The organism is uncultured Pontibacter sp., assembly GCF_947492645.1.
Classification (GTDB): Bacteria; Bacteroidota; Bacteroidia; order Cytophagales; family Hymenobacteraceae; genus Pontibacter.
Genome location: NZ_CANLMZ010000010.1, coordinates 1 through 57,671 on the forward strand (window position 1 = coordinate 1; position 57,671 = coordinate 57,671).

The window sequence follows — 57,671 nt, forward strand, 5'->3', positions numbered from 1 at the left end:
ACGCTTGCCTTTTTTCGCTGTCAGTTTTTCCATATAAGGTTGATGTTGGTGTCAACCTATTTCAGGACAGGACAATAAAACAAAAAAAGCCGCCAGTTTTATACCTGGTGGCTTTTTTATTAACTTATACAATATGTAGCGTTAATTTCTGTCTACGTCAACGTCTACATCTACATCATCAATTTTGCCTAAACGCGACTGCACCTTATTCTCAAAGTCGTTCCAGTCTGCTTTAGTCTCTTCCCATTCTCTGCGGGTTTCATCATCCCAGGTGCTGCTTTCTGCCTCTAGTTCTGCAGAGCGGCGGTTATACTCTGAACGCATTTCACGGTACTCGTCGGCTGTTACCGTTTCGGCACGCTCTGAGTTTGTGGTCACCCATGTATTAAACTCATCATATTCCCGGTTCATCTCAGCGTTGGCATCATTCATGTCGGCTTGGGCCTCATTTACTTCTGCGTTGGTTTCATTCTGGGTTTCCTGCGAGCAGGCGAATGTGAACATACCGATGGTTAACGCAAATCCTATTGTTTTAAACTTTGATGCAAATTTCATAGTTGTATTGATTGGTTATAAGCCCTAAATACGAAGAAAACAGAATATTGATATATACGCAGCTAAGAATAGCTTATTTTTGCGCCATAATCGTACTTATAAGTATAACAGTAGCTGTATAAATTAGTAGCCATGCCTATTGTTGCATCAAAGCATAAATCACCCTTTTACCTCTTTAACGGTCACCTGCAAACGATTATCCCAAGTTTGTTCAGGCATGTAGACGGCGTTTTATACGAACGCGAACGCGTACTTACCCCCGACGACGATTTTATTGACATTGACTGGTCCAGGGTTGGATCGAATGAGTTAGTCATACTTTCGCATGGGCTGGAGGGAGACACCGGCAGACCGTACATACAGGGCATGGTAAAGGCATTTAACAAGCGTGGCGTGGATGCGTTGGCCTGGAACTACCGCAGCTGCAGCGGAGAGCCTAATAAACTGCTACGCTCCTACCACCTGGGCGCCTCCGATGACCTGGAGTTTGTAGTACATCATGCTTTAGATACCGGCAGTTACGACAACATTTTCCTGGTAGGCTTTAGTGCTGGCGGCAACATCACTTTAAAGTATCTTGGCGAAGCACCGGAAAGACTGCCCTCAGAGGTAAAAAGATCTGCTGTGTTTTCTACGCCAGTAGACTTGAAATCATCGGCCCAGCAAATCTCCAGAATATACACGCAGCGGTTCTTGAAAACTTTAGGCGCCAAACTGGAGCAGAAAAGGCAAATGTACCCCAACGAGGTTGACCTGACAGATTATAGTATACTTTGGTCTTTTCCGGAGTTTGACAACCGCTATACAGCACCGCTACATGGCTTTAAAGATGCTGACGATTACTATGCGCGTGTTAGCTCCAAGCAATTTATTACAAACATAAAGGTGCCTACGCTATTGGTAAATGCTAAAAACGACCCTTTCCTGGGGCCGCCTTGCTACCCTATACTTGAAGCTGAGCAAAACCCATACTTTTACCTCGAAATGCCAAACGAGGGCGGCCACGTTGGCTTTACCGAAGATTTCAGGAAAGATGCTTATTACTCTGAGGCGAGGGCAGTTAAATTTATACTTGAGGAGCAGGCATAGTACAACAACTGCACCTGCTAACTTGTATGCGGTTGCAGAAGTGCCTCGTAAGGGTTGCCGGGCAAGTTCAGTAACTGAGCAAACGCAGGTTCGGTTTTAGCGCCTTGTTGCTTTAACTGCAAAACCTGCTGCCGGAAAGGTTCGCCATACTTTAGCAGTAGCTTATACTCAACCAGCATGTGGCGGTAAGCTTTCTGCTCACGCGAAGGTATATGCTGCCCGAACACCTCCACATCAAAGTCATCCAGTCTAAAGCATGCAATTATACTTTCGCAGTTATCAATGTTAGTCTCTTTGATACTAAAGTGACCATAACCAGAAAATTGATGCAGGAGCTGATCATAGAAGTTAGCTTTGTTCTTCCAGCAGCAAATAATATCCAGATCGCTTTGTGGTGTATCGATACCAATGGGTATAGTACCTGCCAATAGCGGATCAAAGGCGACAAGCCTCTCCATTACTTTATACTTTACCAACACCTTGTATGCCGCCTGCTGGCGCACATTCCCAAATTGCAGGTAATGTATGTCTTCGAAGTTTATCACGCGCTCGTATTTTATAGCTCTGGCAGGCGTTTTACAATATTAGCGCCTTGTTAGCGGCACATACACCACCTTCTTCGTCTCAAAAAACTCCTCCGTAAAATATTCCGATAGGTGATGTACATTCGTGATCAGGCCTGACTCCGCGATTTCTTCCTCCAGCTCACCGCCTTTCAGGTAGTACAAGCCCTCGGTTGGCAACCCGGTTTTCTTAAAGCTGCTCATAATCCAGGGCCAGAAGTTGGCTAAACGCGTTACGGCACGGCTCACAACAAAATCATACTTGTCGCGCACCTGCTCTGCGCGGGTATGGCTGGCTGTAACGTTTTGCAAATGCAATTCGCGGGCAATCTCCTGCACCACATGTATTTTTTTACCGATAGAATCTACCAAATGGAATTTTACCTCCGGGAACATAACTGCCAGCGGCAAGCCTGGTAACCCGCCGCCTGTGCCCACATCCATCACCGAAGTGTGCTCCGGAAACTGAACTACCTTAGCAATGCCCAGCGAGTGCAGAATATGGTGCACGCCCAACTGGTCCATGTCCTTCCGCGAGATCACGTTTATCTTCTGGTTCCACTCCTGGTACAGCTCCCCCATGTGCTCATACTTTTGCAGTTGGTCTTCGGTAAGCGCCGGAAAGTAACCAGACAAAAGCGTGCGGATGGCAGTAGAATGAGGCATATTTTTTTAGTATGAATTAGAAATTGTGAACGCTAAGCAGCAAACAAGTATAAAATAGCGGCAAGCACCACCACGGCAGCAACTACGGCTAAGGCCATAAACACATCAAACAGCAGCACAAGCCCGGCATTGCGGTACTGGCCTTCATACTTTATACTTAGCTCGCGCTCAATTTTCTCAGGGGTGCGTAGCCGCAGCTGCAAGTATAACTCCCCTATCCGTTCCAGCCACCTCTCCTTCGAAAAGAATCTCATCGCAAGTATAAAATATCCGTCTGCAAAAGTATAAAATAAGTATGGCATCCGCACTAAAAGTATAAAACCCCTGCTGCTTACGGGCAACAGGGGTTTCTAACGTAATCAAATTTTAACCTTAATTTAATGCTGTTTAGATGAGGTGCTTTTTGTTCTTTACCATGTCATAGAGTAATTCGCGGGCACGGTGCAGCTGGGCTTTTACGGTGCCTAGCGGGGCGTTAAGTTCCGTGGCAATCTCTTCGTAGCTAAGCTCGTTAAAGTAACGCAGCGTAACAAGGCGCTGGTACTTTTCTGGCAGCTTAGCCACCACATACTGCATAATCTCGATCTTCTGGTTCTTGATTGCCTCTTCCTGCGGGTTCAGGTTCTTATCTTTAAAGTCAATCGTTATCTCGTCGCCGTTGTCAATTTTAATGGCCGAGTCGATTGACATCGTTTTGATCCTGTTCTTGCGGATAAAGTCGATACAGTTGTTTGTGGCGATGCGGAAAAGCCAGGTACTGAAGGCGTACTCCGGGTTAAACTTATGCAGGTTTCTGAATGCCTTGGCAAAAGCCTCTATCGTTAAGTCCTCTGCGTCGTCAGCGTTGCGCACCATCTTAAGCACCACGTGGTAAACGGGCTTTTTATAGATGCTCATCAGTTCGGCGTACGCTTTTTCATCGTTATCTTCCACCGCTGCCTGAATAAGCTTAAAGTCGTGCTTTGCTTTTGCAGAGAATTGTTTGTTTACTTCCATCTGAGTCGTTTATACATTAATACAGATATCCCAAGGAAGACATAGGTAAAGAAATACACTACATCCAGCACAGGCAATAATGGCAGGGATACCGTTTCGTCGAGTCTGCGTGCGGCCAGCACATATACCGGAAAAACCGACAGATAGCGTACGCCAACAAGCGCACCCAATATAGCTAAATGGCTATTTAAAACAAGAAGAATAATTAAAAGGAAATAGAAAAATACATTTGATACTACAAAAGCTCCTATCCTTCTTCTGTCTGCCGCTTTATAACGCCCCCCAACGGACATATGCCTACGTTTTTGCACAACCCATTCCCAAAACGTCTTTTTAGGAATGCTTACTGTTTGCGCCTCCTTGTTGATAACAATGCTAACTTTACTATTGTTGGCGGCATCACGAACAAAAAGGTCATCGTCGCCGCCCATTGTTTTGATGTGAGATGCAAACCCTTTGTTCTTAAAGAAACATGATTTGGTATAGGATAAGTTTCTACCCACACCCATATAAGGTTTCCCTAGGTTTGCATGAGACAGATACTGAATTCCGGTAAGCAAGGTTTCATATCGGATCAAGCTATTTAAAAAACCTTTTAATTGTGCATATGGAGAGTAACCAAGTACAACTTCTGCCCCCGATTCGTAACCGCTCTGCATCTTCTCGATCCAGTTAAGGCTGCATGGCCGGCAATCGGCATCGATAAAAAGCATGTGCTCATACTTAGCTGCTCTGATGCCCAGGGCTACCGCATATTTTTTGGGGTTAAGGTAATCCGGCGTCTTTTTTACCGTTACTACCTTAAAGTGCGGAAATTGCTTTTCCAGCTCAAACAGGTAAAATTCTGTGTCGTCGTCTGAGCGATCGTTTACCACTATTATCTCAAATTGCGGGTACTCCTGGTCCAGCAGCATGGGTAGCAACTCGTACAGGTTGTCCTGTTCGTTGTGGGCCGCCACAATAACCGACACGGGCCGCCTTACCTCAGACTGCGGATCTGTGTACTTGGTGAGGGGCAGAAAATAAAAAAACGCAAAATAAAGCTGCACCAGCACACAAAGTCCGAGCAGCACCAGCAGTATACTTGTAATCAATACGGTAATTTGTTAAATGGTTGGCCTGTTAAATGGTTGTACTGTTTACATGCCGCATGTTTCTGCTGATCTACCGGCAAAAACAAAATCGACTACTCGCTATCAAACAATTTAACTATTCCCTCCTCAAAAATAGCCATTAAATACCCATTTCCGAAGTATAGCCGCATTAAAAAAATTGTATGGTTTGTGGCGCTACACTTTGTATCTTTGCCGGTTCTTTTAGAATTATAAATAAACGCTGTGCATTAGCTGTTTAGCAGCCACCGCAGCTGGCGCTGTTCTTGCAAAGGCAGGGCTGAAAACTTAACGTATGCAATTTTCATTAGTAGCCAAAGATCCTCAGTCTAAAGCGCGTGCCGGTGTAGTACAAACCGAACACGGTGCCATCGAAACGCCAATTTTTATGCCCGTTGGCACGGCCGGCACCGTTAAGGCGGTGCACCAGCGTGAGCTGAAAGACGATATTAAAGCCGAAATCATACTTGGCAACACCTACCACTTATACCTGCGCCCCGGCCTTGATGTGTTGGAGCAGGCAGGCGGTTTGCATAAATTTAACGGCTGGGACAGGCCCATACTTACAGACAGCGGCGGCTACCAGGTTTTCTCGCTGGCAGGCACACGCAAAATAAAAGAAGAGGGCGTTAAGTTCAAGTCGCACATAGACGGCTCTACGCTTAACTTTACTCCGGAGAATGTGATGGACACACAACGCACGATTGGTGCAGACATCATTATGGCTTTCGACGAGTGCACCCCCTACCCTTGCGACCATACGTACGCTAAGTACTCTATGGAGCGCACACACCGCTGGCTGCAGCGCTGCGTAGACAGGTTTGACAGCACCGAGCCAAAGTATGGCTACAGCCAAACGCTTTTCCCGATTGTGCAGGGCAGCACTTACAAAGACCTGCGCATACAGTCTGCCGAGACAATTGCCAGTTTCGGACGCGAAGGTAATGCCATTGGTGGCTTATCAGTAGGCGAGCCAGCCGAGATGATGTATGAGATGACCGAACTGGTTTGCGATATACTTCCGGAAGATAAGCCACGCTACTTAATGGGGGTAGGCACGCCAGCCAACATACTGGAGAACATTGCCTTAGGCGTGGATATGTTTGACTGTGTGCTCCCAACCCGCAATGCCCGTAATGGAATGCTTTTCACTACGCAGGGTGTTATTAATATCCGTAATAAAAAGTGGGCTGATGACTACAGCCCTATTGATGCAGAGCTGGGAGGCTATGTAAGCACATTTTACAGCAAAGCTTACCTGCGCCACCTGATACATAGCGGGGAGTACCTGGCCGGGCAAATTGCCAGCGTGCATAACCTTACGTTCTATCTGTGGCTGGTAAAGCAGGCGCGCCAACGCATTATAGACGGCACTTTCCGCGATTGGAAAGATGTAATGGTAAAGAAACTGATGACAAGGCTCTAACCAGCCAGTTAAAAGTTAAGCGTATAAAGTTAAAAGCAGGATTTCATAGTACCTGCTTCTGACTATCATTACACACAAACTCTTAACCCATAACTTTTAACACTAAACTAAAGCGAAGCATTGAAGCTACTCGATAAGTACATACTAAAGAAGTTCCTGACCACTTTCGTGTTTGTGGTGCTGATACTGGTATCGGTGATTCTGGTGATTGACTTCACAGAGAAGAACGATGACTTTATCAAGCATAATGTGGCCATTGGCGAGATCCTTTTCGATTATTACCTGAACCTGATTCCGTACTATGCCAATATGCTAAGCCCGATTACAGTATTTATTGCTACTGTTTTTGTTACGGCACAGCTGGCTTCGCATACCGAAATAATAGCTATACTTAGCAGCGGCGTAAGCTTCAGAAGATTACTGGTGCCTTACCTGATCGGCTCATCGCTTATTGCCATTGTTATTTTTGTGCTCATTGGCTGGGTTATACCCAATGCAAACAAAGAGAGTGTGGCTTTCCAGATAAAGTACACCAAAAGCACCTTTACCTACGACTCGCGCAACATACACGTTAAAATAGGCCCTGAAACCTATGTGTACATGGAAAGCTATAACAACACAGCCAACATTGGCTACAACTTTGCCCTCGAGACCATTGATAACACCAAGCTTAAAAGCAAGTTAACTTCCAGCAACGTGCGTTGGGACGAAGAAAAACAGAAATGGCACCTGGACAGCTATACCCTGCGCACTTTTGACGGCGAAAAGGAGACGCTGCTGAAAGGCGGTGTACTTGATACAGCGTTGGCCCTTACACCAAAAGACTTCGAAAGCACCTATAAACTGGAGCAGACCATGACTTTAACGGAGCTAAACCGCTACATCGACGAGAAAAAATCGCGGGGCGCAGATGACCTGGAAACATACCTGATCGAAAAGTATGAGCGCTTCAGTTATCCTTTTGCCATCATCATACTTACCGTGATCGGGGTTATTGTGAGTGCACGTAAGGCTCGTGGCGGCGTCGGCTTCCAGATTGCGCTCGGTTTCTTCTTTGCGTTCATATTTATCATCTTCGTTATCACTAGCCGCAGTCTGGCACAGGTTGGAGATATTGATCCTGCCATTGCCGCCTGGATACCCACGATAGTTTTCACGGGTATTGGTTTACTGTTGTACCGTTACGTTCCGCGCTAAGATGCCTCGCTTTAAAGATTTTCTGGAGCTTCACTTCATCGTTTTCCTATGGGGGTTTACGGCTATACTTGGTAAGCTTATAACGATACCTGCTGTAGAGTTGGTAGCCTTGCGCACCTCCATTACAGCGCTGGCTATCGGGGCAATCATTTACAAGCGCGGCACGCCTTTTTGGATGGGCCGGGTGCAGGCAGTAAAGCTCTTAGGAGTAGGCTTTATCATAGCAGCCCACTGGATCCTGTTTTTTGCGGCGGCACGCGTTTCTTCTGTATCTATTACGCTAGTTGGTATTGCCACCTGCAGCCTCTGGACCGCCTTGCTAGACCCTCTTTTCAGTAAAACCAGGATAAAGCCTCACGAAATCCTACTGGCCCTGCTGGTCATATTCGGGCTCTACATTATTTTTAAGAACGAGACTGAGTTCAACAGCATATTGGGCATAAGTATGGCTATCGCATCTGCGCTGATGGGTTCTATCTTTACCATTATCAATGCCAAACTTGTAAAGCGCATACCTTCTACTACTATTACAGCTTACGAGATGGCAGGCGCTTGCCTGGGCACAGTATTGTTCTTCCCGATTTATACTACCTATTTTGCGGAAGGCGGGGCGCTAAACTTTACCATGAACAGCATGGACTGGGTATACCTGCTGGTACTTGCCCTGGCTTGCACCGTTTATGCCTATACAGCCTCTGTCAGGATAATGCAACGCATTTCAGCTTATACCATGAACCTGACCGTAAACCTGGAGCCGATCTATGGAATTATACTTGCGTTGCTGATCTTTAAAGATGATGAGCAAATGTCGTCTGGCTTTTACCTCGGTGCTGCCATTATCCTGTTAAGCGTATTTATCTATCCTATCCTGGATGCTTATGACAAGCGCCGCAAAAAACTAAAGCAAACCTTTCCAGAGCATGTAGTGATCGGGGAAGATTAACTCTTCTGGCCCTTCCTTAAACAAACCGTAAACAGCAGAGCCTGAACCTGTCATAGAAGCGTATACTGCTCCTGCAGCATACAACTTTTCTTTTATCTTTGGCAACTCCGGATACTTCGGGAAAAGCGCTTCTTCAAAGTCGTTTTTCAGTACATCTTTCCACGCACTCACATCCTGCTTCAGGAGCTGTTCCATGGTATAAGCGGGTTCAGCCGGTTTAATACTCCCGTATGCCTCTGCTGTAGTAATATGTATGCCCGGGTACACCACCACACAAGTATAACCGCTTAAGTCCAGGTCAGTTGGCGCGAACACGTCGCCTTTTTCGGTGGCAATAACAGGCTTGTTCTGAATAAAGAAGGCGCAGTCGCTGCCCAATTGCCGGGCATAGTTTTCCAATGCCTCACCTGGCAGGCTTAAATTAAATAACCTGTTAAGTATTGTAAGAGTGAAGGCAGCATCTGCAGAGCCTCCTCCCAAACCAGCTCCCATTGGTATAACCTTGTGCAGGTGCATATGTACCGGCGGTAAATTAAAATCGCGCTGCAAGAGCTTATATGCTTTCAGGCACAGGTTTGTACTGGGGTCTCCGGGCACGGGCAGGCCTGTCATGTCGAAGCGCTCTTCCGCGGCCGGCAAAATCTCTAGCGCATCGCACCATTTTACGGGGTAAAAGCAAGACTGTAGGTCATGAAATCCGTCAGGCCTTTTGGAGGTAATGTATAAACCAAGGTTAATCTTGGCATTCGGAAAATCCAGCATCTTGTTTGTGGAAATTTTTTAAGCTGCAATCTATAAAAATGCCCGCAAACCCGCGCACCGCTGCAGCATATTCTCGTTTAGTACGTAAGTAGCCTTTCAGATGAAAGTCTTTTCACTATATTGATCTAGCATACGTATAGAGCAAAATATATATACAGTTATAGCTAAAATTGTCGTTCAAGTATAAACTTAAGTGTAGCGCAGTTATCCATTAAATCACCCTCCAAAAAAGTAAAGACATGATGTACAGGCCAGGGCGAATTTTCCTTTCTGTTCCGCACATGGGCGGGCACGAGAAAAATTATGTGCAGAAAGCAATAGAAGACAACTGGGTAACAACTGCCGGCCCTAACCTTGTCGGCTTCGAACATGATATTTGCCAGCACACAAACGCCCGGTATGCTGTAGCGCTTAACTCCGGCACAGCAGCAATACACATGGCCTTGCGCCTGCTCGGCGTTGGCCCCGGAGACGAAGTGCTTTGCTCTACCTTCACGTTTGCAGCCTCTGCCAATCCAATTTTATACTTAGGGGCTAAGCCCGTTTTTATTGATAGCGAAGCCGAAACCTGGAACATGTGCCCCGATACCCTTCGCGATGCTATAGAGGAACGCACCAATAAAGGCAAAAAACCAAAGGCTATACTTGTGGTGCACCTCTACGGCATGCCGGCAAAGTTAAAAGAGCTGATGGCTGTTGCCGATGAGTATGGCATACCTGTAGTAGAAGATGCTGCAGAAGCACTTGGCTCGCGTTATAGCGGCCACCAGGTAGGTACATTTGGACAGATTGGCGTTTTCTCTTTCAGCGATGATAAAATTATTACTACCTCTGCCGGAGGCGCTATCATTACAGCAGAACAAGAATTGGCAGATAAGGCGCTATTTCTGGCAAATCATGCAAACGATGCAGCGCCAAACGATGATCACGCTGAATTGGGCTATAATTATCGTTTGAGCAATATCAGCGCTGGTATAGGCCGGGGACAACTGGAGGTGCTGGAGCTGCGTGTAAAACAGCGCCGGGAGGTGTTTAACCTCTACCGCAGCCAATTAGAAAGTATAGAGGGGCTGGCATTTTTGCAGGAACCTAAAACAAGCTTTTCGAACCGCTGGCTAACAACCGTACTCTTACCAGAAGGCCAGCAACCGGAAAGCATCAGAAAAGCCCTGGAAGAAGAGAATATTGAATCTCGGCTGCTCTGTAAGCCATTGCATTTACAACCGCTTTTTGCCGATAGTTTATACTTTGGTGATGGCCTTAGTGAAAAGCTCTATAACCGTGGCCTCTGCCTGCCAAGCAGCAGCAGCTTACAGGAAGAAGAACTGGAAAAAGTGGTGAAGACCATGAAGAAACTGCTGGAGGTAGTGTAGAAACTTCATTAACCGGGTCTACTGCCCCTCCTTGTCTAAGGCGGGGAACTCTACTGTTACTCTTGCAAAACTATAAACTATGTAGATTCTGTTTCTTCACTTGCAACACTCAGAATTGAATTATTAAGACAAGAGGAAGAGCAACTGCTGTTATGAAGACAGCTGAAGAAGTAGTTAAAAATTCCCCGCCCTACTACGGTAGCTGAAAAGTATAAAACTACACCTGCTCTAACGCTTGCTCCAGTTCGGCAATCAACTCCTCCGGCTCCTCTATTCCCACAGATAAACGAATTACACCAGTAGTAATACCTAACTTTTGCTGCTGCTGAGTGCTTAACGAACGATGTGAAGTACCCATTGGGTAAGAAATTGACGTACTGACTCCAGCCAATGAAGGCGCAAATGGTATACTTGTAAGGCCTTGCATAAAGCGGTTTACAGCCTCTTTTTCGTCTTTAATTCTGAAGCTGAGCATGCCGCCAAACATGTCCTGGCCCTGCTGCTTTGCCAGCGCGTGCTGCGGGTGCGCCTCAAGACCAGGATACCATACCTGCTCTACTTTGGGATGCTGCTGTAGAAACTGCGCTATAGCCAAGGCATTGCTGCAATGCTGTTTCATGCGTAGGCGCAGCGTTTTCAGGCCGCGAGCTGCTAGCCAACCTTCAAAAGGGCTAAGGTTTAAACCATAGATTTTCATCACAGTCTGCACACGCTGCAGGTCCTCCTCCTGCTGGCAAACGACCACACCAGCCGTTACATCGCTGTGCCCCGAAAGGTATTTAGTAACGCTATGCATCACCATATCTGCTCCTAGTGCCAGGGGTTTAGTAAGTACAGGCGTAGCAAAAGTATTATCTATCACCAACTTTATACTTAGCTTCTTTGTTTCCTGGGCCAGTTTGGCAATGTCTAATACCTGCAGCAAAGGGTTACTCATCGTCTCGGCCAGCATCAGGCGTGTATTGGCCTTTGTATACTTTTTTAAAGTATACATATCCTCAGAGGGCACATAGGTCACCTCTATTCCTATCCGTGTTAGCTCCTGGCTTAATAGCGCTGCAGAGCCCCCGTAAATTTCTTCGGCGCACAGCACGTGGTCTCCGGCTTTACAGACTGCCAGTACCGCCGCCAGTATCGCCGACATGCCAGATGAAGTTACTACTCCTCCTATTCCACCCTCTAGCTTGTTTACCTCCTGCGCCAGTTCATCGGTATTTGGATTCCCGTAGCGGGTATACATGTAGTTCTGACCCGGTTGCTCAAAGTATAATTCCAACGCACTCAGATCGTCAAAAGTAAAAACCGAGGTTTGGTAAATAGGCGTAGTTTTCGGGTGGATGTTAGGCATATTTTTTATCTTAATCAGCCTAAAGATAAACAGGATTTAGGAATAGGGTATAGCTCTCATGTATTTTATCACGCCTCTAACTCCATACTTTCATGAAGCAACTCGGCCGCGTTACCCGTACACATTGTAAAAACATAAATTGCAGCACTTGGAACAATCAACACCCCAATACCATACATTAACCATTACCGGCATAAAAGAGGAAGTAGACGGTGTAAAGGTTTTCACTTTTGACGGCGCTACGGCAAATAATCTCCCTTACAAGGCTGGCCAGTACCTCACACTTGTGCACCAGCACCCGCAGGGCGAAATTAGGAGGTCCTACTCTATCACCTCTGCTCCTGCACTAAAAGAACCGCTTTCTATTGGGGTTAAAAGAATAGAAAATGGCTTTTACTCGCGCCAACTGGTAGATCAGGCCAAAGTCGGAGATCAAGTTTTAACTACAGGGGCAGCAGGACTCTTTACCTTGCCAGATAATATCAGCGCGTATAAACAGATATTTTTGCTGGCAGCCGGTAGCGGTATTACCCCCATCTATTCTTTGCTGAAAGAGGCGCTTTATACTTACCCTGAACTGTCGCTTGTGCTGCTTTATAGTAACAACTCTCCGGCACGCGCCATGTTTTTAAAGCCTTTGCAGGAGTTGGCAGAGGCTCACCCGGGCAAACTGCACATCGAGTTCCTTTTCAGCAACTCCCCTGACCTGAACCGGGCACGCCTGCACAAAGATCTGCTCAAAACGTTTCTGCACAATTTATCGATATCTCCTCCTCAGCAGCAGTTGTTTTACCTTTGTGGCCCTGAAAATTACATGCGCCTTACCTCTTATGCCCTTCGCCAGGCGGGTGTGCCGGCAAATAATATCCGTAAAGAGATTTTTAACATCGTGAAGGTTCCGCCTAAAGTGCAGCCTCCAGATACTGAAGCGCATACAGTTATACTTCACTTTAAGGGAGAAAAGTATAATATTGAGAGCGAATATCCGAACACCATTCTGCAAAGTGCCCGAAAAGCAGGTGCTATACTTCCGTACAGCTGCGAAACCGGCAAGTGCGGCAGCTGCCTCGCAAAAATTTTAAAGGGTAAAGTATGGATGTCGTATAACGAAGTGCTGACAGAGCGGGATCTGGAGAAGGGCCTTATACTTACATGTGTGGGCTACCCTGTGGGTGGCGATGTTGAATTAAAGGTACTATAGGCCAGGCTAGGAGTTGTTCTGCAACTGCTTTAGTGAAAATTACTATATTGTAGGGGGGGGAGCAGCTTTATACTTTACTTCTCACTAAAGCTGCTCCGCATATAATGCAGATAAACGTCACGATGACGTTTACACAGTAGTTACTTGCTATTAAATATAAAAATGAATAAAGAAACAGCAGACGTAATCGACAAGTTGGTCGGTATCTTGAGAGAAGAAAGCGCGGAGTTTATAAAGCAGTTTCCTAACAGCACGCCATCACTACAACTTTCGACTTTTAACGCTTCAGAACTAACCGACTTAGAAAAAGAATTCCAAATCAGGATTCCTCAGCCCTACAGAGAATTTCTAGAACAATATTCCCCAATAAGATTTCATATAATGTACACAGACATTTATGGAATCACGAGTTTAAGAAAAGAGCTAAAAGACTACATTCCAGATGAACTACTGGAAGAAAGATTTCTCCCATTTGCTGGCAGTAGCGGGGATTATTATTGTCTCAACATGGAGACCGACGAAGACAAAGTATACTTCTTCGACCACGAGGAATATCAAATCTCTGATAGAAAATTGAACTTCAAAGATTTCTTTCAAGGCTTGCTTGACTCCAAACTGGAGCTAAAAGAGAAAAATAACAGCAAGTAACACTGTATAAACATCAAGCATCGACCGACGGCCTTGCTCGTTGTTCATACAAACCGTTACGGGAAATAAGAAATCATAGAAGGGAAGTATTTTTTTTGTAATTAATAGTAACTTTTAAGTTACATTTACTGTTGAATATACAGCAGATGGAGAAAATCAGAGAAATCATTGCTTATAAAAACTACTTTGAAGATTTCTTGAAGGAGCAGCCCGTTAAGGTGCAGGACAAGATATTCAAGATTTTGGAAGCGATAGAAACACTTGAGCGGGTGCCTCAAAATTACCTGAAGCACCTGACTGGCACAGACGGGCTATATGAAGCACGTGTTCAACTTGCTTCCAATATTTGGCGCGTGTTCTGTTTTTTCGACGAAGGCAAGCTGGTCATCTTGCTAAATGGCTTTCAGAAGAAGACGCAAAAAACACCAAAAAAAGAGATTGATAAGGCACTACAATTAATGGCTGAATATTATGAAGGGAAATGATAAAGATAGAGAAGTTAGTTCTTGGGCAGATATCAAGAACAGAGTGTATGGAGTGAAGGGCACAGAGAGGCGTGACAACCTTGACAGGGAGTTCGAGTCATTTAAAATCGGACTTGAATTGAAAAAGGCCCGTGAAGCTCGACACCTGACCCAGCAGGAGTTAGGGGATATCATCGATAAGAAAAGAACTTACATATCCAGAGTTGAAAACGACGGAAGTAACCTTACTCTCAAAACCTTATTTGATATTGTAGAGAAAGGCTTGGGTGGAAAAGTGAAAATCTCTATTGAGTTATAAAAGAATAATTACTACCCCGTAACCCGGTGCAGCCGTAACCCTTGCTTCGCTTCGGGCTTCGGCTGCACTAATCCGCTAAACTATCCAACTTCCCCAATCATGCCCCACATCCTCGAAACAGCACGGCTAAGACTGCGAGAGTTCACACTCAGTGACACCAACTTTATCATTGAACTTGTCAACAGCCCTGGCTGGCTACAGTTTATCGGAGATAAAAATATTAAGACAGCGGAGCAGGCAACTGCATATTTAGAGAATGGTCCTTTAGAAAGCTACAGGCAAAACGGTTTTGGTCTTTCTCTGGTGGAAAGAAGAGAAGACGGCGAAGCAATTGGAATGTGCGGAATTATCAAGAGAGATAGCTTAGAGAACCCAGACATTGGATTTGCTTTTTTGCCTGGTTACTACAGGAATGGCTACGCCTACGAAATAGCGAGTGCTACTTTGGATTATGCACAAAACCAGCTGGCGCTACACAAGATAGCCCCCATCACTTTACCTACCAACCTCAGATCTATCAAACTGTTGGAGAAGCTAGGCCTCAGCTTTGTAAAAACAATTATCTTACCGGGCAGCAAGGAAAAGTTACTATTGTACAGCAACTAAAGTATACTTTATAAAAACAAAAGCCCCTCCTGCTTTTACAAACAGGGGGGGCTTTTTTGTTCTTTTATGCTTTTCCTACTCAGTCACAGACTCAGCAAGTACAATAATCTTGTTGTTTAGCACTTCTACCACACCACCGTCAACGGTAAAAAATTCCTGGCTTTTGTTGGTAGTGACACGTATCCTGCCTTGTTCCAAGGTGCTGATGAGTGGAGCGTGAGAGTCCAGAACCTCAAAAGAACCATTGGCTCCCGGAAACTGGGCTGATGTTACCTCACCGGCAAAAACCTTTTTATCAGGTGTGATTATTTCTAAATACATTTTTTTTAGTTAAGAGTTAAAAGTTAAAAGTTTAAAGTCAAAGTTTGGTGTTACCCACTCTTAACTCTAAACTCTTAACTCTAAACTAATTTAAATCTATTTTGCTTCAGCAAGCATTTTCTCACCCTTCGCAACAGCGTCTTCGATTGTACCTACAAGGTTGAAGGCTGCTTCTGGCAGGTGGTCATACTTACCGTCCATGATCTCGTTAAAGCCTTTGATAGTGTCTTTGATATCAACAAGAACACCTTTAAGGCCTGTAAACTGCTCTGCTACGTGGAATGGCTGAGACAGGAAACGCTGCACACGGCGCGCTCTGTGTACTACCATTTTATCTTCGTCAGATAACTCGTCCATACCAAGGATGGCGATAATATCCTGAAGTTCTTTGTAACGCTGCAAAATTTCTTTTACGCGCTGCGCTGTGTTGTAGTGCTCAGCACCAACCACATCTGGCGTAAGGATACGTGATGTAGAATCTAGAGGGTCTACCGCAGGGTAGATACCAAGCTCAGAGATTTTACGGGAAAGTACTGTAGTTGCATCCAAGTGGGCGAACGTTGTCGCTGGAGCAGGGTCAGTTAAGTCGTCGGCAGGTACGTAAACAGCCTGTACCGAAGTAATTGAACCACGCTTAGTAGACGTAATACGCTCCTGCATGGCACCCATTTCAGTTGCCAGCGTTGGCTGGTAACCTACCGCAGATGGCATACGACCAAGAAGGGCCGATACCTCAGAACCTGCCTGCGTGAAACGGAAAATGTTATCCACGAAGAAAAGGATGTCACGACCAGCATCGCTTGAACCAGGCTCGCCATCGCGGTAGTACTCCGCCATTGTAAGTCCAGAAAGAGCAACACGTGCACGCGCCCCAGGAGGCTCGTTCATCTGACCGAACACGAAGGTAGCCTTAGACTCCTTCAGTTCTTCCTGATCCACTTTAGAAAGGTCCCATCCGCCATGCTCAAGAGACTCAAGGAACTCAGCACCGTAGCGTACGATACCAGCCTCGATCATCTCACGAAGAAGGTCGTTACCCTCACGGGTACGCTCACCTACACCGGCGAATACAGAAAGACCACCGTGCGCTTTCGCGATGTTGTTGATCAGTTCCTGGATCAATACAGTTTTACCTACACCGGCACCACCGAAAAGACCGATTTTACCACCTTTTGCATAAGGCTCGATAAGGTCGATTACTTTGATACCTGTGAACAATACTTCAGAAGAAGTAGCAAGATCTTCGAAACGCGGAGCAGGTCTGTGGATTGGCAAACCACCCGTGCTTACAGGCTGAGGAATACCGTCAATGGCTTCGCCGATTACATTGAAAAGGCGACCTTTGATGCCTTCGCCTGTTGGCATTTTGATCGGACCTTCCAAGTCAACTACTTCAGCGCCACGAGTAAGACCTTCTGTAGAGTCCATCGCAATGGTACGTACACGGTCCTCGCCAAGGTGCTGCTGACACTCCAGTACTACTACCTGGCCATTGTCTTTCGTCACTTGAAGGGCATCCAAGATATTTGGTAGCTTAGAGTTTTCACCCGCAAAGCTAACGTCCACAACCGGACCGATAACCTGGGTAATTCTGCCAATATTCGCCATCTGACTTATTTATATTGATTAACTATTGTAACGGAGTTATTTCAGGGTGCAAAACTAATGTATAAATCTGTTAAATCCATGCAGGGTTTTAAAAAGTTTTACAACCTTATATTTTAAAGCATAAAGTATTATTGGTAAAAGCAGCAGCGTAACGCATAAGGGAGTAAAAAGAGCGGTTTTTAGACTGGGCTACAGTTAACCTCAGTTAAAGTATAGCATCCGGCACCCTAGCCCCTTCACATCAAAAACAATCTTACCATTTTACGCTACCGTTCACAACACAACATGTTTTTTTAACCTTCGCTCTCTGAAAAAGCAAGGTAACACTTTTAACTCAACTATATGCGATGTTATTTGGTTAAGACCTGCAACTCCTGGTTAACGGCGGGGCCTGCAACTGCTGCACAGCTATACCATCAACCATAGCCAAAATTAATACGCGCTGCCCCTCGCCTTTAGGCTGCCATACTTAACGGGTTTGCACTCCTTTTACTAAGTATACTTGCTGCTGCAGATAGGTGCGATTTTCGTTTTGCAACAGTATTCATGTATGGTGACGGCAGGATGTACTGCTGTAACCTCATTTAAAAGAAAAAAGCGAGGCAGCAGGCAGTTTAGTGATACAACTACTGCAACAGAGGCACAAAAAGATAAAGAATCAACCTGCCGCAAAGGCAATGCTACAGGTTCTTCAGGAGTTCAATCTGCTCGTCGTTCAGCAGGATGTAACGGTTGTTAAAAGGGTTGGCGTAAAACTTTTCGCAGATAACGTATTCGCCAGATTTTAGCTTGTGGATATTGTAGCTAAAAAGGCTGTTGGAGCGCTCAATCACTAGTTCTGTGGTACTTAAATCTAATTGTTGGCCACAGGTGGTCGTAATAATATCAGAATTAATTGTTGAGGTTGGCATAAGCATAAATAAGGTGTAGAAATTACAGTACGCACAATTCTGCCTAGAGTGACGCTACACGATAAGAAAAAGCAAATATTTTTCATTGTATATACATGGTGTTACAGGGCCGGTAAACATCGCTTTTTAAAAAGGCTAAGTTCTGCTGTACTCTTAAAGTATAAGTTCCTACTTTTGCTAATCCGTTTACCTAAGCCAGACAAAACGTGGAACAACAACTGACAACAGTAGAAACAGCTCAGAAGCTTGGCCTTCTGGAAGAGGAATTTGAAAAGATTAAACAGATTTTAGGGCGCACTCCTAATTTTACAGAGCTCAGCATCTTCTCTGTGATGTGGTCTGAGCACTGCTCTTACAAAAACTCCATTGTTTGGCTTAAGACCCTGCCAAAAGACTCGCCTCGCATGCTGGCTAAAGCCGGCGAAGAGAACGCAGGCCTTGTAGATATCGGCGACGGCTATGCCTGTAGCTTCAAGATCGAATCACACAACCATCCATCTGCCATTGAGCCTTACCAGGGCGCAGCAACAGGTGTGGGTGGCATTAACAGAGATATCTTCACGATGGGTGCCCGCCCTATAGCACAGCTTAACTCGCTGCGTTTCGGCAACCCGCACTCCGAAAAAACAAAGGGCCTGCTGCGTGGTGTCGTAAAAGGCATCAGCCATTACGGCAACGCCTTTGGTGTGCCAACTGTAGGTGGCGAACTTTTCTTTGACGAGTGCTACAACATCAACCCACTTGTAAACGCCTTTTCGGCGGGTATTGTAAAAGTTGGCGAAACTGCCTCTGCTACCTCTTATGGCGTAGGCAACCCTGTATTTATAGTTGGCTCGGCCACAGGCAAAGATGGTATCCACGGAGCAGCTTTTGCATCCAAGGATATCACAGAAGATTCAGCCAAAGACCTTCCTTCTGTTCAGGTGGGGGACCCCTTCCAGGAAAAGCTTTTATTGGAGGCAACACTAGAGATCATCCAGTCTGGCCACGTAATTGGCATGCAGGATATGGGTGCTGCCGGCATTACCTGCTCTACTTCCGAAATGAGTGCCAAAGGCGAACACGGTATGGATATCTGGTTGGACAAAGTACCTACCCGCCAGGCTAACATGGTGCCTTTCGAGATTCTGCTTTCGGAAAGCCAGGAGCGCATGCTGATTGTAATGAAGAAAGGTTTTGAGCAGACAATTAAAGACATCTGCGACAAATGGGATTTATACTGCGAGCAGATTGGTGTGGTAACCGAAGGCGGGCAGTTGCGCTATTATATGAACGGTGAACTGGCTGCTGAAGTACCTGCCAACGATCTTGTACTAGGCGGTGGCGCACCGGTTTACCACAGAGAGTACAAAGAGCCGGCATACTTCCAGGAAGCAAAGCAGTTTAACATAGAGCAGGTGCAGGAGCCGGAAGATTTACAGGCAGTAGCTGAATTTCTGACAACGCACCCGAACATCGCTTCTAAACGCTGGGTCTATCGCCAGTACGACTCTATGATCGGCACCTCTACCATGACAACCAACGCCCCTGCTGACGCTGCGCTGGTTAAAGTAAAAGGTACTGACAAGTCAATTGCTGTGACCGTAGACTGCAACAGCCGCTACGTTTATGCCGACCCTGAAGAAGGAACTGCCATTGCCGTAGCCGAGGCTGCACGTAATATTGTGTGCTCCGGGGCAGAGCCAGTGGCAATAACAAACTGCCTTAACTTTGGCAACCCTTATGTACCGGAAGTGTACTGGCATTTTGTTGGCGCTATAAAAGGTATGAGCAAGGCCTGTACTGCACTTGGCACTCCGGTAACGGGTGGTAACGTTAGTTTTTATAACCAATCGTCAGATGAAGGTCCTGTGTTCCCTACTCCAACAATTGGCATGCTGGGTATACTTGAGAACAAGGATAACAAAATGACGCTTGCCTTCCAGAACGCAGGCGACCTGATTTACATGATCGGTGAGGCGCAGAACGACATAGCCTCTTCTGAGTACCTGTACTCGTACCATAAAGTGAAGCTATCCCCTGCCCCATACTTTAACCTGGACGAGGAGCTGGCGCTGCAGAAAACGGTTAAAGAGGTAATAGAACAGAAGCTGATTAACTCTGCTCACGACGTAGCTGACGGTGGTTTATACATTGCCTTACTAGAGTCGGCCATGCCAAAAGAACTGGGCTTTGATATTACTACAGATAAAAATTTCAGAAAAGACGCTTATTTATTTGGGGAGAGTCAGAGCCGTGTTGTAGTATCGGTTGCCTCATCTAAACAAGCCGATTTTGAGAAACATCTGCAAAATAACAATATGAAATTCACCCAATTAGGTAAAGTAACAGGCCACGACTGCCATATAGACGGTGCCCTTTTTGGTGGTATTTCGGTAGCGAAAAAGCACTACGATACAGCGCTAGAGCAGATTTTAGACTAATTTTTTTCAAAATATTTTCAGCAATTGTTTGCAGTTTAAAATCGTCTCTCTATCTTTGCATCACTGAACGACGAAGGGGCTTCCACCCTGAAATCTAGTAGGTAACTTGTCCGATGGTGTAACCGGCAACACGTCTGATTTTGGTTCAGAAGAGTCCAGGTTCGAGCCCTGGTCGGACAACTTAAAAGAACAATCTGCCACGTGCGGGTTGTTCTTTTTTGCTTATACAGCAGGTGTAAGTATTTAAATATCAGAAATATCTAGTGCCTGTTATCAGGATTTTTGGTAGCTTTGCGGGCATAATAAACTAAACCTAAACCCTCACACTTTAGCTTTTAGCACCATTATGCCACAAGTAAAAATATTCTCTGGTTCCGCATCCAGATACTTAGCCGAGAAAATTGCCGCCGCTTACGGCACTACCCTTGGCGACTTAAGTATTTCGCGTTTTAGCGATGGTGAGATCGGAGTGCACTTTAATGAGTCAGTTCGCGGCGCAGAGGTTTTCATAGTACAGTCTACTTTTCCGCCAGCCGATAACCTGATGGAACTAATGCTGCTTGTAGACGCGGCTAAACGTGCATCGGCTCATAAAGTAATTGTGGTAATGCCATACTATGGCTATGCCCGCCAGGACAGAAAAGACAAGCCGCGTGTATCGATAGGCTCTAAAGTGTTGGCAAACGCAATACAATCTGTAGGCGCAGACCGCCTGATGACTTGCGATTTGCATGCCGGCCAGATACAAGGCTTCTTTGATATTCCGGTAGATCATCTGGATGGCTCGGCCATCTTTGTGCCCTACCTGCGCAGCCTGAACCTGGGTTCTGACTTGATCTTCGCATCGCCTGACGTTGGAGGTGTGGTAAGAACAAGAGCCTTTGCAAAGAACTTTGGTTCTGAAATGGTTGTTTGCGACAAACACCGCAAACGCGCTAATGAGATTGCCTCAATGCAGGTGATCGGTGATGTTGAAGGAATGGATGTGGTGTTGGTGGACGACATGGTGGATACAGCAGGTACCATCACAAAGGCAGCGGCCTTATTGAAAGAAAAAGGAGCGAAATCGGTTCGCGCCATTGCTACACACCCTGTATTATCGGGGCCAGCTTATGAGCGCATCGAGGAGTCGGTTTTAGAGGAGCTTGTTGTATCGGATACCATTCCGCTGAAGCAGGAGTGCTCTAAAATAAAAGTGCTCTCTTTCTCGGACCTGTTTGCCAGAGCGATAAACAACGTGGTAACGCACGAGTCTATAAGCTCATTATTTATTTAAGGTTGCAAGGTTAAATGGTTTAATTGCCACATGGTTGTTTTACACAACCGCACCAGCAGTCAGACTATCAAACAAGCAACAATTTAACTTAGGCTATACTTTTGTAGCAATAAACATTTTTTAACAAATTCATTTTTATGAAAACTTTAGAGATTATAGGGTTTAAAAGAGCAAATCTCGGCAAAGCGCAAACTAAAGAATTGCGTAATGAGTCTTATGTACCAGGTGTACTTTATGGCGGTGCTGAGCAAGTTCACTTCTATGCACCAGCTATCCTGTTCAGAGACTTAGTTTATTCTCCGGAAGTATACGAAGTAGACTTAAACATTGAAGGCACGCATTACAGAGCTATCATGCAGGATGTACAGTTCCACCCTGTAAACGAGATGCTGCTGCACGTTGACTTCCTTGAGTTGAATGATGAGAAGCCAGTTAAAATCGATATCCCGGTTAAGATGATTGGAAACTCTCCAGGTGTAATGCTAGGTGGTAAGCTTGTAACTAAACTGCGTAAGCTTAAAGTTAAGGCTCTTCCAGCTAACCTTCCGGATTACATCGAGGTTGATATCTCTGAACTTGAGCTTGGTAAATCAATCAAAGTTGGTAAGATCAAAGCAGGCGACTTCGAGATCCTTAGCAACCCACTTGCACCAGTAGCAACAGTTACTATTCCTCGTGCCCTTAAGAGTGCACAGATGGAAGAAGCTCGTGGCAAGAAATAAGCTTCACAGCTTTTCAAATCAAATCCTGTCCTGCTTACAAGCGGGGCAGGATTTTTTGTTTCTGCTTTGAAGTTGAACTGTTTAATTGTTAAATAGCTAAATTCCGTATTATTTTACTGCCTTGCCTTACAAACCAAAACTTTAACAATTGAGCAATTCAACAATTAACGTGATAAAAACCTGGTTGGGCCTCTCCCCTGCCACCCCAGACGAAGATACAAGTATGAAATACCTGATTGTGGGCCTTGGCAACATTGGCCCCGAATATGCCGAAACCCGACACAACATTGGCTTTATGGTGTTGGATTACCTGGCCAAGAAGCACGATGCACAATTTGACACAGGTCGCCACTCCTTTGTAACCGAGATAAAAACAAAAGGGCGCACGTTTGTACTGGTTAAACCTACCACGTACATGAACCTAAGCGGTAAAGCTGTTGGGCATTGGTTAACCTCACTTAAGTTACCCGTGGAACAGATGATGGTAATTACCGACGACATTGCCATACCTTTTGGTAAAATTCGCATCCGCACCAAAGGTAGCGCTGGCGGCCACAATGGCTTAAAGCACATCGAGCAAACATTGGGGCACAATAACTACCCGCGGCTTCGCTTCGGTGTTGGCGATACGTTCCATAAAGGCAAGCAAGTGGATTATGTGTTAAGCAAGTTTAGCGAGGATGAGCAGATAGACCTACAGGCATTAGTAGAAAAAGCCGCTGAATCGGTACTTGCTTTTGGCACAATTGGCTTAGAGCGCACCATGAACCAGTACAATACAAAGTAAAGGCATAACTGCAGCAGTAGCACCTGGTTAGCTGCAAAATAAAGTATAAAAAGGCGCAAATTATTGCGCCTTTACTTTTTAAAATACAAGTACGAAAGTATACATTTGCCTACTTGCTTCCTGATTATCTATACGTTACAACTATGAAAAAAATACTGCTGCTCTACCGCAATGCTTTCGGCGGGCTATCCAAACCAGCCTGGATGCTTTCGCTGATTATGTTCATAAACAGAAGCGGCGCCATGGTGATCCCTTTCCTGGGAGTTTACCTTACAGAATCCCTTGATTATACTTTAAAAGAAGCCGGCATCATATTAAGCATTTACGGGCTTGGCTCGGTTTGCGGATCTTTTATAGGCGGTTGGCTTACTGATAAGATCGGTCATTTTAAGGTGCAGTTTTTTAGCCTGACGGTTGGCGGCAGTTTATACTTCATGTTTTTGTACCTGGAGCAGTTTAAATACATGGCAGCGGCTGTTTTTATACTTAGCCTGATAAACGATATGCTCCGCCCTGCAAACTCTTCCTCGGTTGCCTTTTATGCCAAACCCGAAAACGTGACGCGGGCTTTCTCATTAAACCGCATGGCGCTAAACCTGGGCTTTTCTGTTGGTCCGGCTTTGGGAGGCTTACTTGCTGCAGTTTCGTACAAATGGTTATTTATTGCCGATGGTATTACCTGCATTATGGCCGGCCTGTTCTTTTATGTGTACTTCAGGAACAGGCAAGGGCATAAACCGCAAAAGCGAAATGCTGCTACTGCACCCACTCAGGAAAAACTGCGTTCGCCTTATAAAGATGGCATTTATATCTTGTTTATACTTCTCAACTGTGGCTTCGCGATCATCTTTTTCCAGCTTCTATCCACGTTGCCTTTATACTACCGCCAGGTATATATTTTGCCAGAAGAGCGCATTGGCACTTTGCTGGCCTTAAATGGCTTTATCGTTTTCTTGTTCGAGATGATACTAGTATACCTGATCGGAAACAACATCAGGAAATCCTGGCTGATACCAGCAGGTGTGTTAGTGATGGGCCTATCGTTTATAGTGTTAAATGCTGGGCATCATGTGGCGTATCTTTACATTGCCATGGCCTTATTAAGCTTCTCCGAGATACTGGTGATGCCTTTTATGGCTACTATAACTGTAGAGCGCTCTAACGACAGTAACCGTGGCTCCTACATGGGGCTTTATACAATATCGTACGCAGCTGCACATGTAGTTGCGCCTTATATGGGCACTACAATAGCCTCTAAGTATAGTTTTGATACACTTTGGTGGGTGTTGGGCGTTTTCGCGATAGTTGTAAGTATAGGTTTATACTTTGTGGTTAAAAGGATAGAACCCATCGCTTTTAAGCCGGTGGCAGTAGGCGAACCGGTAGCAAGCAGTTAGTACTATTAAGAAGGCAACTGCTGCACCATCATACTAATCATACTTGCTGGCTTAAACCGGCCACGTAAAGTAGAATGCAGCCCCTTTACCGAGTTCAGACTCTACCCAGATTTTACCGCCCCTTTCTTCCACAATTTTCCTGACAGTAGCCAGCCCGATGCCAGAACCTTCTTTTTTAGAGTCTCGGGCAAGGCGCTCAAACAACCCGAAAATTTTCTGCTGGCAATCTGCCGGTATACCCGGCCCATCGTCTTTTACACAGAAAAGATAACTGCCTTTGGAAGTAACAGAAGCGCTAACATCTATTTTACCCTGCCCCGTTTGATGGTATTTGATGGCATTGGAAAGCAAGTTGGAAAACACCTGGTTAAGCAACACCTTCTCAGTTTTAATTACAGGCATATCCGGGCTAATTGTTATTTCAAACCCGGCAGCGCCCCGCAAGCCTGATTTTATACTTTGCAGAAGTTCTCCGACTGCTACTTCCTCCTTGTTCAGGTTTTGGATTTGCATCCCTGCATACTCCAGCAAACCTGATATCAAGGCATCCATAGCTTCAGCTCTTTCTTTTAATAAGGCTGCATGTTCCGAAATAAGCCCGAAATTTCCAGCTGTCAGATCTTCCTCTACCCACTCTACAATAGCACTAATATTATGAACCGGCTCTTTCAGGTCATGCGACACCATATGCGTAAACCTGTCGAGCTTTTCGTTTGCCTCCTCCAAGAATTTTTTTTCCTTTTCGAGCTGCTTTTGTTTCTGCCGCAGTTCAAACTGCACCATCACCTGCTTCGACAGCGTTTTTAAAGCTTTCTTCTGCGCATCTGTCAGCTTTTTAGCTACGGTGTCTATCACACATAAAGTACCAAGCCGATGCCCGCTTTCGGTTATCAAAGGGGCTCCTGCATAAAACCTGATATTTGGGTCGCCGGTAACAAGCGGGTTTTCACGGAATATCTCATCTTGATGCGCATCGGTAACTTCGTATACATTTTCCTGCTTTATGGCATGGTGGCAGAAAGAAATAGAACGTGGCGTCTCTGTCACATCAATCCCTTTCCTCGACTTAAACCATTGGCGGTTGTGCGTAAGAAGTGTGATCAGGGAAATCGGGGTGTCACAAATTACAGAAGCTAGCTCCGTTATGTCATCAAAGTCCCTCTCCGCCTCCGTATCGATAATCTGAAAGCTGTACAATGCCTTTAGCCGCGCCTGTTCTACTCTATCTTGAATCGATTGCATGAATTATATTACTGACTCTGTAGTATAAAGTTTACCCCTTAACTCAATACCATTTAGCAGCGTGTTACCAACCATTAGCTCCAGTATGTCAGCGCTATACCTCTTATACTTTACTTATAGTCACTAAGAAATGGTTTTCATCTATATTTAAACGAGAAGCCCCTTCTGAACACAAAGTCAGAAGGGGCTTCTCGTTTTAGTAAGCTTTATACTTTAAACCTTACGATACAGTACCGCCATTTGTAATTTGCTTGCCGGGCTGCACAAAAGCTAAAGAGCCATCGGCGTTCTCAGCCATTAAAATCATGCCCTGGCTGGTAATGCCCTTAATGTCGCGCGGGGCCAGGTTTACAAGTATACTTACCTGCTGGCCAATTATTTCTTCTGGATTAAAAAACTCAGCAATACCGCTTACCACCGTACGCTGATCAATGCCCGTATCTATTTTAAGTTTAAGGAGCTTTTTGGTTTTAGCTACTTTCTCGGCCTCCATAATGGTGCCTATACGGATATCCATTTTAGAGAAATCCTCGAAAGAGATATTTTCTTTAGCTGGTTCTGCCACCGCGTTTGCCATTTCGTTTGCTTTTTTGGTATCCAATAGCTTTTGTACCTGGGCCTCTACGGCCGCGTCCTCCACTCGCTCGAACAGCAGTTCAGGTTTGCCAATCACATGGCCGGCCGGCAACAGCTCAGCAGAGCCAGCATCCGTCCACATAGCAGGGTTCATACTTAGCATACTGCGCAGCTTGTCGGCAGATGTTGGCAGGAACGGCTCCATAAGTATGGCCAGGCTGCCAGAAATTTGAAGCGCAATGTTCATGATTGTTTTTACACGCTCTTCGTCCGTCTTGATCAGCTTCCAGGGCTCTGTATCTGCCAGGTACTTGTTGCCAAGGCGTGCCAGGTTCATTAATTCACCAAGTGCATCCCTGAATTTATAACGCTCAATGTAAGTAGCAATTACCATCGGCATGCCTTCCAACACACCCAGCACCTCCTTGTCATAGTCTGTAAGTTCGCCGCGGGCAGGTACAGCACCTTCGTAATACTTTTGGGTTAGCACCACCGCACGGTTAATAAAGTTGCCAAGTATGGCCAGCAACTCGTTGTTGTTGCGCGCCTGGTAATCTTTCCAGGTAAAGTCGTTGTCTTTGGTCTCAGGAGCGTTGGCACACAAAGTATAACGCAGCACATCGCCTTTGCCTGGGAAGTCCTGCAGGAACTCGTGCAACCATACTGCCCAGTTACGTGAGGTAGAAATCTTGTCGCCCTCCAGGTTCAGGAATTCGTTGGCAGGTACGTTGTCAGGTAGTATGTAATCGCCATGCGCTTTTAGCATGCTCGGGAAGATGATGCAATGGAACACGATGTTATCCTTACCGATAAAGTGAACCAGCTTGGTTTCTTCGTCTTTCCAATATTTCTCCCAATCATCCGTTAAGGCTTTTGTAGCGGAGATGTAACCAATTGGCGCATCAAACCACACATACAGCACTTTTCCTTCTGCACCCTCTACCGGCACCGGCACACCCCAATCAAGGTCGCGGGTTACGGCACGCGGCTGCAACCCTTGGTCTATCCAGGACTTGCATTGGCCGTACACATTTGGCTTCCAATCGCCTTTGTGGCCTTCCACGATCCACTCGCGCAACCAGGGCTCATACTCGTTAAGCGGCAGGTACCAATGCTTTGTTTCGCGCATTACAGGCACCGCACCGCTTAGTGTGCTTTTCGGGTTGATCAGGTCGGTGGCATTAAGGGAGGTGCCACAGCTTTCGCATTGGTCGCCGTAGGCATTCTCGTTGCCGCACTTAGGGCACGTTCCTACTATGTAACGGTCAGCCAGGAACTGCTGTGCCGTCTCGTCGTAGTACTGCTGCGTGGTTTGCTCTATAAATTTGCCGTCGGCGTGCAGTTTCTTAAAAAAGTCAGAGGCTGTTTCGTGGTGTATTTGCGAAGAAGTACGGTCATACACATCAAACGACACCCTAAAATCCTCAAACGACTGCTTGATCAGCTCATGATACTTATCAACGGCCTGCTGTGGCGTAATGCCTTCTTTTTTGGCACGAATAGTAATGGGCACACCGTGCTCATCAGATCCGCAGATAAACTTCACATCGCGGCCCTGCAGGCGCAGGTAGCGCACATAAATATCAGCTGGCAAGTATACTCCAGCCAAGTGCCCGATGTGAACCGGTCCGTTGGCGTAGGGCAAAGCAGCCGTGACAGTATAGCGTTTTGGTGTAGTGGTCATGTTTCGTCTTAAAGATACAAATATACAAATACAGCGCGATTGCACCGCGCCTAACAGCTAATTGGTAATTTCGAAGTGCCTGCTCTGACCTACGCTAGGTTTTTCCGTAAGAGAGAGCATCACCTATCCTATACTTTGAGATGAAAAATAAAGATAACTTCCGGACGACAAAACACGATGGAGACACACTTGGCGAAAGCGAGAAGAAAAAAAAGATAGCTCAAAAGCCTGCGCCCAAAGAAGCTGATCGTGAATCAATCAACACCCCCAAAGAAAATGAAATATACGTGGACCTGGAGCCCGATGAGCTGCATGTAGGAGATGAAGCTGTGGAAGAAGTGCAAGAGAGAAAAAAGAAGGAATAAAGCTACCACCAGGAAACGCCCCAGTTTTAATGTATAAACTGGGGCGTTTTTTACTCGTCACGGTTTACCTGTATTGGTCTTATTACCGGCCTGATGGGCCAATAAATATTGTGTCGGGTAGAGTCTACGGGTGATATGGGTAATTGCTGCGGGCGTAAAGCCGGAGGTGTGGTAGCAGGCCCGTTACGGTCAAACTCTTCGATGTTCCGCTTCCGGTTTATTTCGCTGGACTGCTCATTCATTCGTTCACGTATATCCATACTTGCGTCTCCGTTGTAGCGCACTCTCTGTTGTGTTATCGCCCCTTCAGGCAAGTTCTGCTGTCCCTCCGAAAGCGAGGTACATCCTGCTACACCTAAAATCGCACTCCCGATTATATAGACTACATTCTTTCTCATTTTTCAAAGCGCTATTCGTTTAAGCCTTGGCTTATAAGCATATACGTAGTATAGCAGTACATAAATAAAATATTAGAGCCCAGGCTCAAACTTTATGCCCTATAAACGCAGAGGCGACAAGTATAAAAGTATACTTGTCGCCTCTGTTACGCCTAGTATCAAGCTAACGAGTTTAACTGTTGCCGTAAAGGTTTGCAGAACCAACTTGTGTTAGCATCAATCCTTCCGGTGCAGGGTTTACAAAGCCTGCTTTGGTTAAATGCTGTTCTGCCTCCTTCTGCACATCTTTATAATGTGGATAACGCTCCTGCAAGTATGGGTAAAGTTCCTGGTACACCAGCGTTTCGCCTTCCTGTATGTTCATTGTTTTAAAGGCATCCATAATGCATTGGGCAGTATTTTCTATATTATCAGCTTCTGAGTGTAGTTCTACCATCTTTCTATACTTTTCATTAATGTTTAGTTAGAAATAGTACGGTAGGCTTATATTAATTGTTAATTGCGGCAGTAGATTCTTGCCTACCCCTCTGCTTTATGCTGGTTGTACCAGCTGCTATGTAGCGTAAAGCCTTATTTTTTCTCGAAGGCAAGTGCGGCAGAGTTAAGGCAGTAACGCAATCCTGTTGGCTCAGGCCCATCAGGGAAAACATGCCCGATATGCGAACCGCACCGCGCGCATTCTACCTCTGTTCGTACTTCTCCCATACTTCTGTCTTGTACCTCTTTCACACGTTTTTTATCAACAGGTGCGTAAAAACTGGGCCAGCCAGTACCAGACTCAAACTTAGTATCAGAACTGAACATCGGGTTATGGCAGGCAGCGCAATAGTAGATTCCACGCTCTTTATTGCCGTTATACTTGTTATTGAATGGTTGTTCGGTGCCCTCCTGCCGCAGCACATAATACTGTTCCGGGGAAAGCTCCTTTCGCCATTGCGCCTCTGTTTTTATTACAGTATCACTTAAGGTTTCGCTATTAAGTACCTGCTGCACATAATCTGGTAAAGGTGCATCGCCGGCATTAGCAGTAGTATAGTCTGTATCAGTAGTTTTTTCTTGCTGTGTGCAGGCCATAAAGCTTAACATAGCGGCAATCAAAATAAAATAAAATGCTTTCATACTTGTACTTACGGGTGTAATTAAGGCCAGGTAGTGGCTAATATTAAAATTATAACTACTTAGGAAACAAAGTATAAGCTATTTGTGTTTGCCATTTAACCTGCCAAAAAATGGCATTTTAATAAATTTAATAGTAACATAACCTGTTTATTTCGAGCGAACTAGTGAAAATCTAAACCCTTTTCAGTACTTTTGCGGCTCGAAAAACCTATTCAATGCAAAATATTCGAAATATTGCGATCATCGCACACGTAGACCACGGCAAGACAACGCTCGTGGACAAGATCATCCATGCTTCTAAGCTATTCGCAGAGCACCAGCAGTTTGACGACCTTATATTGGACAACAATGACCTGGAGCGCGAGCGTGGTATCACGATCGTTTCTAAGAACGTGTCGGTTCGCTACAAAGACGTTAAAATCAACATCATAGACACTCCTGGTCACGCCGACTTCGGTGGTGAGGTTGAGCGTGTACTAAAGATGGCTGATGGTGTGTTACTATTAGTGGATGCTTTTGAAGGCGCCATGCCACAGACGCGTTTCGTACTAAGTAAAGCTATCCAGCTTGGCCTTAAGCCAATTGTGGTAGTAAACAAAGTAGACAAAGAAAACTGCCGTCCTGACGAGGTACACGAACAAGTATTCGACCTGATGTTTAACCTTGAAGCGACAGAAGATCAGCTTGATTTTACTACGCTTTATGGTTCTTCTAAGCAAGGTTGGATGAGCACCGACTGGACAAAACCTACAGATAACATCACACCTTTGTTAGATGCTATCATTGATGTGATTCCTGCTGCTCCTTACCGAGAAGGTTCTCCACAGATGCAAATCACATCTTTGGACTATTCATCTTTCGTAGGTCGTATCGCTATCGGTCGTGTGCACCGTGGTACACTTAAAGAAGGTATGCCAATTGCGCTTTGCAAAGCCGATGGCTCTATCAAGAAAGGCAAAATTGCTGAGCTTCAAATTTTTGAAGGTCTTGGTCGTAAGAGTGTTCCGGAAGTGTCAGCCGGTGAAATCTGCGCTGTAACGGGTATCGAAGGTTTCGACATTGGTGATACTATTGCTGATGCTGAAAATCCTGAGCCATTGGCACGTATCTCTATAGATGAGCCAACGATGAACATGTTGTTCACGATCAACAACTCTCCTTTCTTCGGTAAAGAGGGTAAGTTCGTAACATCACGTCACCTTCGTGACCGCTTGTTTAAAGAAACTGAGAAAAACCTTGCGCTACGTGTTCAGGAAACAGACCGTGAAGATACTTTCTTAGTATTTGGTCGCGGTATCCTTCACTTGTCAGTACTTATCGAAACAATGCGCCGTGAGGGGTATGAGTTACAGGTAGGTCAGCCACAGGTAATTTATAAAGAAATTGATGGTGTTCGTTGCGAGCCTATCGAACACATGGTTGTTGACGTGCCTGAAGAAACTGCCGGTAAGGTAATTGAACTGGTAACGCAGCGTAAAGGTGAACTTACTATCATGGAGCCTAAGGGAGACCTGCAGCACCTGGAGTTCAACATTCCTGCACGTGGCCTGATCGGTCTTCGTAATAACGTACTTACCGCTACGGCTGGTGAGGCTATCATGAACCACCGTTTCATGGCGTATGAGCCGCATAAAGGTCATATCCCAGGTCGTATCAACGGTTCTATCATCTCTATGGAGCAGGGTCCGGGAACGGCTTACTCTATCGATAAACTTCAGGACAGAGGTGTATTCTTCGTTGATCCGGGTGTAGATGTATACATGGGCCAGGTAATTGGTGAGCACAGCCGCCAGAACGATATCACGGTGAACATCCAGAAAGGCAAGAAGCTGACAAACATGCGTGCTTCCGGTTCTGATAACAACGTGAAGATCGCTCCTGCCAAGAAGTTCTCTCTGGAAGAAGCTATGGAATACATCCAAAAAGATGAATTGCTGGAAGTAACTCCGAAGAGCATCCGTATGCGCAAGATCTACTTAGACGAGAACGAGCGTAACCGCATGCGTAATAAAGAAGAAGTAGCTTAAGTATAAGCTATTATAAATTTAATGAAGCCCCAACCGGTAAATCTGGTTGGGGCTTTTTGTTTTATCCCCCTTTGATTATTAAATGTAGTTTTTACTATATTAGAGTAAAGGAACCATTAACCAGTTCGCCTATGAAAAACAAACTCTACATACTGTGCCTCCTTATTATGCTCTTCCCGCTGCATGTCATGGCCCAGAAGCATTCTACAGAAATACAACGTCTTGCAACACTTGCCAAAACCTGGGGCTTGCTTAAGTATCACAATCCAAACATAGCTAAGGGCTCCATAAATTGGGATAGTGTATTGGTGGCACATGTTGCTGCGTTTAGGAGGGCAAATACAAGTAAAGAGTTAAACAAGGCGGTGCGGACCCTCATCACTACTGCAGGGCCAAAAGCAGCAAAGGCAGTACTAACTCCTGACACATCACAGCTATTTATGAAGAACTATGATGTTAACTGGACACACAATAACAAACTGTTCGATAAAAGAACAAGGCAGCAGTTACACGATGTAATTGCTTACCGGCATGATACCACCTCAACATATTATGTACGAAGTGGCGGCACAGGGCCTGTTTTCACAAACGAAAAGCCTTATAAAAACATGCAGTACCCCGCTGCAGAATACAGGCTTCTGGCATTATTCAGGTACTGGAACACCATTCATTATTTTTTTCCCTACAAGTATATTACCGATAAAGACTGGAATCAGGTACTGGAAGAATACATACCTCAGTTTTTGGCTGCCCCTAATGCAGCGCAATATGCTTTAACAGCAGCCAGACTTGTAGCAGAAATAAACGATACGCATGGCTACTTTACATCGCCTGTGTTTGAGGCTTACCTTGGAGAGTACAAAGCTCCTTTTGGATATGCCATACTAGATGATAAACTGGTTGTAGATGGGGTGCAGGATTCTGTGATGCGGGTACATGATATACTCCCGGGCGACGTGATTACGCATGTAGATGGACGCGAAGTTAAGGAATTAATTAAGGAACGGGAGCAGTATTTTTCCTACTCAAACCCAACCGGCAGGAACTACAACATTCTGCCCATGCACCTGCTTCGTGGCCACACCGACGAAATGGAGATCATCTTTACAAGAGACTACCAAAGCATAACTAAGAAGATAAAGCGGTACAAGCAGGCATATGGCATGATGAGCCTAGCGCAAAAATTCCTCGATAGACCAGCAGCCAAAGAAGTAAGCAAAGGAATTGGTTACATCTACAATCTCAAAGTAACCAGCCAGGAGCAGGCGGACAGTATATATGCGGCGATGGCAGATTATACTGCTATCATCTATGATTTACGAGCAACACCAGATCATACTTTTCGCTGGCACACTGCCCACTTATTACCGAAACGAACTCCGTTTACTAGCTTCGCTCACAGTAATGTTAAGCTACCTGGTTCTTATATGTGGCTTAAAAGCCCGTACGCTGAGTCATTAACCGGTCCGGAATCTAACCCTGCTCCTTTTAAAGGCAAAGTATACATACTTGTAGGGCCATATACTTTCAGCATTGGTGAGTTTTCCGCAATGGCACTACGGGCAGTACCTGGTGCTACAGTAGTAGGTTCCCAAACAGCAGGAGCCGATGGCGACGTAACAAGAATCGTTTTACCAGGCGGTATAACAACCATGATTTCAGGCCTCGGCATCTACTATCCTGATGGCGGGCAAACACAACGCATAGGTATAGTGCCTGATGTAGAAGTTCTGGAAACTGCAGAGGATATCAAAAGCGGCAGAGACGTTGTGCTGGAACGAGCAGTTGAGTTGGCAAAGAAAGAGAGTTTATAAGCAGGTCCGATTAGTGTCAGTAATCGGACCTGCTTATAAACCGTATTTACTCTACCTTGAAAGTATAAGTACCCGTACCGGCATTACCCTCTTTGCTTAGGCCATGCACAACAACTTGGTAAGTACCTGTTTGGTCAGATGTAAAAAAATTCAGGTTAGACTGTCCCGAAGTGGTTGCATCAGGGTTCCAGTATAACAGATTTCTAAGATCCGGTATTCTGCTGCTGCGCTGCTCTGAGGTAGTATATTGTGGGCTATAGAATTCGCGCGCTAGCTGCATGCCTTCATACTCCTGCAGCAAAGCCTTAGGGTCTACCTCATAACCAGCCAAATCACCAGCATAGGTTACGTAGCTTACCACACCATTAAAAGTAGCACTACCGTGGAAGTACTTTCTGGAAACCACATCCAATCGCTGCACCTTTCTGGGGTCAAAAGCCATAATTTTGTCAGTCTCGAACACAGGAACACCATCTAGCAGGATCATCGGCTCCTGATCAAAGAGTGCTTTAACAGGTTGATTTACGACAAAGAAATGAAATTTGCCCTGGCGCCTTCTTACAAAAACCGGCTGTACGTATTCACGCATTACCTCCTCCATCACCGGAAAGCGGGTGTAAGTATCTAAAAAGTAGCTTTTATCTGGCGTGCCATAAAAAGCGGTGCTGTCGTAGGCTGGCAAAGTATATTTATAAGCTACACCAGCTGTATGATAGTTTTGTACCTGCATGTGTATGCTGCTCGCAAGCAATGTTGGCTCGTGGCTCTCTGAAAGCTGGAACCGGGGCAACTTATAACTTGACTTAAGCGCGAAAAAAGGACTTTCTATTTCAAAAGTATAAGAGCTGTCATTAGTTGTGTTTGCCTGTAGCACAAGGGTCCGAGAACCGTACAGACGCATCATGTCAAACAAAAGATTGCCAGCACTATCGCTTACTGCAGTAGATAATTTTACATCCCGAGATGGACTGGCAAGGTAAGCCTGTACGCCGGCTGCAGGCTTCTTTGTTTTAGCATTAAAAACTCTGGCTCGCACCAGGTGCCCTCCGTACTCAGTTGCGTGAGTATATGGTGTGGCTGTTGTGTCGTGCAGCACCTCTTTCCAGTTAAACTTGCTCCAACCGTGGGTAAGCATTAAATTATCCTGAGCTAACTCTGCTGCTGTTCCCGTTTGGGTTAAGTAGTATTCAGGTTGCTCAATGGCTCCTTTCAACTCAGACGAGAGCCAAAGATAACTTGCCATACTTTGCTGTTGCCATCTTTGCAGCGAATCCATTCTATATACTGCCACCGACAGGTTAGCTGGCCTGGCTGCACCCATAAGCGTAGTTTTGATATCTAGATTAACTTCAGATCTGGTACTGTACTTTTTCTGATCAGTTTGAGCGCTAAGCTGCAAGAGTTGCTGCGGCTTTTTAAAGTACAGGCGTTCACAAACCGGCTGCTTGTTTGCATTAAAAACAGTAAAATATGTGATCCCCTCGCCAAGCTTATCTTTTGGTATCGTAAAAATAATTTCACCTGCCTCGTTCGGATGAGCGGCATAGGCAAGGGCAGCCTCTTTGCGTGTATGCGCAAGTAGGTATACTGTGTAAGCACCTGGCGCTAAAGCAAGCGGATTTGTGCGGACCGAGATTTTCAGAAGATCTGTATCAACGTTTGAAAGGTTCAATACAAAACCTCTGTCCTGTGCATGTGGCAGTTCTCTGGTAATGATTTGCCCCTCAGGTCCTCTAAGAACTGTTCTGTATTTTTGCCCCGCTTCCGGAGTAAACGTAAACCTTCCAATGCCAAATTGGTGGGTACTAAATTTGGTTAAGGTATCGTTTGCCTGGTTTAACAGTAGCCCATCAAAGGGTATACTTTTGCCTGTTGCATCCGTGGTCTTAAATGCCACCACACTTTGCACCCCATTTACCAAGTGCCCTCCCTCCGGAAAAAAATTAACATCAAACGCAGCAGAGGCTGCCTCCTGTTGCAGGCCAAGCTGTTTAAAGGTATTTACAATAGTAATGGGTTTCTCAAAGTATAAATCGGCGCTAAAGTTTTTCATCCAGTTAGTATAGGCTCGCACCAGGTAGTTACCCGAGTTTAGGGTTGCTGGCAGCAAAAATGAGCCATTCCCGGAGCCGTCTGTCAAAGCTACTTTGGCCTGCATAACAGGGTTCTGCTCCTGGTCCAGGACCTCTACATAAGCTATTTTGCTGAGCTTGGCTGACTGGTGGCTGTTGCCCTCTACGTTGTATACTTTAAACCACATTGATTCCCCAGCCAGGTAACTTTCCCTGTCGCTGTGCAGGAAGATCTTTTCCTGCATGGTACGCTTGTTGTAGCTATTTAGACTTTTAGCCAAATAACTTTCATCTCCTGTTTGTGCGTGAGCTGCGCTATAAGCAAAAAGGGAAAACCCTAAAGCAAGGCCTTTAAGTATCGTATTCATTTTCATCTTGCTGCTTATTATTTCCAGTACTCGGGTTTAATCGTGCTGCCCCCTTTAACACGACAGTCGGCGCATGCTCTGTTTGCCACAACATATCCTGCGTTTGGAGGCAATAACTCCTCTACTATAAGTTTATCTATGGCCAGCCATTGGGGCAAATCTCTGAGAGAAGTGGTATCTAAGCTGCATACAGGTATATCATGGTAGGAGAAACCGAGCTTTCTCATTTCCGGGCCACTTATAAACATTCTTTTCTCAGTCATGGACTGGATGCTAAAGTAGCCTAACACAGGATTATCAGGTTGTTTTACATTCTTGATGTTGCCACGTACCTGTGAAGGTTGCGCATCAAAAATGGAACCTACACTTTCAGTATTTTTCTTAAGCATTTGCCAATACTCATACTCTGCTTTACTGATGCCATACTGACGCACCAAAATGCTATACTTTGTGGCTAGCTTCTCAGAAACGCCCTCACGGAACACAAGTGGATAATCGCGCACCACATCTTGCACTAAGTGAGCAGTACTGCCAACAAGTATGGACGTTGACGGATCTGTGCGCCAGCACTTGTAAAATTGCTCTTCCTGTGACCTAGGTATAACTTCTCCGCCCTTGTAAGCCCAAAGCGAGTTGTAGTAGGAGGTATATTCGTAAGTTTCTTCAAACTCCCAGCGGTAATATAGGGTGTTGTTTGCCGGGTCGTGGGAGCTAACACTAATTTGTATACCATTCTGCTCTGCACGCCAGGTTATGTCGTCTATCTCAGGTGTTTTCTGAGTCGAAACAAATTCAGATACATATTCTTCGCCGTTTGCCGTTTTTACCCGAAGCCGGTATTGCTTGCCGTAGCTAAACGACATACCTGTGACGCGATACGCTCCTCCGCCAACATCATACATACTGAAGGATTCATTCGCATCCGTCTCTATAGTAACCTTTGCACGTGTTTCTCTTATAGGCTCGCCCTGATCCTCTAGCTTTTGTGAGCGAGACAGTACTACCTTACCTGTACCTTTTTCGATGTTTAAAGAGCCCTCTACCACCAGAATGTTTGCATCTATGGCAGAGGCTGGCAACTCAAATGGCTCTACGCATTGGGTAAGTGTAAATAAAGCCGCGAAGCTAAGTATGGCTAACCAGATACTTGTTTTCATCTGCATACTAAAACTTGAAATTATATGTAACTGTAGGAACAGGCTGTCCGAAAATAGACATTTTGTACCCTTTTATTTTGCTGTCCTCTGAGATGAAGTATACAGAGTATGGGTTTTTGCGGCCTGTCAGGTTATAGACTGACACTGTCCAGGAACTGTGCGCCAACTTCTGCACCTTGTGGTTCCCCTCAATGTTCAAAGCAACATCAACGCGGTAATAGTCCGGAATCCTGAACTGGTTACGATCTGAATAATACACCCGCTTAACGCCTCCTAAATCATAGGTGGCAAGCGGTACCGTTATAGGCCTCCCGGTGCTGTAAGTCAGGTTGATGGAGGTACTGAATCTACGGCTAAAGCGGTAGTTGCCAACAAACGTGAGGTCGTGTGGTTTATCAAAATTGCTTGGGTAATACTTGCCATTATTGATAACTTCAGAAAAATCATCACCGTCAGACTTTACCAGCGAGCGCGAATAAGTATAACTTACCCAACCGTTTAGTTTGCCTGTGTTTTTCTTTAGCATGGCCTCTACCCCATAAGCTTTACCCATCGAGTTTAGCACATCTGTTTCGATATGATGGTTAAGTATAAGCTGTGCTCCGCTCCTGTAATCCAGAAAGTCTCTCATACTTTTATAGTAGGTCTCAACAGAAGCTTCTATGGTGTTTGATCTAAAGTTCCTAAAGATTCCAATAGCATACTGGTCTCCTACCTGCGGCCTGATGTGCTTATCGCTAAGCTTCCAGATATCAGTAGGAGATACCATAGCTGTGTTTGTGAGCGTGTGCACATATTGCCTCATCCTGTTGTAGCTCAGCTTCACAGACATATCACTGGTTAAATTATACCTGAGCGACAACCTGTACTCAGGTCCATGATACGTCTTGATCATATCTCCGGAACCGTAAGCAACTGTATCAACAATACTATTTTCAGTTTTTGTCTCTCCCGGGGCATAGGTGAAAACACTTTTGGCCCCCAATGCATTAAACACAGAATAGCGCAAACCAACCGAAACAGATAGGCGCTCGTTAATTTCATACTGGTCGCTGATGTAAAGCGCACTCTCCACAGCCCTCTCCTGCTCCAGTATGTCAGCTTTCACCAACGATTCGCTGCCGCGCGGGGTAAAGCTGCCGGGCTTTGTATTATAAAGTATACTACTGGCTCCGAAATCAATTACATGCTTAGCGTTAGGGTAATAGCTCAGGTCTATTTTAAGGTTAGCCTGCGATAGGTCATAACCGAGCTCAAAAGCATTTACCGGATTTTTATCGCTGTTAATGCTGTAATTATAACCGCTGAACCCTCCGGTTACAACGCTATACAGGTTGTTCGTAAAAACATGGTTCCAGCGCAGCGTCATGCTCTGGTTGCTGTAGTTATACAGGGTATCGCTGCCCAGCTTAAATTTATCTTTACTGAAGTAGCCCGACAGCACCAGGTTGTTCTTGTCGTTGAGCTCGTGGCTGATGGTTGTGTTTAAGTCATAAAAAGCTGCTGTGCTGTTCTGCATACTTTTGCTCGGCAAGGCTTTCAGCAGCCAGTCAGAATAGGTGGTGCGGCCACCTATCAGGAAAGATGTTTTGTCTTTTACGATTGGCCCCTCTAGTGTAAGCCTGCCAGAGATAAGGCCGATGCCTCCAGAGCCTGTAAACTCCTTTTTATTGCCTTCCCGGCCTGCAATTTCGAGTACGGAAGATAAGCGCCCACCATACTTGGCCGGCACGCTGTTCTTGTAAAGCTCCACGCTTTTTACCGCATCCGGGTTAAAAGCGGAGAAGAACCCGAACAAGTGCGAAGGATTGTAAATGGTGGCATCGTTGAACAAAATCAGGTTCTGGTCCGTTGCACCGCCTCTTACGTTAAGGCCTGTGGAACTCTCCCCTACCGATTTCACACCTGGCAACGTCAGCACCACTTTCAAGATGTCAGCCTCCCCAAAGGCGGTGGGTACTTGCTTTACTGTTTTAATGTCCAGCTTATCCACACCCATCATCAGACCCGACACATTTTTCAGTTTCTCGGCCTCTACCAGCACTTCTTTAAGGGGCAGCACGTCTTCCTGCATCTCCATGTTCAGCTTTCCGTCAGCGTTAAGAGCTATTTGTCTTCGCAGCTCTTTCATGCCCACACTCTTCACTTTAAGCAGGTGCTTGCCTTTGGGCAGAGTAAGGGAGTAGAAACCAAAATGATTGGTAGATACTGCTGTTAAGGGCTCCTCTATCAGTACAACTGCACCAATTACAGGCTCCCCTGTCTTGGCATCCAATATGGTGCCCGCCAGCGTAGCACTACCTACTGCAGAGGCCGCTGATCTGATACCAATCTCATACAGTTTGTTTTCACTATTAGCTGTTGGCCTGCTTTGTTTGCCACGATCTGTTATGTAGTCAGGCACAACGGCTGCATGCTGTATTTGCTCTTTAGAGAAGAAGCCCTCAGGCAGCGAGCTGAATAACTCTCCCGCTTTGATCACGAACACGCGGCCATCTGGATCAATGGCAAACTTGTAGGCTGTGTTCTGGAACACGTTGTTTAACACCGTGGCCAGTTCCTGCCGGTCTGCTTTAAGAGTTACCGTTACACTATCGAGGGTGGCAGTATCAAAAAAGAACCTGTGGCTGGTTTGTTTCTCGACCTGCTCTACAAAATCTTTAAACGATATCCCTGTAAACTCTCCGGTTACTAACTGAGGTTTGGCACTTTGGCCGTATGCGCTGTGGAAGACAATAAAGAAGGATGCTGCAAACAACAGAAAAGCGCGGTAAAGATTGATCATTTGGCCTGCGTTAGTAAATCGTACTGCTCAGCCAGCTTAGCGATGGCAAATTCGCGGTTTTGGGAAAAGATAATATTGTTAGCTTTTAGGTACTGCGACAGCTCTTTTTTGTGCTCTTTGAGCACCTTAAGTACAGAGCCTTTGCTTTTTACAGGAAAGTAAGTCCCGGCTTTAAGCAGATAGTAGTAGTTATCAGCGGGGAACGTAACCGTAACCACTTCTTTTTTATATACTTTTTTTCGTTTGGCCAGCACCTGAAGGTTGCCGCTGTAAAGCTGTTCGTAAAATCCGGGTGCCAATGTGCTGTTATCCTGGATATGGATAAAAGTATGCCCGTCAAGCTTAAACTGTGTTATTTTGTTCTTGTGGACTTTAATGTAGATTGTGGGGCTAAATTCATCATGGCGGCCTACAATTACATCGTCATTTACAATATCGTAAAATATTGGAACGCGCTCATACGTCAGTCCGTCATACACCAGGCTTGCTTCTAATAGCTTATTTAAAAAGAACTGATGCTCACCCACAGAAACAGGATAGCTAATAAACTCGCTCCCACTAAACAGATGTGCCTCTTCCCCCATTGCCTGCCGGTAAGTGGCAATGGCAACTTGCTCAGCATTTTCTGGAGAAGCGCTGGCTGCAGCAGCGGTTTGCGCCTGGAGTTTTGTAGCAGAAAAAAAGATTAATAGTAGTAGAAATAAGTCAAGGGCAGGCCGCATTCCAGTATTTTAAAATGTGTTATTTATCGCACAACAAGGTACAATTATCTTACAAAATATATACTAGGAGCTTAACAAGCATTAGCTGATTTTCTACCAACCCCTCGAATTTGTCGCTTTAGTTCCTCTTCCGGACTCCAAACAGGAAAACCATACTTTAGTAAGCTCCGGCAAAGTCGAAAAATAAAGCAATTGAAGTACTCCCTCACTTTGGTTAAGCCTTTAACCAACATTAAAATCCCTCTCCCTTCGCACCCACTAGTCCCTATAAAAATTAATCCGAAACTGGTTTAGTAATTGTAAGGGCAAGTATAAATAGAGGTAAAGAAAATGACGTTTTAAAGCTTGTTTTTTTATTGGCGTGCAAAGTACGAGGTTTTAGCAACCAGATGTACAAACATTTCATTACTACTAACTAAAGCCCTGCAAAAAACCAGATAGCCACTCGCCAACCTAAAATTACCCTTACCTTATTTCCTGCTGCTGTTCACATGAAAACATTATAGTTCGTTTACGTTTAAGAAGGTTGATCAAAAGCAACAATCTAACTATATGAATATTCGCCTTGGGCACTTCTTGTTTTTATTGGCCACCCTCCTATTTACCGGTTGCATACGGAAAAACTTTTACGCGAAAACGCCCCTTGTAAACAGAGAAACACGGCAGCAGTTAGAGAGTAATCTTTCTCCTGTTGACTCAGTAACTGTTCAGGCTGGCAAACATTACAAGCGAGGCTTTGTACACCGTTTGTTTTGGGGAACACACTACAGACCACTTTGGGCCGCACCGGTAACGATACCAGTATTTGATATGGCAACTGCCAAAGGCGGGCTCAAGATAGAGAAGTTGGGTGGTGGCTTTCAGACAACCAGCCTTACGCTTGCAGATAAGAATGGCTTTACCTATGCCCTGAGATCTTTAGACAAAGACCCTGCAGAAGTATTACCTAAAGTATGGCGCAAAACGTTTGTACTTAACATCCTCAGAGATCAAACATCGGCCATAAACCCTTATGGAGCACAGGTGCTGCCCCCTTTGGCCGAAGCTGCCGGAATACCGCACTCCAGCCCCGAGCTTGTATATGTCCGCCCAAACGACAGCTCCTTTGGTGAGCACAAGGACAGGTTCAGCGATAAAGTATTCGCGCTGGAGGAAAAATTCAACGATGAGCGCACGATCACACCGGCTCTTGGCAATGCCATCGATATTGTGGGCTCTGGCAAAGTACTAAACAAGCGCTACGAGGATGATGATCATTTTATAGACCAGTTGGCTTTTGCCAAAGCACGCCTTTTCGACCTGCTCGTAAACGATTGGGACCGGCACGAGGGCCAATGGGAATGGGCAAAGTATGAGCCAAACGGCGAAAACCTGTACCGGCCTATCCCCAAGGATCGTGACAATGTATTTTATAGGTTTCAGGATGGCATCATTCCCTGGATTTTCAGCAGGAACTGGGCCATCCGCAAATTCGAGTCTTTCGATGATGAGTTTAACGATGTGAAGGCCCTCATGATCAATTCTGAATTTATAGATCAAAGAGCTTTATCACAGGTTACCCGTACACAGTTTGACTCGCTGGCCAAGGTGCTGCAGCAAGCCATAACCGACGATGTGATTGCTAAAGGAGTACAAAATTACCCAGCATCTGTTTATAAGCTGGAGGGTGAAACAACAAAGCGCAAGCTAATTAACCGCCGTGATAAACTGCATGAGGCTGCCGACAAGTTTTATGAAATCTTAGCAAAAGAAGTATTGGTTGTAGGTACCGATTTAGAGGACAGGTTTGAAGTAAACCGCCTGAATGACGAAAAAACCGAAGTGATTGTAAAACGAAAATCCGATGACAAAGTAGTCTATCGCCGCACGTTCATAAGATCAGAAACAGAGCTAATTACATTACACGGGCTTGCTGAGGATGACAAGTTTAAGATAAATGGCAAAGTAAACCGAGGTATAAAAATAAAGATTGTAGGAGGCCGTGGCGAAGACGAAATCGAAGATAAATCAGAAGTAAAAAGAGGGGGCAAAAAAACCTGGGTGTACGACACCGCACGGGGCACAGAACTTGAAGCAGGACCAACTACAAAAGACAAACGCAAAAATGACGTGCGTATTCACGCATTTGATCGTGAAGGCTTCTGATGTGGCCTTGTTTATATTTTGAGTTTAAGCTACTCCGCTGCTGTGCCTGGTGCAGGGCCACACTTTTACCTTTATACTTTACAGGCACCTTAACAAAGAATACCTGGGGCATAGCGCGCATACTTTTCGAGAAAAATATTAATTTAGTGTAGCAGCAAGTATAAAACATAACCTGTGCCCTATAAGTAACACGAACAAGTAAACGCCATATGGAAACAAACGCTTCAGGAAACCTTATCACACTTCGCCAGAATATACTTGAGAGGATAGAGGAAATCATTTCGAAAGAAATAACCTCAGACTACAAAGCATCATTAGCTGATACAAAAGAAACGTATCAGGCGAAGCTGAAATCGGCACTAACAAGGTATAAGGTCATGCGGCCCATCACCATTGCCATGACCGTCTTATTTATACTAATATGCATTGCCCAAATCGGAGAGTTCAACTTCTTTTTTGAATGGCAACAGGCAGCCTTATTTATACTTATGACTTTCTCGCTGACGCTGAACACAGCTAACTTAAAGCAGCAGATCGAAAAGTATAAACAACTGTTACACTTGCTCCAGATGATGGAAAGCCTGGATAAAACGAAGTAGCGCCACGCACATAAATACTGTTAAAAGTACCCCTAAAAAGCATGGCCCCTCGGTTAAGAAAACCAAGGGGCCATGCTTTTTAATTATACTGTGCTTAGCTTTTTACCACCGTAGTTGCCGATGCCTGGGCAGATGGAAGTATAAGCACTTCAGCTAAGTTTACATGCGATGGGCGCGTAACTATAAAACTGATCAATTCGGCTATGTCCTGTGCCTGTAAAGCCTGGTACCCTTGGTAAACCGTTGCTGCTCTGTCTTTGTCGCCTTTAAAACGAACTTCTGAGAACTCTGTCTCTACCAGTCCTGGGTTAACTTCTGATACTTTTATGCCATCCTGCACCAGGTCCAGGCGCATGGCTTTGGAAAGCGCATCTACCGCAAATTTAGAGGCACAGTACACGTTACCATTCGCGTATACTTCTTTGCCGGCTATAGAGCCAATGTTTATAATGTGGCCTTTTTTGTGCTTCAGCATCAGGGGCAGCACAGCGCGTGTTACATAAAGCAGGCCTTTCACGTTAATGTCCAGCATCGCGTCCCAGTCCTCTACATCGCCGGTTTGTATAGGCGAAAGGCCGTGTGCGTTACCTGCATTGTTAACCAGCACCTCAATTTGCCTCCATGCTTCCGGCAACGAATCAATGGCTTGTTCTATCGCTGCCTTATCACGCACATCAAAGGCCAATGTATAAACCGGCACTTCGGTTATCACGTCTTTTAGCTCCTGCAAGCGCTCTTCACGGCGTCCTGTTGCAAGTATCTGGTATCCTTTTTTGGCAAGCTCAATGGCCGTGGCACGTCCAATACCTGAGGTTGCGCCGGTAACAAGGGCTGTTTTGTTCATTTTTTACTCAAAGAAAAGTATTAATGATACATTGTGATTTGTCATCTTCTGGATGCTGGTGTTATACAGGCTTGGGTTGGCCACATGCTGGTTTATCAAGCCATGCGAGAAACGTATTTCCGGAGCAAACTTAAAGTATGGGTAAAAGATGTCTACCCCAAAGCCATACTCCAGCGCCAGGTCAAAGTTATCAACCAGCAGTTCGTTTTCAACGTCATCGCCGCTTCGGGTGCTGCCCAGGTCCAGGCCAGGCTTAATGCCACCAACCAGGTACATCCTGAAGTTGCCGCGGCGCTTAGCTTTATACTTTAGCAGCAGGGGCAACTCTACCATGGTAGAGCTAATGGTTTTAACAACATCGCCGCGCTCGCCGGTTTCCTGGGGGGCGTTGGCATACTCAATAGAGCGGCCATAAAAGCCAACGCCCGGTACAAAGCGGGCGCTTAGATACTCTGCCAGGCGTACATCAAGTACAAGGCCAGTATAAAAGCCCGGCGATACTTTTGCATTGATGGCCATACTTCCTGCACCACCCGGGTCGTTTGCCAGTTGGTCTGCGTAATCCTGAGAGTGCTGTATGTTATACTTAGTGAGCGGTACAGCCAGGTAAAAGCCATAGTGCACGATCTTATCATCGTAGCCGGCTTTATTTTGTTGCTTTATCTTTTTCTGAGCCTGCGCCGCCTGGGTGCCAAAAAGCATGGCCAGCACAAAGCCTAAGAAAACTATTTTTTGCCTGTGTAAATCGAACTGATTCCGAATGTGAGTGAATGCCATTTGGTGTTTTTAAATCCAACCTCTTCAAAAATGCTGATAAAGTCTTTACCGTCAGGAAACGCCTGTACCGACTCTGGCAGGTACGTGTATGCAGCATTATCCTTTGAAACGATTTTGCCTACCACCGGTAGTATATTCTTAAAATAAAATTGATAAAGTTGTTTCATCGGGAAGCTGCGCGGCTTCGAAAACTCCAGCACCACAGCCGTGCCACCTGGCTTCAGAACGCGGTTCATTTCCGATAAGCCCTTCTTCAGGTTCTCGAAATTGCGCACGCCAAAGGCCACCGTTATAGCATCAAAGGTATTATCCTCAAATGGCAGGTTTTCAGAGTCGCCGTACTTTAGCTCTATTTTATTTGTAAGTCCTTTTTTTACCAGCTTCTCACGTCCTACGGCTAACATGCCCTCAGAGATGTCCACCCCCACTATTTTATCCGGGTTCAGGCGCAGCGTTTCTATGGCAAAGTCGGCGGTGCCGGTGGCAATGTCCAATACCAGCTTTGGTTTTTCAGGAGCAAGCAGGCTAACAGCTTTCTTTCTCCAGATAATATCGATGCCAGCGCTCAAAAAATGGTTCAGGAAATCATACTTGCCGGCAATGTTGTTGAACATCGTGGCTACCTGCGATTTTTTGTTTTCGTTCTGGTCTTTGTAGGGTACTACCGCCATGGGTTAATTGTAATTTGTAATAAGGCAAAAATACTGTTCCTAAAACTATAATCCGCAGTTTATGTTCCGAAATATAAAAAAACAGGCCAAACATAATGTCTGGCCTGTTTAGGGTATAGTATAAAGTACGTTTTTTTAAGACGCTTTACTTAATTTTAGTTCATCTGTCTGTTGATCTGCTGGTTCTGCTGCGTGTTGTCGCCTTCGCGCGGAATCACTCTGAACATTGTTCTTCTGTTCAGCTGCATGTTTTCCGGAGAATCGTTGCTTACCGCTGGTCTGCGCTCGCCGTAGCTAACTGTTACCAGGCGCTTAGGAGAAATGCCTTGCTTCACCAGGTAATCGTAAGCGGCACTTGCACGGTTCTCACCAAGCGTCATGTTGTAAGACTCGCTGGCACGAGAGTCTGTATGGCCTTCGATGCTAACGTTCATGCCCGGGTTCTGCTTCATGATACGCACAATGTTGTCCAGTTCTTTGATAGACTCAGGGCGAAGATCATATCTGTCAGTATCGTAGTAGATGTTCTGCATAGCAATCTTGCCTGTTCCGGCTGGTCTGGCAGTTGTATCTACAAAAGCGATATAAAAGTTTTGCGTGATGCTGGTGGTATCGTTAAGTGATACTGGCACCTCCACCTCTTCTGTGGTGATCACTTTGCCATCCTTAGAAACCTGCACCTGGTACATACGGCCTGATAACACCTGAACTGCATAAGTAGCAGAATCAGGCTTTGTAACATCGCGGTAAGAGATTGGTCGCTTATCAGCCTGCGTTGAGTTAAATACAAGCTCTATACCTGAGATCAACGTGCTGTCAAGTTGCGAGAACACCTGGCCTTTTACTTCAGCGTTGCGTAGGTAATTAATCGTGTAAATGTCTTTTTCGCCGTAGCCACCAATGCGGTAAGAAGACAAGTAAGCATAGCTTCCGTCTGGTGCCAGGCGGTAATATGTGTCGTCGTCAGGTGTGTTAATAGGTGCACCTAAGTTTACAGGGCGGGCCCAACGTCTGGCAACCGAGTCGTACTTGGCTGAGAAAATATCGTATCCACCCATTGAGTTGTGGCCTCTTGAAGCAAAGAACAATGTTCCGTCGCTTGCCAGGTAAGGGCTGTCATCATCAAACGGTGTGTTGATTGTTTTGCCTAAGTTACGTGGTGTTCCCCAGTTGCCTTTCTTGTCGCGCTGCGATACATAAATGTCCAGGTCGCCGTTCTCTGAGTAGTTGCTCGTTGAGAAGTATAAAGAGTTGCCGTCTGCTGTGATAAACGCATCAGATTCGAAGCCACGGGTATTTATTCTGTCGCCAATGCTTTTTGGAGCACCCCATGCACCATCAGGCTGACGCTCTGAAACCAGAATATCGCCATTGTTGATGGATGAGTAAAGCAACATTTTAGAGTCGTTATCAAAAAGCTGGATAGATGCATCGTGGCCAGGGCCATTTAAAGCACCCGGAACAACCTGCGTTGGCTCCCACTCATCGTCACTTATTCTTCTTGTCTCAAAAATATCTTCGAAAAACTCGCCGTCACGGGCAGCCTTGCCACCAGTTGCCTTCTCGCCTCTTGATGTGAAAAGCAGGTAGTTGAAGTCTGAAGAGATAACAGGGCTGTGCTCAGAGTAAGCAGTATTGATAGTGCCGCCCAGGTTCTTCACGAAAACATCCTTCGGGTTAGCTACCTCTTTCTTGGCATTGCGGGAGTAGTTAATTAACTGTGCTACTTCCTCGCGACGCTCATAGTTTCTTTTTTTGATTGTTTTCTGATACGCCTGGTAGTGCTCCACAGCGCTGTCGAAACGGTAGTTGATATGGTCTGTACGACCTAACCAGTACTCAAGATCGCGATCAACTTTTGGCTTTAGTTTTTGTGCACGGTACAGGTAATCCGCTGACTTTTCTTTATCGAAAGTCATGTAGCTGATACCTGCACGGTACAAAGCTTTCGCGTTATCAGGATTTTTTGCCAGTACTTGCTCGTAAAAAGGGATAGCCTCCCTATAGTTTTCTTTGTTAAAAAACTTGTTCGCGGTGCGTAGCTGCTTTCCGGTGCTCTGCGCCGCTACCGAGGCAACGAACAAGAACATAAAAACTAGCAGCAACGATAACCGAGATAACGATTTGGCTAGATGGTTCATAAAGAAATTGTTTGTTATATTTTATTTTTTAAGCTTGTGTTCTCAGTATAATTAGGTAGCTACTAACTTATCAGTTGCTCTATATATATAAATACACATGCATCTATACGAGCAATATTAAAATTAGTATATGTACGGTGCTCCTTTAATTTAAACTTGTAGATGTAAGGCTTTCCGCAAGTATAAATCAAAGATTAACGCGCCTTACATTATAACGTTATCAATAATAAATTGTCAAGAATGCAAATATATAAAATATATAATATAGTTGATCGTTTTACCGTACTTTGTTCATAGCAGGTAAAATAATTAAAATCTATATATTTAAATAATCATCAGCTGCTTCACGTTCTTCAAAATTTATACTTTGCTCAAAACACCACCTACCCTTCAGGTAAGGCAGTTATACGCCAAGGTTTGCTGCGGATAAAAACTATGATTCAGAAACAAGGGAAGCACCCAAGGCAAGTAGTGCATTAATTAGATGGGAAAATTACCTGGTAAATATCCTTTCCACCAAAGCCACCGGCCCTGTTAGAAGAGAAGAAAGCATCTGTGCGCTTCCGGTTCAGCACAAAATACAGATCATCGTGCGTAGAGTTTATAGGATACCCCAGGTTATGCGCAGCGCTCCAGGAGCCATTCTCGAGTTTGCTGCTAAAGATATCAAACCCGCCCATGGTATTGTGCCCAAGCGAGCTAAAGTATAGGGTGTTCGTTACAGGGTCAACAAAGGGGGCATCATCGTCGAAGGCTGTATTGATGTTGGGCCCCAGGTTAAGGGCAGGCCCCCACGCACCGTCTTCTTCCCTGGCAGCCACATAAAGGTCTAGTCCGCCCATGCCACCCGGCCTGTTGCTCGAGAAAAAAGCGTATTTATTATCTGGTGTTATAAAGATCGAAACATTCAGCTGCCCCTCATCAAAAGGAAAACCCAGCGGCTTTGGATCGGCCCAATTACCGTTATCAAAATCTGAAACGTGCAGCCCCTTGGTGCTATGGAAAGTATAAAGCCTGCGCCCCGATGGACTGATATTTACCAGACCGTGCTCCAATTTATTTTTGTAGTTACCGAATTCCGGGGTAGTTGCCTCCCAGCCGCCATCATGCCTGGTAGCATACATTAGCTTTTCCTCGTCGGTTAGCAGCCCGTGCTTATCAGCGTGCCTGTAACGTGTTGTAAACAGCATAGTGCTATCGCCGGGCATAAACACCGGGATATGATCCGAAAAAACGGTGTTTATACTATTGCCCAGGTTAATAACCTCGGCTACAGATGGCTTGTTTAACAGGATCACTCCTGCTGCACACTCATCGATTCGTTTTTGCAAGAGTTGGATGTAAGGCTTGTCGGAGCGTGGGGTGCGGGCCATTTCCTGCTGGTAATATTGCTTGGCTTTCTCAAACTCGTAATCCTGGTGGTGCGCCTCTGCCAGGTAAAGCAAAATCAAATAGTCCGAAAAAGTGGGTGCGATGTCAAAAGCGATTTTAAAGTATACTTTGGCTTTTTTAGGCTCGTGTAGCTCCAGGTAGCAATAGCCTGTTTTATAATTCGCTTTCAGGTTTTTAGGGTTCACCTCCAGGGCTTTGCGGTAAAGCTCTAAAGCCAAAGTATAGTTTTCCAGGTCAAAGGCTGTATCGGCTTTCCGGATATAGCTTTTTTCTCCTCCTCCTGGCGCAGCACCACCGCATACAACCAAAATCAGGAATACACCCAACATCTTAAGTATAGCTTTTCCCCTGCTGCGTATGTTAAAATGTTTCAGCTGTTTAGTCGTTTTACTGAATCCTGGGGGCACGTTCGGGTTAGAGAACTTCATGTTTGGAAAAATAAGCTTAACTTTGAGGTGCAGACAAGGCTTTAAAACCTTGGAGCGTTTAATTTAACAAAATTACAGCTTTACCCTTATATATAACTTAATTATTGGCTAAGGATAAGTGAACATAACTAGCGCATGGATATAAAGGAAGCAAAGTTTTTGATGAGTAACACCCAGGTAGAGCTATGCCCGACGCCAGACAAGCCGGAATATGCATTTATCGGGCGTTCAAATGTAGGGAAGTCCTCTTTGATAAACATGCTTACCGGCCAGAAGGGATTGGCTAAAACGTCGTCTTCGCCGGGAAAAACACAGCTTATCAACCATTTTATAATTAATAATAGCTGGTACCTGGTAGATTTACCTGGGTATGGCTACGCTAAAGTCAGTAAAGAGTCGCGGGAGAAGTGGCGCCGCATGATCAATTATTACCTTCAGAAACGCGAAAACCTTACCTGCGTTTTTGTTTTGATCGACTCGAGGCACGAGCCACTAAAGCAAGACCTTGAGTTTATAAACCACCTGGGCAATATGGGCGTGCCATTTGTTATCGTGTTCACAAAACTTGACAAGCAGTCGGCGCTAAAAACAGAGGCCAACGTATCGGCTTTTAAAAGTAAGATGGGCGAAACCTGGGAAGAGCTTCCGCTAATGTTTACAACCTCTGCCGAAAAGCGTATTGGTAAAGACGAAATACTGCAGTATATTGAAGAGGTAAACGTGCAGGTGCAGGACCAGCAAAAACAAAACCTTTCGCATTAAGTATAAGGTGGCGGTATAACAGGTGCGCAGCAAAGCCACTCCTGAAGTAGAATCTTATTATTTTTTACCTATATGAAAACCAAATTAACTTTTTTATTTATTTTGTTTGCTTTCGCAACGGTAACCGTTTCGGCACAGACAACTGAGGCTAAAGCAGAAACCAAAACTGAAGAGAAGAAAGTATGGACTCCGGAGAAAACACCTCCGGTGGCAGAATACTACGAAGGCGGAGTAGAGGCAATGTATAAAGCCATTTACAAAGAGCTTAATTACCCGCCCCTGGCAAAGCGTAATCGTGTGCAGGGCGATTGCATTATCAGTTTTACTTTAAACGAAGATGGATCATTGTCTGGGTTTAAAGTGCTGCGCAATGCAGGTGCAGGCACAGGAGAAGAAGCGCTTCGTGTAGCCAGACTGCTTAAGTTCAACGCTCCCGGTTTTGCGGTAAATGCCAGCATTCCAATTATGTTCAAGCTATAAAACCAAAAGTTTATACTTTACTATGCCTATAGATTTAAGACAAGTTGCGGCCATCTCTGGCCAAAGCGGGCTTTACCAGATTGTAAAGCCAACGCGTACCGGTGTAATTGTGCAAAGCCTGGAGGATTCTCCTAAAACAATGGTTGCGCAGGCACGCCACCGCATGTCTATCCTGGATGAAATCTCTATTTACACTACCGACGAGGAAGGTACTGTGCCATTGGCAGAAGTATTTGAGCGCATCCATGAGAAGTACGGCGATACATTGCCACTTGGCGAAAAGCCAAGCAACGAAGAGTACCAGCAGTTTATGAGCGATGTGCTACCGAACTACGATGCGGAGAAAGTATACACCTCTGACATGAAAAAGCTGGCAACCTGGTACACTATCTTAAACAAGCAAGTAGGTTTTGGTAAAGCAGAAACAGCTGCTGCTGCTGCTGCTGCGAAAGAAGCAGCGCCTGCAGAAGCAAAAGCGCCTAAAGCAAAAAAAGCACCCGCTGAGAAGAAAGAAAAAACAGCAGAGGCTAAGCCTAAAAAACCTAAAGCAGAAAAAGAATAGTCTATTCTGCTTTTACAGCGAACGCCCTCCCGTAACGGAGGGCGTTCTGTTTTGTATCGTATAATTTATTTATACTTTATAGTATGCATTATCCAGCTACCATCATTTCGAGCACCACCTCCCGGTTACAAACACTTTTTGAGGTAGATAACCTGCCTGCCTCTAACCTCGAAGCCCTGCACTTTAAACTGTCGCGGGTGGTATTGCAGCTTTTAACATCCGATTTACCTAAGCTGCTGCAAATACTTTACAGAATTGATGTGGATGAAAAAGCCGTGAAAGAAGCAATGGTTGCAGATGATTCTGAATTGATTTCTGAACGCATTGCACGCCTTATCTTAAAGCGCGAACTGCAAAAAGCAGAGTTAAGGCAAAAGTATAGCAGCAGGTAAGGCAGCAGCAATGCTTTAGTATACACTACCATCAGCCAGCTTTAAAGCGAGCGTATAAGACAAACAAAAAGGGGCAGAAAGTTTGTCTAACCTGCTGCCCCTTTTCTATGGTATACTTCTGCCTTTAGCTAACCAATGCATCAGCCTTTACTAGTTCTTCTACTTTCTCCACCATTTCAGTAGAGCCAATCACCAGCGGGCAACGCTGATGCAAATCAGTAGGCTCGATTTCCATGATGCGTTGTGTTCCGGTTGTGGCTTTGCCTCCTGCCTGCTCTACTATAAATGCAAGAGAGTTGCACTCATACATCAGGCGCAATTTACCGTTCGGAGATTTTGCCGTTGATGGGTAAATATAGATGCCGCCCTTTAACAGGTTACGGTGAAAATCTGCTACCAGCGATCCAATGTAGCGAGCCGAATACCCTTGCTCTTTGCAATAGCTAACGTAATTCTTGATTCCTTCCGGGAAGCTGTTTAAGGCCCCTTCGTTGCAGGAGTACACGTTGCCTGTGCGCGGCGTTACAATGTTTGGGTGAGACAGGAAGAACTCGCCTAACGACGGCTCATAAGTAAAGCCATTCACGCCATGCCCTGTAGTGTATACAAGCATTGTAGATGAGCCATAGATAATGTAACCTGCCGCTATCTGTCGGGTACCGTTCTGCAGGCAGTCTTCTAGTGTTCCGTCACAGCCGGTTTCAGATGACCTTCTGTATACTGAGAAAATAGTACCGATGGAAACGTTTACATCAATATTGGATGAACCGTCAAGCGGGTCCATGGCGACAATGTATTTGCCTTTGGTATTGCCTGTCTGGATTATATCTTCTTCCTCTTCAGAAATGATAGCGCAAACTTCGCCACCATTGCGCAAGGCCCTGATAAAGCGAATGTTGGCAATCACATCCAGCTTCTGTTGCTCCTCGCCCTGCACATTCTGGCTGCCATAGGCGCCAGTTACATCAAGCAGGCCTGCACGGTTTATCTCTCTGTTTACTATTTTAGCTGCCAGCGCAATGTCACGCAGCAGCTGAGACAATTCCCCTGTGGCATATGGGAAGTCCTCTTGTTTTCTCATTATAAACCTGTCCAGGGTGGTGCCAACAGGTAAAGCCAGTCTGTCATTCATAAAGTAAAGATTTAACCTAGTACAAAAGTATCAATTTTAGTTAATATTAGGAAGTATACATAATTTTACGGCAAACGTACCTAGTCAGGATGAAAGTATACAAGTTTGGTGGGGCGTCTGTAAAAAGCGCCGAGGCATTTCGTAACATAGCACACATTATAAAAACCCATGGCGGCGACAAACAGCTGTTAATAGTTGTATCAGCAATGGGCAAAACAACCAATGCCCTGGAGCAAATATTGAACATGGCTTTTAATGAGCAGCGTTATGAAGCGGAATACCAGCATTGTTTAAGCTATCACCTGCAAGTAAGCAACGAGTTGTTTCCGGATAAGGCAAGCCTGGTGCACGAGCAACTGGAACATCTCTTTGCGCAGCTACACCAAGTCTTACAGCATTTACCTACAGGGGCTACATACGATAAAACTTATGATCAGATCGTAAGTTTCGGAGAATTATTTTCGTCTACCATTCTTCATCATTTCTTAAAAAGCCAAGGGCTTGCAAACTCCTGGATCGACAGCCGCAAGTACATACAAACAGACAATACCTGGCGCGAAGGAAAAGTGGATTGGGCCTGGACAGAACGTACTATAAAGCGCGACTTGCCTGCTCTATTAAACACCCAGCTGGTGGTAACGCAGGGCTTCTTGGGTGGCACTAACAATGGCCATACTACAACCCTGGGCCGCGAGGGCTCAGACTTTAGTGCAGCCATATTTGCCTACTGCCTTGATGCAAGCGCCATGTATATCTGGAAAGATGTAGATGGTTTATTAAATGCAGACCCTAAGCATTTTGAGGATACCGTTCGTTACCCTGAGATTTCTTACCAGGAAACAGTAGAAATGGCTTACTATGGTGCATCTGTCATTCACCCTAAAACCATTAAGCCGCTAGCCAACAAGCTTATTCCGCTGTACGTTAAGTCCTTTGTAAACCCGGCTGCCGAAGGAACAAAGATCTGTGATTGCCGCTTCGAAGTGATCGCACCGGCTTATATCATCAAAGAGAACCAATGCCTTATTTCTTTCAGCGTAAAGGATTTTACCTTTATTTCTGAGAAAAACCTAGGCACTATTTTTAATGCGCTGTCGGAGCTGAGGCTTAAAATAAACATGATGCAGAATTCAGCTATCTCTTTCTCTATTTGCACCGATTACCACCAGGAGCGCTTGCACCGCCTGATGCAAACGCTTCATGACCAGTTTATCATACATTATAACACAAGCCTATACTTGTATACTGTAAAAAATTATGATATTATAAGTATAAATAAAATTACTACTGGTAAAGAAATATTACTAGAACAACGCACCAGAACTACCTTTCAGGTAGTTTGCAAGTAGAAATATTCAATTGAACAAAAACTTTACTTTTCTTTCAATATTTTAAATTTTCTAATATCCACTTTAAAAATATTTATATTTAGAAAACTTTGTATTTACTTTGCGTATAGATACGCCTGTGAAATAGCTCGTATAACTTTTGAACGCAAATGGCCGAAAAGATCACCCCCACTTTTATAATTAAGCTTGTTATTCTGTTCTCTTTACTTTTAACAGGAGTTTATTTGCGCCCGAATAAAACTGGTATGCAAGCTAACGCCAAAACCGTACTTAATTACGAGAAACCTGCTGCTGATGAGGAACCCCTGCCAGAGCAGGATGTATACTACAAGCTGGTAAAAAACCAATAAACGCATAACATACCCTTTTACTTGACAAGCCCTTTAGCAGGGCTTTTTTTATGCTTGCTAAAACCCGTAACTTAAGGCTTTCAATCAAAAAACGCTGATCGCAAAATAAAACCCATGGAATTCATACTTGTAACACCTCAGGCGCAGCCACACATAGCGCTTATCCAATTAAACAGGCCAAAAGAGCTTAATGCACTAAACCTGCAACTTATGGGCGAACTGCGCGATGCCCTGAAAGAGCTTGATGAGAACGAGGAGATACGTGCTATCATCATAACTGGCAATGCCAGAGCGTTTGCCGCTGGTGCCGATATAAAGCAAATGGCTGGAAAAACGGCCATCGATATGTTAAATATTGATCAATTCTCTACCTGGGATCAAATCCGTAAAACCAAAAAGCCCATTATCGCTGCTGTTTCAGGGTTTGCGCTGGGCGGTGGCTGCGAACTGGCCATGACCTGCGACATGATTGTTGCTTCTGAAACAGCCATGTTTGGCCAGCCGGAAATAAAGATCGGTGTAATGCCTGGCGCCGGAGGCACCCAACGATTAACCAAGGCCATAGGCAAGGCCAAAGCCATGGAGATGGTTTTAACGGGCAAATTTATGACTGCTGACGAGGCCGAGAAGCATGGCCTGATAAACCGTGTGGTGCCGGTGGAGCTATACTTAGAGGAAGCCTTTAAGCTAGCTGCAGACGTAGCGCAGATGTCGCCGGTGGCGGCTAAGCTGGCAAAAGAAGCTGTTAACCGTTCTTTTGAAACCAACCTGGACGAAGGATTATACTTTGAGCGAAAGAACTTCTACCTCTGCTTTGCCTCTGAAGATCAGACTGAAGGCATGAACGCTTTTGTAGAGAAGCGCAAACCAGAATTTAAGGGCCGATAGTCTGAGGTTGTAAGTTAGAGAAGTAGAGACGCAATATGTTGCGTCTCTACTTTTAGCTGCCGCAAGTTTAGCGGAGCGTAACTTGTGGCTGTACATGATGCCAGTTTGCAACTGGCTTTCTGCAAGAGCAGAAAGTTATACTTTATCAGAGTAAACCTTATCGCCAAAGTATAAAATACTGTTGAAGCCCTTCCTTGCTTTTCCGAAGCAAAGCAGTTGAAAACAGCTGCCATACGAAGCCACAAGTTACGCTCCGCTAAACTTGCGTAAGGAGCACTTTGTGAACACTCATTCTCCTCCACCCCCAAAGTTCCCTCATATGCTAATAACTTTTAACACTTCACTTTTAACTTTTAACTATCCTCCTTACCTTTGCAGGAACTTTTCTTAAGTAAGAAACATTCTTAACTGGTATGCAGCAAAACATGACACGAGACGAATTGCGACAGCGCTTGTTAGCTTGTGACCTTAAGGTTACACAGCAGCGCATTGTTGTGTTCGAATCGGTGATGGAACTGCATGGGCACCACCCTACCGCAGAAGATATATACCAGCGCCTGAAGCCGGCTAACCCAAGTATATCGTTGGGTACGGTTTATAAAACGCTGGATACTTTTGTAGAGACAGGCCTTATACGGAGAGCTCTTTCTGAGGAAGGCGGCAAGCGCTACGATGCCAATATGCATGCACATAACCACATTTTCTGCAGCAAAACCAAAGAGATCGTTGATTTTGAGGATGCAGAACTGGAGCAGCTACTGACGGAGTTTTTCAGCAAACGCAAACTGGAGAACTTCGAGATAAAGGGCTTCTCGGTGCAGCTAACAGGAAACAAAGTGGAGCCCGATAAGCAAATAAGTATAAAACGAGTATCTAAATAGATTTTTTAAACTAAAACAATAGAATAACATGGCAGTATTAGTTGGTAAAAAAGCACCTTCTTTTAAAGCAACAGCAGTAGAAAACGGCGAGTTTGTTGAGAACTTCTCATTAGAGCAGTACATCGGCAAAAAGCACGTACTTTTCTATTTCTACCCAATGGACTTCACTTTCGTGTGCCCAACTGAAATCATCGCTTTCCAGGACAGAATGGAAGAGTTTGAGCGCAAGGGTGTAGCCGTAGTAGGTTGCTCTACTGACACGCACTTCTCTCACTTTGCGTGGTTGAACACTCCGCGTGAGCAGGGTGGCATCGAGGGTGTTAACTACCCACTTGTAGCTGATGCGTCTAAAACAATCGCTCAGAACTACGACGTATTAGCTGGTCATTACGACTACAACGAAGAAGGCGAAGTAACTTTCGTAGGTGAGCCTGTTGCTTACCGTGGTCTGTTCCTAATCGACAAAGAAGGCGTTGTTCGCCACCAGGTTGTTAACGACCTTCCACTTGGCCGTTCAATCGACGAGGCAATCCGTATGGTAGACGCTCTTCAGTATTTCGAAGAGAAAGGCGAAGTTTGCCCGGCAAACTGGTCTGAAGGCAAAGAAGCAATGCAAGCAACAAAAGAAGGTGTATCTAACTACCTTGCGAAGCACTAAGCTTTAACAGTTTTAAAATATTAAAAAAGCCCCGGCGTATGTCGGGGCTTTTTGTTGTAGCATACTTTTTATACTTAAACCAATTTAACCAGCCAGATACCGGCAAAAGTAGCCAATAGCCCCAGCAACACACTTGCAGCAATATAAATTACAGAATGCCCATACTGCTCCGACTGCA

At 45.2% G+C, this 57,671-nt stretch carries 55 protein-coding genes and 1 tRNA gene (1 of these 56 running past the window's edge); 29 read left to right on the top strand and 27 right to left on the bottom strand.

All coding sequences use genetic code 11. The annotated features are described in order from the left end of the window. Positions 1–141 precede the first annotated feature (141 nt). A complete protein-coding gene (locus Q1A23_RS15495; RefSeq protein ID WP_299824901.1) occupies positions 142–555 on the bottom strand; it encodes a hypothetical protein in 414 nt (137 codons plus the stop codon). Positions 556–687: 132 nt separating this feature from the next. Here Q1A23_RS15495 and Q1A23_RS15500 point away from each other — a divergent pair, with 132 nt between their 5' ends. Further along, complete coding sequence (locus Q1A23_RS15500) at positions 688–1,644, top strand: alpha/beta fold hydrolase (RefSeq protein WP_299824902.1); 957 nt, start codon at positions 688–690, stop codon at positions 1,642–1,644. A 17-nt stretch (positions 1,645–1,661) separates the two neighbouring features. Here the strand turns inward: Q1A23_RS15500 and Q1A23_RS15505 are convergent, their stop codons facing one another. From Q1A23_RS15505 to Q1A23_RS15525, 5 genes are all read right to left on the bottom strand, one after another. Then, complete coding sequence (locus tag Q1A23_RS15505) at positions 1,662–2,189, bottom strand: DUF4269 domain-containing protein (RefSeq protein ID WP_299824904.1); 528 nt, start codon at positions 2,187–2,189, stop codon at positions 1,662–1,664. 39 nt (positions 2,190–2,228) lie between these two features. Further along, complete coding sequence (rsmG, locus tag Q1A23_RS15510) at positions 2,229–2,873, bottom strand: 16S rRNA (guanine(527)-N(7))-methyltransferase RsmG (protein WP_299824906.1); 645 nt, start codon at positions 2,871–2,873, stop codon at positions 2,229–2,231. Positions 2,874–2,905: 32 nt separating this feature from the next. After that, on the bottom strand, positions 2,906–3,175 hold the full coding sequence (locus Q1A23_RS15515; protein ID WP_299824908.1) for a hypothetical protein: 270 nt from the start codon (positions 3,173–3,175) through the stop codon (positions 2,906–2,908). Positions 3,176–3,260: 85 nt separating this feature from the next. Continuing rightward, on the bottom strand, positions 3,261–3,869 hold the full coding sequence (locus Q1A23_RS15520) for a sigma-70 family RNA polymerase sigma factor (protein ID WP_162347085.1): 609 nt from the start codon (positions 3,867–3,869) through the stop codon (positions 3,261–3,263). Next, positions 3,860–4,963 carry a glycosyltransferase gene (locus Q1A23_RS15525; RefSeq protein WP_299824912.1) on the bottom strand — a complete coding sequence of 368 codons (1,104 nt, stop codon included), beginning with the start codon at positions 4,961–4,963 and terminating at the stop codon, positions 3,860–3,862. The genes Q1A23_RS15520 and Q1A23_RS15525 overlap by 10 nt, the downstream gene beginning before the upstream one ends. 313 nt (positions 4,964–5,276) lie before the next feature. Between Q1A23_RS15525 and tgt the strand changes: the two genes are divergently transcribed. The 3 genes from tgt to Q1A23_RS15540 all read left to right on the top strand — a co-directional run bounded on the left by tgt (position 5,277) and on the right by Q1A23_RS15540 (position 8,547). Then, complete coding sequence (tgt, locus tag Q1A23_RS15530; RefSeq protein WP_299824914.1) at positions 5,277–6,407, top strand: tRNA guanosine(34) transglycosylase Tgt; 1,131 nt, start codon at positions 5,277–5,279, stop codon at positions 6,405–6,407. 120 nt (positions 6,408–6,527) lie between these two features. Continuing rightward, entirely contained in the window at positions 6,528–7,604 is a 1,077-nt protein-coding gene (locus Q1A23_RS15535; RefSeq protein ID WP_299824916.1) for an LptF/LptG family permease, read from the top strand. A 1-nt stretch (position 7,605) separates the two neighbouring features. Then, positions 7,606–8,547 carry a DMT family transporter gene (locus tag Q1A23_RS15540; RefSeq protein WP_299824918.1) on the top strand — a complete coding sequence of 314 codons (942 nt, stop codon included), beginning with the start codon at positions 7,606–7,608 and terminating at the stop codon, positions 8,545–8,547. Here the strand turns inward: Q1A23_RS15540 and ispE are convergent. Further along, a complete protein-coding gene (ispE, locus tag Q1A23_RS15545) occupies positions 8,503–9,309 on the bottom strand; it encodes a 4-(cytidine 5'-diphospho)-2-C-methyl-D-erythritol kinase (RefSeq protein WP_299824920.1) in 807 nt (268 codons plus the stop codon). The two genes, Q1A23_RS15540 and ispE, sit on opposite strands and share 45 nt — an antisense overlap. A gap of 239 nt (positions 9,310–9,548) precedes the next feature. Here ispE and Q1A23_RS15550 point away from each other — a divergent pair, with 239 nt between their 5' ends. Further along, positions 9,549–10,682 carry a DegT/DnrJ/EryC1/StrS family aminotransferase gene (locus tag Q1A23_RS15550; protein WP_299824921.1) on the top strand — a complete coding sequence of 378 codons (1,134 nt, stop codon included), beginning with the start codon at positions 9,549–9,551 and terminating at the stop codon, positions 10,680–10,682. 217 nt (positions 10,683–10,899) lie between these two features. Here Q1A23_RS15550 and Q1A23_RS15555 read toward each other — a convergent pair whose 3' ends face one another. Continuing rightward, positions 10,900–12,030: an aminotransferase class I/II-fold pyridoxal phosphate-dependent enzyme gene (locus Q1A23_RS15555; protein ID WP_299824923.1), complete on the bottom strand. Its 1,131-nt coding sequence runs from the start codon at positions 12,028–12,030 to the stop codon at positions 10,900–10,902. 148 nt (positions 12,031–12,178) lie between these two features. Between Q1A23_RS15555 and Q1A23_RS15560 the strand changes: the two genes are divergently transcribed. The 5 genes from Q1A23_RS15560 to Q1A23_RS15580 all read left to right on the top strand — a co-directional run bounded on the left by Q1A23_RS15560 (position 12,179) and on the right by Q1A23_RS15580 (position 15,268). Continuing rightward, on the top strand, positions 12,179–13,231 hold the full coding sequence (locus Q1A23_RS15560) for a ferredoxin--NADP reductase (protein ID WP_299824925.1): 1,053 nt from the start codon (positions 12,179–12,181) through the stop codon (positions 13,229–13,231). Between the two features lie 162 nt (positions 13,232–13,393). Next, positions 13,394–13,879, top strand: a complete 486-nt coding sequence (locus tag Q1A23_RS15565) for an SMI1/KNR4 family protein (protein WP_299824927.1) — start codon at positions 13,394–13,396, stop codon at positions 13,877–13,879. 146 nt (positions 13,880–14,025) lie between these two features. Further along, positions 14,026–14,364 carry a type II toxin-antitoxin system RelE/ParE family toxin gene (locus tag Q1A23_RS15570; RefSeq protein WP_299824928.1) on the top strand — a complete coding sequence of 113 codons (339 nt, stop codon included), beginning with the start codon at positions 14,026–14,028 and terminating at the stop codon, positions 14,362–14,364. Beyond that, entirely contained in the window at positions 14,351–14,662 is a 312-nt protein-coding gene (locus Q1A23_RS15575) for a helix-turn-helix transcriptional regulator (protein WP_299824930.1), read from the top strand. Before Q1A23_RS15570 ends, Q1A23_RS15575 begins: the two co-directional genes overlap by 14 nt. A 99-nt stretch (positions 14,663–14,761) precedes the next feature. Then, positions 14,762–15,268, top strand: coding sequence for a GNAT family N-acetyltransferase (locus tag Q1A23_RS15580; protein WP_299824933.1), 507 nt, complete (start codon positions 14,762–14,764; stop codon positions 15,266–15,268). Between the two features lie 75 nt (positions 15,269–15,343). On the opposite strand, the gene atpC is transcribed toward Q1A23_RS15580, so the two are convergent. From atpC to Q1A23_RS15595, 3 genes are all read right to left on the bottom strand, one after another. Continuing rightward, positions 15,344–15,589, bottom strand: a complete 246-nt coding sequence (atpC, locus tag Q1A23_RS15585) for an ATP synthase F1 subunit epsilon (protein WP_299824935.1) — start codon at positions 15,587–15,589, stop codon at positions 15,344–15,346. A gap of 96 nt (positions 15,590–15,685) precedes the next feature. After that, on the bottom strand, positions 15,686–17,197 hold the full coding sequence (gene atpD / locus Q1A23_RS15590; RefSeq protein WP_299824937.1) for a F0F1 ATP synthase subunit beta: 1,512 nt from the start codon (positions 17,195–17,197) through the stop codon (positions 15,686–15,688). 680 nt (positions 17,198–17,877) lie between these two features. Then, positions 17,878–18,108, bottom strand: coding sequence for a hypothetical protein (locus tag Q1A23_RS15595; protein ID WP_299824938.1), 231 nt, complete (start codon positions 18,106–18,108; stop codon positions 17,878–17,880). A gap of 206 nt (positions 18,109–18,314) precedes the next feature. Here Q1A23_RS15595 and purL point away from each other — a divergent pair, with 206 nt between their 5' ends. From purL to Q1A23_RS15625, 6 genes are all read left to right on the top strand, one after another. After that, entirely contained in the window at positions 18,315–20,531 is a 2,217-nt protein-coding gene (purL, locus tag Q1A23_RS15600) for a phosphoribosylformylglycinamidine synthase subunit PurL (protein WP_299824939.1), read from the top strand. Between the two features lie 107 nt (positions 20,532–20,638). Further along, positions 20,639–20,711: transfer RNA gene (locus Q1A23_RS15605), tRNA-Gln, on the top strand. Between the two features lie 166 nt (positions 20,712–20,877). Then, on the top strand, positions 20,878–21,807 hold the full coding sequence (locus Q1A23_RS15610; RefSeq protein WP_299824941.1) for a ribose-phosphate pyrophosphokinase: 930 nt from the start codon (positions 20,878–20,880) through the stop codon (positions 21,805–21,807). Positions 21,808–21,944: 137 nt separating this feature from the next. Then, positions 21,945–22,529: a 50S ribosomal protein L25/general stress protein Ctc gene (locus Q1A23_RS15615; RefSeq protein ID WP_299824943.1), complete on the top strand. Its 585-nt coding sequence runs from the start codon at positions 21,945–21,947 to the stop codon at positions 22,527–22,529. Positions 22,530–22,752: 223 nt separating this feature from the next. Next, a complete protein-coding gene (gene pth / locus Q1A23_RS15620; protein WP_299825621.1) occupies positions 22,753–23,316 on the top strand; it encodes an aminoacyl-tRNA hydrolase in 564 nt (187 codons plus the stop codon). A 143-nt stretch (positions 23,317–23,459) separates the two neighbouring features. Further along, positions 23,460–24,713: an MFS transporter gene (locus tag Q1A23_RS15625; RefSeq protein WP_299824944.1), complete on the top strand. Its 1,254-nt coding sequence runs from the start codon at positions 23,460–23,462 to the stop codon at positions 24,711–24,713. Between the two features lie 51 nt (positions 24,714–24,764). On the opposite strand, the gene Q1A23_RS15630 is transcribed toward Q1A23_RS15625, so the two are convergent. Further along, entirely contained in the window at positions 24,765–25,955 is a 1,191-nt protein-coding gene (locus Q1A23_RS15630) for an ATP-binding protein (protein ID WP_299824946.1), read from the bottom strand. Between the two features lie 220 nt (positions 25,956–26,175). Next, positions 26,176–28,215: a methionine--tRNA ligase gene (gene metG, locus Q1A23_RS15635; RefSeq protein ID WP_299824948.1), complete on the bottom strand. Its 2,040-nt coding sequence runs from the start codon at positions 28,213–28,215 to the stop codon at positions 26,176–26,178. A gap of 140 nt (positions 28,216–28,355) precedes the next feature. Between metG and Q1A23_RS15640 the strand changes: the two genes are divergently transcribed. Continuing rightward, the gene (locus Q1A23_RS15640; protein ID WP_299824950.1) at positions 28,356–28,580 is read left to right on the top strand and encodes a hypothetical protein; all 225 of its coding nucleotides are present in this window, start codon (positions 28,356–28,358) and stop codon (positions 28,578–28,580) included. A gap of 50 nt (positions 28,581–28,630) precedes the next feature. Here the strand turns inward: Q1A23_RS15640 and Q1A23_RS15645 are convergent, their stop codons facing one another. The 3 genes from Q1A23_RS15645 to msrB all read right to left on the bottom strand — a co-directional run bounded on the left by Q1A23_RS15645 (position 28,631) and on the right by msrB (position 30,097). Next, a complete protein-coding gene (locus Q1A23_RS15645; RefSeq protein ID WP_299824952.1) occupies positions 28,631–28,978 on the bottom strand; it encodes a hypothetical protein in 348 nt (115 codons plus the stop codon). Positions 28,979–29,150: 172 nt separating this feature from the next. Beyond that, a complete protein-coding gene (locus Q1A23_RS15650; protein ID WP_299824954.1) occupies positions 29,151–29,414 on the bottom strand; it encodes a hypothetical protein in 264 nt (87 codons plus the stop codon). A 134-nt stretch (positions 29,415–29,548) separates the two neighbouring features. Next, on the bottom strand, positions 29,549–30,097 hold the full coding sequence (gene msrB / locus Q1A23_RS15655; protein WP_299824956.1) for a peptide-methionine (R)-S-oxide reductase MsrB: 549 nt from the start codon (positions 30,095–30,097) through the stop codon (positions 29,549–29,551). A 215-nt stretch (positions 30,098–30,312) separates the two neighbouring features. Here msrB and typA point away from each other — a divergent pair, with 215 nt between their 5' ends. Beyond that, positions 30,313–32,124, top strand: a complete 1,812-nt coding sequence (gene typA, locus Q1A23_RS15660; RefSeq protein ID WP_299824958.1) for a translational GTPase TypA — start codon at positions 30,313–30,315, stop codon at positions 32,122–32,124. 131 nt (positions 32,125–32,255) lie between these two features. Next, on the top strand, positions 32,256–33,938 hold the full coding sequence (locus Q1A23_RS15665; protein ID WP_299824960.1) for a S41 family peptidase: 1,683 nt from the start codon (positions 32,256–32,258) through the stop codon (positions 33,936–33,938). A 46-nt stretch (positions 33,939–33,984) separates the two neighbouring features. Here Q1A23_RS15665 and Q1A23_RS15670 read toward each other — a convergent pair whose 3' ends face one another. From Q1A23_RS15670 to Q1A23_RS15685, 4 genes are read right to left on the bottom strand one after another with little or no spacing between them, the layout of a single operon-like run. Then, a complete protein-coding gene (locus Q1A23_RS15670; protein ID WP_299824962.1) occupies positions 33,985–36,378 on the bottom strand; it encodes a hypothetical protein in 2,394 nt (797 codons plus the stop codon). Between the two features lie 17 nt (positions 36,379–36,395). Continuing rightward, on the bottom strand, positions 36,396–37,535 hold the full coding sequence (locus Q1A23_RS15675; protein ID WP_299824964.1) for a DUF4249 domain-containing protein: 1,140 nt from the start codon (positions 37,533–37,535) through the stop codon (positions 36,396–36,398). A gap of 7 nt (positions 37,536–37,542) precedes the next feature. Next, entirely contained in the window at positions 37,543–40,320 is a 2,778-nt protein-coding gene (locus Q1A23_RS15680) for a TonB-dependent receptor (protein ID WP_299824966.1), read from the bottom strand. After that, positions 40,317–41,042, bottom strand: coding sequence for a hypothetical protein (locus Q1A23_RS15685; protein WP_299824968.1), 726 nt, complete (start codon positions 41,040–41,042; stop codon positions 40,317–40,319). Before Q1A23_RS15685 ends, Q1A23_RS15680 begins: the two co-directional genes overlap by 4 nt. A gap of 552 nt (positions 41,043–41,594) precedes the next feature. On the opposite strand from Q1A23_RS15685, the gene Q1A23_RS15690 reads away from it, so the two are divergent. Both Q1A23_RS15690 and Q1A23_RS15695 read left to right on the top strand, forming a co-directional pair. Further along, complete coding sequence (locus tag Q1A23_RS15690; RefSeq protein ID WP_299824970.1) at positions 41,595–43,187, top strand: hypothetical protein; 1,593 nt, start codon at positions 41,595–41,597, stop codon at positions 43,185–43,187. A gap of 209 nt (positions 43,188–43,396) precedes the next feature. After that, positions 43,397–43,786: a hypothetical protein gene (locus tag Q1A23_RS15695; RefSeq protein WP_299824972.1), complete on the top strand. Its 390-nt coding sequence runs from the start codon at positions 43,397–43,399 to the stop codon at positions 43,784–43,786. Between the two features lie 94 nt (positions 43,787–43,880). Here the strand turns inward: Q1A23_RS15695 and Q1A23_RS15700 are convergent, their stop codons facing one another. The 5 genes from Q1A23_RS15700 to Q1A23_RS15720 form a co-directional block, all read right to left on the bottom strand. Next, on the bottom strand, positions 43,881–44,630 hold the full coding sequence (locus Q1A23_RS15700) for an SDR family NAD(P)-dependent oxidoreductase (protein WP_299824974.1): 750 nt from the start codon (positions 44,628–44,630) through the stop codon (positions 43,881–43,883). A 3-nt stretch (positions 44,631–44,633) separates the two neighbouring features. After that, entirely contained in the window at positions 44,634–45,407 is a 774-nt protein-coding gene (locus Q1A23_RS15705; RefSeq protein WP_299824976.1) for a porin family protein, read from the bottom strand. After that, a complete protein-coding gene (gene ubiE, locus Q1A23_RS15710; RefSeq protein ID WP_299824978.1) occupies positions 45,356–46,078 on the bottom strand; it encodes a bifunctional demethylmenaquinone methyltransferase/2-methoxy-6-polyprenyl-1,4-benzoquinol methylase UbiE in 723 nt (240 codons plus the stop codon). The genes Q1A23_RS15705 and ubiE overlap by 52 nt, the downstream gene beginning before the upstream one ends. A 155-nt stretch (positions 46,079–46,233) precedes the next feature. Further along, positions 46,234–48,219, bottom strand: a complete 1,986-nt coding sequence (locus tag Q1A23_RS15715) for an OmpA family protein (protein WP_299824980.1) — start codon at positions 48,217–48,219, stop codon at positions 46,234–46,236. Between the two features lie 476 nt (positions 48,220–48,695). Next, a complete protein-coding gene (locus Q1A23_RS15720) occupies positions 48,696–50,039 on the bottom strand; it encodes a tetratricopeptide repeat protein (protein WP_299824981.1) in 1,344 nt (447 codons plus the stop codon). 135 nt (positions 50,040–50,174) lie between these two features. On the opposite strand from Q1A23_RS15720, the gene yihA reads away from it, so the two are divergent. The 4 genes from yihA (at position 50,175) to Q1A23_RS15740 (ending at position 52,235) form a co-directional block, all read left to right on the top strand. Then, complete coding sequence (gene yihA / locus Q1A23_RS15725) at positions 50,175–50,801, top strand: ribosome biogenesis GTP-binding protein YihA/YsxC (protein WP_299824983.1); 627 nt, start codon at positions 50,175–50,177, stop codon at positions 50,799–50,801. Between the two features lie 72 nt (positions 50,802–50,873). Further along, complete coding sequence (locus Q1A23_RS15730; RefSeq protein WP_299824985.1) at positions 50,874–51,281, top strand: energy transducer TonB; 408 nt, start codon at positions 50,874–50,876, stop codon at positions 51,279–51,281. Positions 51,282–51,303: 22 nt separating this feature from the next. Beyond that, positions 51,304–51,843, top strand: a complete 540-nt coding sequence (locus tag Q1A23_RS15735) for a DUF5606 domain-containing protein (RefSeq protein WP_299824987.1) — start codon at positions 51,304–51,306, stop codon at positions 51,841–51,843. An 83-nt stretch (positions 51,844–51,926) separates the two neighbouring features. Further along, positions 51,927–52,235, top strand: coding sequence for a hypothetical protein (locus Q1A23_RS15740; protein WP_299824988.1), 309 nt, complete (start codon positions 51,927–51,929; stop codon positions 52,233–52,235). A gap of 124 nt (positions 52,236–52,359) precedes the next feature. Here the strand turns inward: Q1A23_RS15740 and fbp are convergent, their stop codons facing one another. Continuing rightward, positions 52,360–53,367, bottom strand: a complete 1,008-nt coding sequence (gene fbp, locus Q1A23_RS15745) for a class 1 fructose-bisphosphatase (RefSeq protein WP_299824990.1) — start codon at positions 53,365–53,367, stop codon at positions 52,360–52,362. Between the two features lie 89 nt (positions 53,368–53,456). On the opposite strand from fbp, the gene Q1A23_RS15750 reads away from it, so the two are divergent. The 4 genes from Q1A23_RS15750 (at position 53,457) to Q1A23_RS15765 (ending at position 57,493) form a co-directional block, all read left to right on the top strand. Then, entirely contained in the window at positions 53,457–54,716 is a 1,260-nt protein-coding gene (locus Q1A23_RS15750) for an aspartate kinase (RefSeq protein WP_299824992.1), read from the top strand. A 464-nt stretch (positions 54,717–55,180) separates the two neighbouring features. Next, positions 55,181–55,954 (top strand): enoyl-CoA hydratase-related protein, encoded by a 774-nt coding sequence (locus Q1A23_RS15755; RefSeq protein WP_299824993.1) that lies wholly within the window; start codon positions 55,181–55,183, stop codon positions 55,952–55,954. A 425-nt stretch (positions 55,955–56,379) separates the two neighbouring features. Then, positions 56,380–56,835, top strand: coding sequence for a transcriptional repressor (locus Q1A23_RS15760; RefSeq protein WP_299824995.1), 456 nt, complete (start codon positions 56,380–56,382; stop codon positions 56,833–56,835). 28 nt (positions 56,836–56,863) lie between these two features. Then, positions 56,864–57,493 (top strand): peroxiredoxin, encoded by a 630-nt coding sequence (locus Q1A23_RS15765; protein WP_299824997.1) that lies wholly within the window; start codon positions 56,864–56,866, stop codon positions 57,491–57,493. Positions 57,494–57,567: 74 nt separating this feature from the next. Here the strand turns inward: Q1A23_RS15765 and crcB are convergent, their stop codons facing one another. Then, a protein-coding gene (crcB, locus tag Q1A23_RS15770) for a fluoride efflux transporter CrcB (RefSeq protein WP_299824999.1) crosses the window boundary here: on the bottom strand, positions 57,568–57,671 show its end. It continues 268 nt past the right edge of the window; 104 of the gene's 372 nt are visible here — the last part of the coding sequence; its start codon lies off the right edge, out of view; its stop codon occupies positions 57,568–57,570.

Excerpts from the sequence above, each read along its gene's own strand:
- Q1A23_RS15495 (WP_299824901.1), bottom strand. The coding sequence starts at position 555 with ATGAAATTTGCATCAAAGTTTAAAACAATAGGATTTGCGTTAACCATC.
- Q1A23_RS15500 (WP_299824902.1), top strand. The coding sequence starts at position 688 with ATGCCTATTGTTGCATCAAAGCATAAATCACCCTTTTACCTCTTTAAC.
- rsmG (WP_299824906.1), bottom strand. The coding sequence starts at position 2,873 with ATGCCTCATTCTACTGCCATCCGCACGCTTTTGTCTGGTTACTTTCCG.
- Q1A23_RS15515 (WP_299824908.1), bottom strand. The coding sequence starts at position 3,175 with ATGCCATACTTATTTTATACTTTTGCAGACGGATATTTTATACTTGCG.
- Q1A23_RS15520 (WP_162347085.1), bottom strand. The coding sequence starts at position 3,869 with ATGGAAGTAAACAAACAATTCTCTGCAAAAGCAAAGCACGACTTTAAG.
- tgt (WP_299824914.1), top strand. The coding sequence starts at position 5,277 with ATGCAATTTTCATTAGTAGCCAAAGATCCTCAGTCTAAAGCGCGTGCC.
- Q1A23_RS15540 (WP_299824918.1), top strand. The coding sequence starts at position 7,606 with ATGCCTCGCTTTAAAGATTTTCTGGAGCTTCACTTCATCGTTTTCCTA.
- ispE (WP_299824920.1), bottom strand. The coding sequence starts at position 9,309 with ATGCTGGATTTTCCGAATGCCAAGATTAACCTTGGTTTATACATTACC.
- Q1A23_RS15550 (WP_299824921.1), top strand. The coding sequence starts at position 9,549 with ATGATGTACAGGCCAGGGCGAATTTTCCTTTCTGTTCCGCACATGGGC.
- Q1A23_RS15555 (WP_299824923.1), bottom strand. The coding sequence starts at position 12,030 with ATGCCTAACATCCACCCGAAAACTACGCCTATTTACCAAACCTCGGTT.
- Q1A23_RS15565 (WP_299824927.1), top strand. The coding sequence starts at position 13,394 with ATGAATAAAGAAACAGCAGACGTAATCGACAAGTTGGTCGGTATCTTG.
- Q1A23_RS15570 (WP_299824928.1), top strand. The coding sequence starts at position 14,026 with ATGGAGAAAATCAGAGAAATCATTGCTTATAAAAACTACTTTGAAGAT.
- Q1A23_RS15575 (WP_299824930.1), top strand. The coding sequence starts at position 14,351 with ATGAAGGGAAATGATAAAGATAGAGAAGTTAGTTCTTGGGCAGATATC.
- Q1A23_RS15580 (WP_299824933.1), top strand. The coding sequence starts at position 14,762 with ATGCCCCACATCCTCGAAACAGCACGGCTAAGACTGCGAGAGTTCACA.
- atpC (WP_299824935.1), bottom strand. The coding sequence starts at position 15,589 with ATGTATTTAGAAATAATCACACCTGATAAAAAGGTTTTTGCCGGTGAG.
- atpD (WP_299824937.1), bottom strand. The coding sequence starts at position 17,197 with ATGGCGAATATTGGCAGAATTACCCAGGTTATCGGTCCGGTTGTGGAC.
- Q1A23_RS15595 (WP_299824938.1), bottom strand. The coding sequence starts at position 18,108 with ATGCCAACCTCAACAATTAATTCTGATATTATTACGACCACCTGTGGC.
- Q1A23_RS15610 (WP_299824941.1), top strand. The coding sequence starts at position 20,878 with ATGCCACAAGTAAAAATATTCTCTGGTTCCGCATCCAGATACTTAGCC.
- Q1A23_RS15615 (WP_299824943.1), top strand. The coding sequence starts at position 21,945 with ATGAAAACTTTAGAGATTATAGGGTTTAAAAGAGCAAATCTCGGCAAA.
- pth (WP_299825621.1), top strand. The coding sequence starts at position 22,753 with ATGAAATACCTGATTGTGGGCCTTGGCAACATTGGCCCCGAATATGCC.
- Q1A23_RS15625 (WP_299824944.1), top strand. The coding sequence starts at position 23,460 with ATGAAAAAAATACTGCTGCTCTACCGCAATGCTTTCGGCGGGCTATCC.
- Q1A23_RS15630 (WP_299824946.1), bottom strand. The coding sequence starts at position 25,955 with ATGCAATCGATTCAAGATAGAGTAGAACAGGCGCGGCTAAAGGCATTG.
- metG (WP_299824948.1), bottom strand. The coding sequence starts at position 28,215 with ATGACCACTACACCAAAACGCTATACTGTCACGGCTGCTTTGCCCTAC.
- Q1A23_RS15640 (WP_299824950.1), top strand. The coding sequence starts at position 28,356 with ATGAAAAATAAAGATAACTTCCGGACGACAAAACACGATGGAGACACA.
- Q1A23_RS15645 (WP_299824952.1), bottom strand. The coding sequence starts at position 28,978 with ATGAGAAAGAATGTAGTCTATATAATCGGGAGTGCGATTTTAGGTGTA.
- Q1A23_RS15650 (WP_299824954.1), bottom strand. The coding sequence starts at position 29,414 with ATGGTAGAACTACACTCAGAAGCTGATAATATAGAAAATACTGCCCAA.
- msrB (WP_299824956.1), bottom strand. The coding sequence starts at position 30,097 with ATGAAAGCATTTTATTTTATTTTGATTGCCGCTATGTTAAGCTTTATG.
- typA (WP_299824958.1), top strand. The coding sequence starts at position 30,313 with ATGCAAAATATTCGAAATATTGCGATCATCGCACACGTAGACCACGGC.
- Q1A23_RS15665 (WP_299824960.1), top strand. The coding sequence starts at position 32,256 with ATGAAAAACAAACTCTACATACTGTGCCTCCTTATTATGCTCTTCCCG.
- Q1A23_RS15670 (WP_299824962.1), bottom strand. The coding sequence starts at position 36,378 with ATGAATACGATACTTAAAGGCCTTGCTTTAGGGTTTTCCCTTTTTGCT.
- Q1A23_RS15675 (WP_299824964.1), bottom strand. The coding sequence starts at position 37,535 with ATGAAAACAAGTATCTGGTTAGCCATACTTAGCTTCGCGGCTTTATTT.
- Q1A23_RS15680 (WP_299824966.1), bottom strand. The coding sequence starts at position 40,320 with ATGATCAATCTTTACCGCGCTTTTCTGTTGTTTGCAGCATCCTTCTTT.
- Q1A23_RS15685 (WP_299824968.1), bottom strand. The coding sequence starts at position 41,042 with ATGCGGCCTGCCCTTGACTTATTTCTACTACTATTAATCTTTTTTTCT.
- Q1A23_RS15690 (WP_299824970.1), top strand. The coding sequence starts at position 41,595 with ATGAATATTCGCCTTGGGCACTTCTTGTTTTTATTGGCCACCCTCCTA.
- Q1A23_RS15695 (WP_299824972.1), top strand. The coding sequence starts at position 43,397 with ATGGAAACAAACGCTTCAGGAAACCTTATCACACTTCGCCAGAATATA.
- Q1A23_RS15700 (WP_299824974.1), bottom strand. The coding sequence starts at position 44,630 with ATGAACAAAACAGCCCTTGTTACCGGCGCAACCTCAGGTATTGGACGT.
- Q1A23_RS15705 (WP_299824976.1), bottom strand. The coding sequence starts at position 45,407 with ATGGCATTCACTCACATTCGGAATCAGTTCGATTTACACAGGCAAAAA.
- ubiE (WP_299824978.1), bottom strand. The coding sequence starts at position 46,078 with ATGGCGGTAGTACCCTACAAAGACCAGAACGAAAACAAAAAATCGCAG.
- Q1A23_RS15715 (WP_299824980.1), bottom strand. The coding sequence starts at position 48,219 with ATGAACCATCTAGCCAAATCGTTATCTCGGTTATCGTTGCTGCTAGTT.
- Q1A23_RS15720 (WP_299824981.1), bottom strand. The coding sequence starts at position 50,039 with ATGAAGTTCTCTAACCCGAACGTGCCCCCAGGATTCAGTAAAACGACT.
- yihA (WP_299824983.1), top strand. The coding sequence starts at position 50,175 with ATGGATATAAAGGAAGCAAAGTTTTTGATGAGTAACACCCAGGTAGAG.
- Q1A23_RS15730 (WP_299824985.1), top strand. The coding sequence starts at position 50,874 with ATGAAAACCAAATTAACTTTTTTATTTATTTTGTTTGCTTTCGCAACG.
- Q1A23_RS15735 (WP_299824987.1), top strand. The coding sequence starts at position 51,304 with ATGCCTATAGATTTAAGACAAGTTGCGGCCATCTCTGGCCAAAGCGGG.
- Q1A23_RS15740 (WP_299824988.1), top strand. The coding sequence starts at position 51,927 with ATGCATTATCCAGCTACCATCATTTCGAGCACCACCTCCCGGTTACAA.
- fbp (WP_299824990.1), bottom strand. The coding sequence starts at position 53,367 with ATGAATGACAGACTGGCTTTACCTGTTGGCACCACCCTGGACAGGTTT.
- Q1A23_RS15750 (WP_299824992.1), top strand. The coding sequence starts at position 53,457 with ATGAAAGTATACAAGTTTGGTGGGGCGTCTGTAAAAAGCGCCGAGGCA.
- Q1A23_RS15755 (WP_299824993.1), top strand. The coding sequence starts at position 55,181 with ATGGAATTCATACTTGTAACACCTCAGGCGCAGCCACACATAGCGCTT.
- Q1A23_RS15760 (WP_299824995.1), top strand. The coding sequence starts at position 56,380 with ATGACACGAGACGAATTGCGACAGCGCTTGTTAGCTTGTGACCTTAAG.
- Q1A23_RS15765 (WP_299824997.1), top strand. The coding sequence starts at position 56,864 with ATGGCAGTATTAGTTGGTAAAAAAGCACCTTCTTTTAAAGCAACAGCA.